The following is a 57,671-nucleotide window of genomic DNA, read 5'->3' as shown; positions in this document are numbered from 1 at the left end:
GTTAATAACATTATTGCTATTTGCGTCTAAGTGACTCTTAAGACCAGATACTCCTTTAGTCAATTCAGCACTTAAAGGCATTAAAATCTCTTGTGAAGAAATGTTAAAATTGTAGTTGTCATTGGTATTGTAGGCAAATCCGTTTCCGTTAATTGCGAATGGATACGATGTTGCCGAGGGCTCTTTTGCGATTACCTTTTCAGTAGTGGGCTCTGTACTTGTAACCGCCGCAGCACACTCGCTGCAATAGGTAATAAATAAGTAAGTACCGACTACAATGATAATCAACATCAAAAATAAATACTTGATTGTTCTTGTCATTGTACGTAATGTTTAGTGTTTAGCGCACAATTTATTAAAAAAAACTTAAAAGTGTTAAAAGATTATCACCTAATTACCTTAGGATCAATCATTATGTGAAATCCATATATGTAAAAAATTAAGCGAACTATACAATCTAAGAGTTAGACGATAAAAAAAGTGTAAGGGGCGACAACTATTAATTGCATTTTTGCGTATGTATTGAAACGGTATACATCTCCCCACAAAGATTGGGCATTGGTGGTATAATTTCAAGTTTTGAGTTAGTTGGTTGAAAAATCCTGTCTATATATGTCGACAGGATTTTTTTATGCTTAAAAGTGAAGTGTTCTACAATCCAACTATACAATATTTAGGTATCTCTGCACAGAAATTATTGAACCAAGTATAACATTTTACTAGTTTAATACAGAGTAAATTATACTATAAATTGAAGAAAAAAATAAAAGGTATTATAAATTTCCTTTGCATGTTTGTCGTTCTGGGCATACAAGCTTTACTTCATGGTAGTTGGTCAAGTGAGCCATCCAATTCAAAAGCCGCCTAGCAATGCTATAAACATGCAAAGGAATATATGAGATTATTATAAATCAAATTTTATACCCTGTGCCAAAGGTAGTTCAGTGGTATAGTTGATAGTGTTGGTTTGTCTTCTCATGTATACTTTCCACGCATCAGAACCACTTTCGCGACCACCGCCAGTTTCTTTCTCACCACCAAAAGCTCCACCAATTTCAGCACCAGAAGTACCTATGTTTACATTGGCAATACCACAATCACTACCCCAAGCAGAAAGAAAACGTTCGGCTTCACGTAGATTGTTGGTCATTATAGCAGAAGATAATCCTTGTACTACGCCATTTTGAATAGCAATGGCATTTTCAACGTCACCAGTGTATTTTAAGAGGTAGAGTACAGGTGCAAAGGTCTCATGTTGTACAATTTCAAAATGATTTTCAGCTTCTGCAATGGCAGGTTTAACATAACAGCCACTTTCGTAACCTTCACCTTCTAACACACCGCCTTCAACAATTAATTTGCCACCTTCTTTAACTACTTTTTCTAAAGCCTTGTTATACTGTGCAACCGCATCTGTATCAATTAATGGACCAACATGATTGTTTTCATCTAACGGGTTACCAATTCTTAATTGCTGATATGCCGCAACAACAGCATCTTTTACTTTATCATACATAGATTCATGAATAATCAATCTTCTAGTAGAGGTACAGCGTTGGCCTGCAGTACCTACGGCACCAAATACAGCACCTATTACGGTCATTTTTAAGTCGGCATCTGGTGTAACTATAATTGCATTGTTTCCGCCAAGTTCAAGCAAAGATTTTCCAAGTCTGGCAGCAACTGCCTGTGCAACTATTTTCCCCATTCTAATTGATCCGGTAGCGGATACTAACGGTACTCTCTTGTCTTGGGTCATTAATTCACCGATCTTATAATCGCCATTAATTAAGCAAGAAATACCTTCAGGTAGATTATTAGCTTTCATAACTGATGCAGCTATGTTTTGGCAAGCTACACCACATAGAGGAGTTTTTTCTGATGGTTTCCAAACGCAAACATCCCCACAGATCCAAGCTAAAGCTGTGTTCCACGCCCAAACGGCAACAGGAAAATTAAATGCAGAAATAATGCCTACAACACCTAATGAATGATATTGCTCGTACATTCTATGACCAGGTCTTTCAGAATGCATTGTTAATCCGTGTAATTGTCGGGAAAGACCTACTGCAAAATCACAGATATCTATCATTTCTTGAACCTCGCCCAAACCTTCTTGATAGCTTTTTCCCATTTCATAAGAAACAAGTTTACCAAGCGGTTCTTTTAATTCTCTTAATTTGTCGCCAAACTGTCTAACAACTTCTCCACGTTGTGGTGCAGGTTTTGTTCTCCATTCTTTAAAAGCTGTCGTTGCAGAAGACATTACTTTTTCATAGTCAGCTTCTGTTGTGGTTTTGACCTTTGCGATTAATGAACCATCTACAGGTGAGTATGATGAGATAACCTCTCCAGATGAAAATTGGTTAGCCCCAGTTGAAGTGCCTTCGTTGATATCTTTAATTCCTAATGCTTTTAGGGCATCATGTATTCCGAAATCTGCTGCTATTTTTGACATTTTATAACTTTTTGAGTAATTAATGTTAGATATATTACAAAAATACAAAGAATTTTATCCTTGTGTAGAAGAAATTGTGGCTAATAGAACTTTGTGATAGACCACAAAATGATTCCTATTAATGCAGGTATACTTTGTACTATAAATATTTTTTTGCTTACGGTTAGTGAACCATAAGCCCCAGCAATAGCAACGCAGCCTAAAAAGAAGAGTGCAACATTTGCAGACCATTGTATATCGGTTATGAAAAAAGACCAGATCAACCCGACAGCTAAAAAACCATTATAAAGCCCTTGGTTTGCTGCCATTGATTTGGTAGGTTCAAATAAGTCTTTTGGAAAATTTTGAAAAACCTTTCTACCTGTTGTTGTCCATGCAAACATTTCAAACCAAAGAATATAAATATGGATCAGTGCTACTAGAGCGGTAATTATTTTTGCTATTAAGATCATTCTTCTTTAGATATAAAACGTTCGTCTACCGGCATAACCGTACCACAGTTATCACAAGTTCTTAATTCTTTTGAGTCGTAAAAATACTTAAAGTGAGATAAGAAATCTTTTTCTATATCGTGAAGGGTAAAATAGGCTTCATATAATTTGTGATTACAATTATCACAAAACCATAAAAGTCCGTCGTCCACGTTCATATGGTCACGTTTACGCTCTATGACCAGACCTATAGATCCTTCTTTACGAACAGGGGAATGTGGCACTTTAGCAGGATGCAAATACATATCTCCAGGTCCTAATTGCATAGTGCGCTTTTTACCGTCTTCTTGAATGTGGACTTCTATGTTCCCTTCAAGTTGATAGAACAGTTCCTCGGTTTCGTTGTAGTGGTAATCTTTTCTCGCATTTGGTCCGGCAACAATCATGACGATATAATCGCCGGCATCCTTGTATAAATTTTTGTTCCCAACAGGAGGCTTAAGTAAAGCCCTGTTTTCATCGACCCATTTATTAAGGTTAAATGGTGCTTGTATACTCATTTCTGTGAATTTAAGTGAAAGTTAAAGAAATGGTTTTTTTTCACCTAAAAGGTAAGCATAAAAAAAGCCTTTGTTTTCAAAAGGCTTTACAAAAAATGTCTTATTAGTTTTATTGTTTTTCAAATATTTGGGTGAAGTAGTAGTTGCCATTGCTATTCTCAACAATACTAATGGCTGAATAGTTAAAATCACCCTCAATATTTTTTCTATGCCCTTCACTATCCAACCAGGCATCAAAAGCTTCCTCAATTGTATCATAATTTCTTGCTACATTTTCGGCAACTAATACTGCGTTTGTTCTTTTGGAAATACTTGATGCGCGTTTGGTGAACATATCATGACTGGTAATTCCTTTAGATATCATATAGTTGGTGTGCTGGGTCGCATAATAATATGCAATACTTTCAAATTCAAATGGATTTAAACCTATACTTAATCTATAATTATTAATAATTTCAAAAAGATCAGCTTCCATTTTGCTATGCATTTTTGAAGAAGCTAATGTAAGTTCTAAAAGCGAGTCTTCTGAAGAATCTTCATATCCTATAAAGTTCTCGTATTTAGAACAGGATGTTAAAATGGTAAAGATTAAAACTAAATAAATGAAGGTGGTTTTCATATTGGGGGACTGATTTTATGTGTGCCAAAAGTAGTACCGTTTACAATCGTGAGATGAAAAACATCCACACAGGGGTTAAAATACTCGTTAAGTTGCAGGTAATGAGAATATTGAGGCTCATCGATAAAATGCGTGATTAATTTCATCGTAGAAATATGCATTTAGTGTGATTTTTCCTACTTTATCCAAATAGGAAAGCCAATCAACCCGTTTAAGTGAAGCTATAGCCTAATTAATCCCTAATACATTAATAATGAAGTGATTTACTGCTTGTAAAAAAGTTGTGTAAAATAGTAATTGCCGAGGTTATCTCTCTTTACACTGATACCGGTGTGGGTAAAATCTCCTTCCATTGTTTTCTTATGGCTGCTACTAATGTACCATCCATCAAAAGCTTCTAAGGCAGTTTGGTAATCTTTAGCTACGTTCTCGGCAACAATTTCAACACTAATTTCAGAATCAATGTTAGTTGCTCTTGAGCTAAAGTTGTCGTGGCTGATACTCCCTTTAGAAATCATGTAATCTGTATGAAGATTAGCATACTTATAGGCTACATCACTAAAAATTAATGCATTGGTGTTTAGACTTAATCTATGTTCATTAACAATGTCTAATAGGTCCTGCTCTATAGTTAAAACATTTTCAGCTTCAAGTACAGGCGTTTCGTCAATAGAATCGCTAGTGCAAGAACCAAGAAAAAGTAATAAAAAGACAGGGACAGCATAAAGCAATCTCATTTTCATATAAGTGTCTTTTAATTAAATAGCCTCTCGGCGTAGCGAAGTAGGTAAAAAAGTTAAGAGTGTTCTAAGCTCTCGTGTTCGATTTGGGTTATCGATAGAGTAATATTATAGAAAAAATAACTATAGGAAGGTAACAGAAATACTTATTCGATAAAGTGTTCAAAAAGTAAGATTAGCAGACAATTGCATTTAGATGATTATTGGCTCGTCTGATACCTTCTTTGAAGGGGCTTCATTTACAAGTACAGTGTCAAATATTAATGCTCCAATATCTTTAATTGGTTGATATAAAATAGATTTCTCTTTAGTCTCTTCCGTAATTAAATTGAAGGTGTTGTCTATGCGGTCAAAGAATATAAAAGCAGCACCTAACAATATGGCAACTTTCAAAGCACCGAAAATACCACCGGCAATTTTATTTAAAGTACCAAGCATAGCAAAGTTGGCAACTTTTGTTAAAAGCTTTCCGGCCAAATTGACAATGATGATGATAAGCACCAGTGTAATTATAAAGGCAATGATACTCATGTTGCGTTCATTCCAATGTAAGTGCTCAGATAAATATTCTCCCGTGATATAAGAAAAGTGGATAGCTCCGAAAATACCTGCAACAAGTGCAACTATAGAGGCGATTTCCATGAAAAGTCCGTTTTTATATCCCTTCCATAGACCCCATATTAAAGGTAATCCAAGTAAAATATCTAAAAGTCCCATTCGTAAAGTGTTTTAACAAATATAGAACTTTGATTTGTACCTTTGCAAGGTCTGTATCATACTACAGTTGAAGCAAATTATATGGCTAGGGATATACAATTAAAAGAACGATGGGATTTATTGGTAGAAAAGCTTTCGACAAAGTTTTCTGACGGAGATCCTTTAGAGTTAGATGCAATTATTTATTTGGTAGGCATTCAAGAATTAGGACAATACCATAGAAAATATAAAAAAGACGATAAGTTAGATTTAATGCATATAGCTATTTGTCGTCTTTTGGAGCCGTATGGGTTCTATGAGTTCAGTTTTTTTGATGAAGATGGCTGGCCTCATTACAATGTACTTGAAGAATTACCCTCTTTAAAGGCCGGGGAGCAAGCGGTTTTAATGAAAGAGGCGATTGTGACGTATTTTATAGAAAAAGACTTTATACAATAAACCATGAAGAAACCCTATTACGCTGTTATTTTTACATCTACTAGAACGACAGGCGATAATGGATATGGTAAAATGGCTGATTTCATGGAGCAATTGGCCAAAAAACAACCTGGCTTTATAGGTATAGAAAGTGCCAGAGAAGAAATTGGAATTACCGTAAGTTATTGGGAAAGCTTAGATGCAATTCATGAGTGGAAACAGCAGGCAGACCATTTATTAGCTCAGAAAAAAGGTATAGCAGATTGGTACAATTCTTATACTGTTCGCATTTGTTTAGTAGAACGAGAATATAGTTTTAACAGAAGCACATAATTCTTCACATCGCTTCTATATTCGCTGCTTTGCATTAATTTTTATTTCCGTTATATTTAAAGAAATAACTTAAAGTACATGTCAAGGCAATTTATAGTATCATTAGACCAGGGAACTACAAGCTCTAGGGCTTTATTAGTAGACCATGATGGTACCATTCAAGGAATGGTTCAAAAAGAATTCAAACAGATTTTTCCTAAATCAGGTTGGGTAGAACATGACCCTAAAGAAATCTTATCCTCTCAGATGGCTGTTTTAAAAGAGCTTCTAGAGAAGGAGTGCGTAAAACCAAACGAGATAGTTGGTATAGGTATTACTAATCAAAGGGAAACAACGGTAGTTTGGGATAAAAATACAGGAGAGCCTATTTATAACGCTATTGTTTGGCAAGACAAACGTACGGCGGATATCTGTGAGCATCTGAAGAAAATAGGACTCACGGAGCACGTAAAGAAAACTACGGGGTTGGTTATTGACTCCTATTTTTCGGGCACTAAGGTAAAATGGATATTAGATAATGTTGATGGCGCAAAAGAGAAAGCCAAGGCAGGTAATTTGCTTATGGGTACTATTGATACTTGGCTGGTCTGGAATATGACAAAAGACCATAATCACGTAACCGATTATACCAATGCATCGCGTACCATGATTTACGATATTGTAAATCTGAAATGGGACAGTAAACTGTTAGAGGTTCTAGGTATACCTAAAACAATGTTACCAGACGTAAAACCATCTTCTGCAGATTTTGGAGATTATAATTTAAATGGTGTTAAAATACCTATTGCTGGTATTGCGGGTGACCAGCAAGCAGCTTTGTTCGGTCAAGCTTGTTTTAAGAAAGGTTCGGCAAAGAATACGTACGGTACGGGCTGCTTTATGTTAATGAATACGGGTGAAAAACCTCAGTTTTCTAAAAACGGACTTTTAACAACAATAGCCTATGGTTTAGACGGTAAGGTCAATTATGCTTTGGAGGGAAGTATTTTCATAGCAGGAGCAGCTATACAATGGTTGCGAGATGGTCTAGAACTTATTAAAGATGCCAATGAAACGGAAGAGTTGGCAAATTCTATTGAAGGAGAGAATCCAGTATATGTAGTACCGGCTTTCGCAGGTCTTGGAGCGCCATATTGGGATATGTATGCTAGAGGAGCCGTTTTCGGTTTAACAAGAGATACTGGGAAAGCACATTTGGCAAAGGCAACTTTAGAAGCATTGGCATATCAAACCAAAGATATATTAAAGGCCATGGAAGATGATTCTGGTATTCAACTCAAGAATTTAAGAGTAGATGGCGGTGCATGTGCAAACAATCATTTAATGCAGTTTCAGGCAGATATTTTAGATTCTGAAGTTCACCGACCAGAAATTATTGAATCAACAGCAATGGGCGCAGCATTTCTTGCAGGAATTCAAGTTGGTTTTTGGAAGCAATCAGACATTGATCAAAATCGACCGATGAATCAAATTTTTAAACCAACTTTTGATCGAGTGAAAAGAAAACGTTTATATAAAAAATGGCAAAAAGCTGTAGAACGAACAAAAGGTTGGGAAGAAGAAGAGTAGCATAAATATCAATTTTACAATTTATTAATTTTATAGAGCTTAGAATAGCATAACACTAGTTCTATCTTTGCCTATATATGTTAGGTTTTGGATTAATTGAGACCTAAACAATCGTTTCAAATAAAATAGACATCTACTGATGAAGAATATAAAATTTACCAATTTAGAACGTCAAAAAACAATAGATAGTTTAGCATCTGAAGATTTTGATTTGGTGGTTATAGGAGGAGGAATTACCGGTGGCGGTATTGCATTAGATGCTGCATCGCGTGGTTTAAAAGTAGCGGTGTTAGAAAAAGGAGATTTTGCTTCTGGTACCAGTAGTAAATCAACGAAACTAATACATGGCGGATTGCGATATTTAAAGCAGTTCGATTTTTGGTTGGTGAAAGAAGTAGGTTCAGAACGTGCTATCGTCCATAAATTGGCACCACACTTGGTTTTACCTGAAAAGATGTTGTTGCCATTAATAGAAAATGGATCTTACGGTAAGTGGTTAACATCTATTGGTCTTAAGGTGTATGATATTCTAGCGCAGGTTACGGGTGATGATAAGCGAAAGATGCTGGAGAAAAAGGAAGCTTTGAAATTAGAACCTTTATTGCCTAAAAAGATTTTGAACGGCGCAGGGTATTATGCAGAGTACAGAACAGATGATGCTCGTTTGACCATTGAAAACATAAAGACCAGTCTTTTGTTCGGTGCTCAAGCATTGAATTATGCCAAGGTGAATGAGTTTGTATATGAAAACGGTAAAGTAGCCGGTGTTAAAGCAATAGATGCGGTTACGGGAAAAGAATTCACCATTAAATCTAAATACGTAATAAGTGCAGCCGGTCCGTGGGTAGATGAGTTAAGAAGTCTTAACAATTCTAAAAAAGGAAAGCAGCTTCATTTAACAAAAGGTGTTCACTTGGTTTTCCCTTATGAAAAATTACCGGTTAAGCAATCTTGTTATTTTGATATACCAGATGGTAGAATGATGTTTGCTATTCCAAGAGGCAAAATTACCTATGTAGGTACTACGGATACCAACTATAATGATAATAAAAACAAAGTAAGAACAGATCTTGCAGATGCTATTTATTTAATTTCAGCGGTTAATAATATGTTCCCAGATATTAATCTTGAATTGGAAGACATTGTTTCTTCTTGGGCAGGTTTACGTCCGCTAATTCATGAAGAAGGTAAATCTGCTTCAGAGCTATCTAGAAAAGATGAGATTTTTGTGTCAGACTCAGGCTTGATCAGTATTGCGGGTGGTAAGCTTACAGGCTATAGAAAGATGGCTGAAAGAGTAGTAGATCGCATTGCCAAGAAAATGGAAGAGGAACATGATACTGTATTAAAAGAGTGTTTTACAGAGAAAATATTTCTGTGTGGTAATGTTGATTTCAAGAAATTTAAACATGTTAAAAAGTACATTGATGAGGTGTACGGTCTAATTAAGGAAGATGGTTTTACAAAGCACGATGCTTGGTTTTTGGTAACCAACTACGGTAAACAAACAGAAACAATTCTTGAAAATTACAAGGGTATAGTAGAAGCCGATAAATACGTACGTTTAGCCAAGGCAGAATTGGCATTTGGTATAGATTATGAAATGGTACAAACCCCTATGGATTTCTTTATTAGAAGAACCGGTAGGTTATATTTTGATATAGATAGCATAAGAACGCTTATGGAACCTTTGCTTGCTGAGTTTAAAACTAGGTTTAAGGTTACTGATGACGTAATTGAAGAATGGAGAACGACCTTGAATGCGGAATTGAAAGAGCATTCAGATTTTTCTTTAGAGAGACGTTAATCTAACTGATCAGTTAAATCAAGAAATACCTTTTTAGGATTCTTATTTTCATAGAGAACTTTATAAACAGCGTCAATAATTGGAGTTTTGACTTTTTTTGTAAAGTTCTCTTTTATTTTATAAGCACTTTTTGCGGCATAATATCCTTCGGCAATCATGCTCATTTCCATTTGTGCACTTTTTACGGTGTAGCCTTTTCCGATCATATTACCGAACATTCTATTACGGCTAAATATAGAATACCCGGTCACCAATAAATCTCCTAAATAAGCAGACTTGTTAATGTTGCGATCTAATTTATGTATACGTTTGGTATAACGCTTCATTTCACGAATAGCATTACTCATCAATACACTTTGAAAGTTGTCTCCGTAACCTAGACCATGTGCAATGCCCGCTGCAATAGCATAAATATTTTTCAGCATAGCGGCATATTCGGTACCAATGATATCTTTGCTAATACTGGTTTTGATATAGGCGCTAGCTAGGTTATTGGCTACTAGTTCTGCCTTTTCAGTATCTGCACAAGCAATTGTTAAGTATGATAGACGCTCCATGGCTACTTCTTCAGCATGGCATGGACCAGTAATAACACCAATATTTTCAAAAGGAATTTCATAGGTATTATGAAAATGCTCGCCAACTATCAATCCTGATTCTGGTACAATACCTTTTATGGCTGAAAAGATAATTTTATCCTTCAAAGAAGCCGTTAATTTTTCTAATTCTCCAACTAAAAAAGCAGAAGGTATCGCGAAAATTAAAACATCAGCATAATTGACTGCTTCGTTAATATCATTCGTCAAGAACAGTTCCTCTGATTTGAACTCTACCGAAGTAAGGTAATTTGGGTTGTGTTTTTGAGTTTTAATGTGCTCAATAGCATCGGTATTACGCATGTACCAACCTATCTCTTCTTGATTGTTAGTTAGCATTTTTACAATAGCCGTAGCCCAACTTCCTCCACCTAAAACCGCAAATTTCGCATTCTCGTTCATGGTGTAAATTTACCAAATATTTGCATGATCATCATATGATTAGAATCAGTCTTGTAAAAATTTTGGCATGGAGATTGTTTCTAGGTAGATAACCTATTAAATTAAATCTTATGAAAACACTAAAACTACTTACAGGATATTTCCTATTGGCAACTTTAATGGTTTCTTGTTATGCAGAAGTAATTATTGAAGATGATTTTATAGAAGAGTCGGCATTCAATACTGACCAAGTTTTACAAAGTTATGATTTATGGTATGTAGATATTAATGCTACCAGAGGTAATGGTGAAGTACCATTTCTACAAAGGGCATTTACGATTTCCTTTGATCGCGGAGTATTGTATGCAAATAATAATATTGTAGGTATTGGTAAAACAGGTGGCGGTTATGGTATTGATGTAGGAACTTATGGAACGTTAAGGGGTACCGTTGATATAAATCATGATATTGATGGCTCTTGGTTTTTAGAAGTTTATGCGGTAAACAATAATACTATAGAGCTGTATGATGCCAGTACAGATACCTCATACTACCTAAAAGGATACCAAATAAATAATTTTGATTATAACATGGTATTCTATGATAACATAAATTATTTCATTCAAGAATATGATGCTTGGGAGAAAATTTACACTAGTGAAACAGGTGCTCTAAATGATTTCGATTATGAAAATTATTTACAGTTTTTACCAAGATATTTTAGGTCTTCTTTAAATGCGCCAAACTCTAGTATTTCAAATTTACGATGGGATTTTGAAGGTGATTACCAAGTCTTTAATGTTCATGGGGATAATTCATTGAAAACCCTGACTTTGGATTATGATTTCTTTAGTAATGATTATTTTGAATTATATGTTATTAACGATAATACCATAGAATTATATCATCCAGAAAGTGGTACAATATATGAGTTTAGAGGTAGAGGATATCAAGAATATTTGAAGTCTGGAAAAGGTACAGAGAGTAAGAAAAGAATTAAAACTTCTAACCCTACAATGAATGTAGAGCGGAAGAAGGCAAAATAGTTTTTAGGTTGATTGTCTCAAGAGTGCCCTGTCAAAATATTTGTGGGGCACTTTTTTATGCGTCATCCTTAACATCTTCCATAATTATGGAATCTACTTCTCTAGACGTATCTGTGTGAAGAACAGAAATATCTCCCGTAGTTTCAAATACCACGGCTTTTACTTCAGAAAGCTGTAAAACATTTGCTTCACGTAATTTCCCCATTAAATCAGCTTGGCTTACTAAAGCTTTCTTTAAATTATTTTTTAAGATAGTGCCATTTTTCATTAACAAAATAGGGGTGTTGGTCATAACTTTCTGAGCAGCATTAGATGATGACAGTAATTTGGCGAACAATGCTTGTAGACCTGCAAGCAGCGCAATAGAAACCATAGCGGGCATTAAGCTAGATACCGGCTTGTTAACCGCATCTGCTAAAATTGATCCCATGGCAATAGTTACGGCAAAGTCAAAACTTGTCATTTTTGCAAAAGTTCTTTTACCGGTTACCCTGGTAATGAACATCATATATAAATAGATAAAAACTGCTGCAATACAAATTTGAAAAACAGTTTTTAAAGTAAGCGGGTCAAAAATTTCCATGGTTGAATTTTAGAGGTTGTACACTTCATTTAAGAGTTGAAAAAGTGTGTGTATTATGCTTAGCTAAAATTAACACGGTATGGTTTTAATTGTTTCCTTTATTGGTTATAATTCTATTGCAATTAATTAGTTTGAAGTCTTTTTTTAAATGCAGATGGATTTTCTCCCGTTACCTTCTTAAAAGTTCGGTTGAAGTAAGACAGACTTTCAAATCCGCATTCAAAACAGGTTTCGCTCACATTTTTTCCGTTCAGTAATAAACGTTGCGATTGGCTGATGCGATATTGATTTAAGAATTCAATAAAAGTACTACCTGTCGCTTTTTTAAAATAGCGACAAAAAGCAGGTTTGGTCAAGTTGCAGAATTTAGCAACTTCATTTACAGATATTTTACCCTGGTAACGTTCATCGATTAAGGCATAAATATCACGAATTCTACTTTGTTCCTTTTTACTGTACCTGTTCTTATAAGGTTTTTTATGTAGTAGTTCAAATTCATTGCTTTGAGAAAGTCTTTTAAGAATATTCATGATAGCCATAAAATATTCAAAAGGCTTTAGAGTGTGAAGTTCTTTTAATAATTCGCCCACCACTTTTTTAGTTTCTCCGTGAAAAGCAATTCCGTATCTGGATAGATCCAATAATCTATTTAAGTTTTTTAATTCAGGAATAGGGTCTACAAAAGTGTCTTTAAAAGTAGGTTTAATATGTAAAACCTCTTCACGATAGGTAGTCCTAACACCGTAGTCAAAATTTAGATGTGGTATGTTAGAGCCAATAAGAACCAAATCTGTTTCTTCATACTCAGAAATGTGGTCTCCTACATGTCTTGTGCCGTTGGCGCCTTCAATATATACCAGTTCATATTCCGGATGAAAATGCCAATAAAAAAGATGGCTCAGCTTGGGGTCGTGTAATAGCCTAAACGGACTTTTGGAAGCGGGGTCAATAGTTTCTAGTTCTACCTTCATAAGATTAAATGTAACAAAATTGCAGTTAAATTTAATGAGGCGTGCCTAAAAAATCAATATCGTTCAAATTATGGTCAATATCACGGTAGTTCAAATTGCTAACCCTCAGTAGTTTTAGAAAATACTTAAACCTTAAATTTTATACGATGCAACAGACAAACAACAAAGTTGAGCAGGGTAATAAAGCACATAGAGATATACCTGGTAATCCATCAACAGCAACGAGTAGTAAGAAAAAATTGAACGATAGATCTAATGGTAAACCACTTCGTGTACTCAGCGAGGAAGATTGGAAGTTTTGGTTAGAGAATGGTTATATAGTAATAAATAATGCGGTGTCTTTAGAGCAAGCAAAGGCAACTGCAGATTTTCTTTGGGAGTTTGACGAAAAGAGCCCTACCGATTCTTCAACCTGGTACGCTCCACCAAGGGCAGAAATGAAAATGAAAGAACTAACGGGAACGGGAATGGTTGAGGTTTATAACCATCAATATTTATGGAATAATAGACAGACCCAAAGAGTATATGATGCTTTTGTAGATGTTTGGGGAACAGAAAAGCTTTGGGTTACCATAGATCGGGCAAATTTAAATTTCCCTTTACCATCAGGAGTAGACAAGAAAGGATTTATACATTGGGATTATGATCCGAAAACCAAGCCGCAAAATGTCCAAGGAGTATTGGCATTGGCTGACCAAGATGATGAGAATATGGGAGGCTTTCAATGTATACCGTGGTTGTATCGCAATTATGATTCTTGGAAACTGACACAACCAGAAGACCGCGATCGTTTTCAACCTTCATTAGATGGTTTGGAAGATAAAATTGTAAAAGTGAAAATGAAGGCTGGTGATCTGTTAATTTTTAACAGTACGGAACCGCATGGCATTAGACCAAATAAGTCTAAGGATAAAGTTAGAATTGCACAATACATTTCAATGATGCCTGCCGAGCCAGAAAATGAAGAAATGCGTAATTGGAGAGTTAATTCTTGGAAGAACAAAATTGCACCAGAAGGATATGCTTTTCCGGGTGATCCACGTAAATGGGAGCAAACCAAATATGATACTGCTAAATTATCACCTTTAGGAGAGAAATTATTGGGATTAAAAGCCTGGTAGACAGATAATATGGTAATATTATGTTAGTTAGTGGCGAGGCCGGTAAATATGACTTATTTTTGCGCCCTTAAATTCATCGAGCATGCAGAAGTACCTCAATATTTTCGATTTCAATCAGAAAGTAGATTATAAAAATGAAATTTTAGCGGGATTAACGGTTGCAATGACAATGATTCCAGAATCGTTGATGTTTGCCATACTTGCAGGGTTTTCTCCATTGGTAGGTTTGTACGGTGCATTTATTATGGGCTTGGTGACCGCAATTTTCGGTGGAAGACCTGGTTTAATTTCTGGTGGAGCAGGAGCTACCGTAGTGGTGTTAATGGCATTAATGAACTCTCACGGTTTAGAATATGTTTTTGCGGCAGTTGCCTTGGCAGGAGTTTTTCAATTGATTGTAGGTTTTTTAAAATTAGGAAAGTTCATTCGTTTGGTTCCACAGCCGGTAATGTTCGGGTTTGTGAACGGTTTGGCCATTATCATATTTATGGCGCAAATGGATCAATTTAAAGTAGGTGTGGGTGATGCTGCGGTTTGGCTAACAGGTGCAACATTGTATACCATGGTAGGTTTGGTGTTGTTTACTATTGCAATAATTGTTTTTGTTCCTAAACTTACCAAAGCGGTACCCGCTTCGTTAATAGGAATCATTGTTGTGTTTCTAGTAGTATATTTTTTAGATATTGAGACCAAACAAGTAGTAGATATTATAAATCAAGATACGTTACCGGGAGAGGAATTAAAATCGCTTAGTGGGTCTTTGCCATCTTTCCACATACCAACTATTCCCTTTACGTTAGAAGCCTTTAAAATTATTTTGCCATACGGATTAATAATGGCAGCTGTAGGTCTTACAGAAGGTTTATTGACCTTGAACTTGGTAGATGAGATTACCAATACTAAGGGTAATAGTAATAGAGAGTGTTTGGCACAAGGTGGGGCAAATATATTGAACGGTTTCTTTGGTGGTATGGGTGGTTGCCCAATGATTGCACAGACTTTGGTCAACCTATCAGCTGGTTCTAGAGCACGCTTATCAGGTATCATTGCTGCTTTGACCATATTGGTGATTATATTGTTTGGGTCACCGGTAATAGAATTGGTACCCATAGCTGCTTTGGTAGGTGTTATGGTTATGGTTTCTGTAGGTACGTTTGAGTGGGCAAGTTTCAAAGCTTTGAGAAGAATGCCTAGGTCAGATATTTTTGTAATGATATTAGTTACTTTAATTACCGTAGTTCTCCATAATTTGGCATTAGCGGTACTGATAGGGGTAATTATATCTGCATTGGTGTTTGCTTGGGAAAGTGCCAAAAGAATTAGAGCTAGAAAGTATGTAGATGAAAACGGAGTAAAGCATTATGAAATATATGGACCTTTATTCTTTGGTTCTACTACGCTTTTCAACGAAAAATTTGATGTTCAAGATGATCCAAGCGAAGTTATTATCGACTTTAAAGAAAGTCGCGTTTCAGATATGAGCGGTATAGAAGCTTTGAATAAGATTACCGAACGTTATGCCCAAGTGGGTAAAAAAGTTCATTTACGTCATTTGAGTAATGATTGTATACGTTTATTGGCAGCTGCAGATGATATTATAGACGTAAACGTAATGGAAGACCCCACGTATAAGGTAATGGTAGACAAGCCCCTTTCCAAATCAAAAGTAGATGAACCAGAAACTAAAAACCCTTTTAAATTGTGGGGCTTATAAAACTCAAGATTAGGAGTTAAAATAATAGATAGCATAGAATGCACCTATAACAATGGTTATGGAAAGGATGTAAATCCCTACCTCTTGTATACTATCTTTTTTAGCTTGGGCTATTATTCTGTCACGCACCATTTTGCGTTCAAAATCGGTAAGTTCTTTGAAGTGTAGCTTGGTTTCTTTTGTATAATCTAAATAATCTTTGCGCAGCTCTTTAAAGCTTCTACTTTTTTTAAGTAAGGCCCTGTTCGCTTTTATTACTTTCATTGGTTGTCCTCCGTATCCCATCGTTCTGTCTTTCTTATATGTAGTAAATTATAAGGTTTTGTTACATAGAATTGAATTATTCTTATTTTTTGAACAATTCTTTTATACATTTATTGATTGTAATGTAAGATTGATTTTCCTTTTACAAAGGAGAATTTTAATAGATTAGAGTATTAGAAATATGAAGAGTAAAGTCAGTTTGCTTATCGCAATTATTGGGTTCATTATTTTAAACAGTTGTAAGGTGAAAGAGTCAAAAAATGAGGAAGTTCTTTTTGTAGGTACCTATACCGATAATGGTAGCGAAGGTATTTATAGATTCCATCTTAATTTAGGTACCGGTGAGTTGACAAACCAAACTTTGGCAGCCAAAATTAAAAGTCCATCATATATCGCATTTTCTCCAGATAAAAATTCTTTATATGCAGTTAGCGAGGTCAATGATTATAAGAAGGATGATGGTTCAATTACCACATTCAGGGTAAAAGATACCTCTTTTGTTTATGTGGAAGAGCAATCTACACATGGTGCACACCCATGCTTTGTTGGTGTAAGTAATGATGGCAAGCTAGTGGCTGCAGCAAACTATACCGGAGGTAATGTAGCGGTTTATAATGCTTTAGAAAATGGAAATCTAAAACCTTCTCCACAGATTATAGACCATAAAGTTTTAGATACGACGAGAAAAGCCCATGCGCACATGTCCTCATTTTTAAATGGAGAATTAATTGTGTCTGATTTAGGGCTTGACCGTATAAAAAAGTACACCTTATCTAATGGAAAATTTGTTCCTAGCAATCAGAAAGAATTAGTGGTTGCGGAAGGTGCAGGACCTAGGCATTTTGTAAGCTCTAATGATGAAGAATTTCTTTACGTCATCAATGAATTGAATTCTACGATAACAATGTTTCAAAAAGAAGAGGGCAAGTATTATGGAAAGAAAACCTATGCTACGGTAGCATCAGATTTTGAAGGAGAAAGTTTCTGCGCAGATCTTCACTTATCGCCAGATGGCAAATTTCTTTACGGCACAAATAGAGGGGAGAATACTGTAGTTGTATTTAAGGTCGATGAAACTAACGGAAACTTAGAATTAGTAGGTAGGGAGTCTGTAAAGGGCAATTGGCCAAGAAACTTTACTATTGACCCTACGGGTAAATATGTACTGGTAGCAAATCAACGTAGCAACAATATTGTTGTTTTTAATAGAAATGCAGAAAATGGCACTCTAAGTTTTGTAAGCCAGGTTGATTTGCCTAGTCCAGTATGTTTAAAATTCTATTAATTAGATTTAATAATCTGTAATAAATCATTTTTAGGTACTACACCAGATTGTCTCCAAACCTGTTTACCGTCTTTAAAAAGAATCATAGTAGGTACACCTCTAACTTGATATTGAGAAGCTAGGGTTTGATTTTTATCTACGTCTATTTTAACAACTTTGATAGCGTCACCCAAATCTCCTTTTACATCTTTTAAAATAGGAGCTAGTGTTTTGCATGGTCCGCACCAGTCAGCAAAAAAGTCAACTAAAACCGGAGTGTCCCCTTTTATGATATCAGAAAATGATGATTTCATATCTTTTGTTTTATAAATTAATATTTTCTTTTAGCTAATGTTAAGTTAGCAAATTCCTGTTGATGGATCACAACTATCACCTGTAGTAATTATTTTTAGTGGCGCCACTTGTTGAAAAGCTTCTAAAAATGCAGCAGGTGGTTGTGCACCGCTAATACCGAATTTATCGTTGATGATAAAGAAAGGTACACTATTTACACCGCGTTGCTGGTAATGTGCTATTTCTTGCTTTACCGCATAGGCAATAGCATCATCATTTAGAATTTTTTCTGTTTTTTCTGTCGACCAATCATATTCGGCCATAATAGCACTTAGAACGGCAACATCGTTTAAATGAAGGTTTTCGTCAAAATACGCTTTCATAAATCGTTCTTTTAAAGCATCTTTAAAACCTTCTTCGCCGGCAACGTGTAAAAGTTGATGTAAAGGCAATGTGTTTACTGCTAACCATTCTTTTCCGAAGTTGAAATTAATTCCTTCTTCTTTGCCACTTTCTTCTAATCTTTTGGTCATTTCAAGTGGTCCTTCTACACTGCCAAATTTATTAGTGAGATAGGTATCTCTATCTAATCCTTCTTTTGGTATGTTTGGGTCTAGTTGAAAAGGATGCCATTCAATTTCTATCTCTGCTCCGTCCCATTCCTGTATTGCTTTTTCTAATCTTTTCTTACCAACATAACACCATGGGCAAGCAACATCAGAAACTATATCTATTTTTATTTTATCGTTTTGCATATATGTATCGTTTAATACTTAATTGGTCGTAAAAAGTGCTAAAAACATACGCTTAAAAGTGACCATTAAAATGAAGCAAAAAAGAAAACCCTTTCATGTACATGAAAGGGTTTTCGGTATTAGGTTGGCGTTTAACTCTAAAGAGTACGTAAATATTCTGCTATGTTACGTGCCTCATCTTCTTTTAAGTTTTGATTAAGCATTATAGCATTGTTGTATTCTTTCAATAATGCTTTTGCAATAGGATCTTCTTTCAACATTTTATCAGGGTTGATAATCATGTTCATTACCCATTCTGGACTTCTACGTTCGTAAACACCTTTTAGTGCAGGCCCGATCATACGTTGTTCTGCCATATGACAAGCAGTACAAATTGTTTGAAATTTTTCTTTACCTGCAGCGGCCATTTCTTCATTAACAGCGTCATCAAAAGTAACACTGGTAATAGGACCAACTCCTTTATTATCTAAATCAACTGGCACGCCTTCACTTGCCGTTTCTGTTTTAGCTTCTTTTTTGGTTCTGTTCATTTCAAAACCATCTTTTTTCTCTTCCTTCTTCTCGCCACAACTAATTATCATTGTGCCAAGAGCTAATAAGGTGAATAATTTGCGCATACGTAACTTTCTTTTAAGTGTTGTCAGTAAATTGAGCGACTAATATATGAATTTTTGCGGGTAGAAGTGTATTTAAACAAGTAACCATTTTAGTTTTTAACTAATAATCTAAAGTAAGTAACAAATTAGATGAATGTTTTTGTATTTGTTCAATAAACTTAGGCAATATTATCTAAAAATTGTAGTGTACGCCTTTCTGTATAAGTGTAGTTATCGTTTCCGTAAAACCCAACATGACCGCCATATTTAGGCATTTCTAGAAAAAGTTTACTATGATGTTTTGCAATTTCTACAGGGTAGCATTCAGATCCTAAAAAAGAATCGTTCAGTGCATTTATTATTAAAGTAGGTACTTTAATATTGTCTAAGAATTGAAGACTGCTGCTTTTTGCATAATAGTCCATTGCATCATTAAAACCGTGGGCTTTGCTGGTATAAAAATCATCAAAATCTTTAAGGGTTTTAATATTGCCGATATCTGTATCGGAAATAAGGTCAGGAAATAATTCTTGTTTTAATTTCAGTTTTTTAATAAGATTTCCCTTGAACCGTTTGGCATATATGGCATTCTTGAACTGAAGTAGCTGGTGCAGTGAGTCTGCTAATTGGCAAGGTACGGAAATGGCAACTGCTCCTTTAATTTCATTGGCCCTTTCTCTTTTCTCACCTAAATATTTTAAAAGTAGATTACCGCCAAGACTAAAACCATGCAGATATATACTTTGGTATTCATCTAAATGTAAAACATGTTCAATAACAGCCTGTAGGTCTTCGGTAGCTCCAGAATGGTAAGATCTAAATAATTTGTTGGCAGTGCCGCTGCAACCTCTTAGGTTAATGGCACAAACATCATAACCAGATTGTGTTAAAACTTTGGCGCTACCCTGTATATAAGCTCTCTTAGAGCTCCCTTCTAGACCATGAATTATAATCACTAATTTTTTAGAAGGAGCTGAAGCATAGCTCCAGTCTGTATCTAAAAAATCAGAGTCAGGCAGGGTAATACGAATGCGTATTTGCTCTAAATCACCTACTTTTCTAACCAACCCGGAATATATGGTAGATAGGTGTCCGTTTTTAAAAAATAATGGCGGATTGTATGTAGAGTCAATTAAAGGCATCTATTTGTAAAAGCTAAAATTATGTTTACTTAGGGTATGTTTCTAGAACCTTCATTTGTTCTTCTATAGCCTCTTTAAATTCCGCTTTTAAGTGTGTTACCAGTTCGGTGACAGCTATAGAATCATCTATTAATGCAGAGCCTTGACCTGCGGACCAAATCGTTTTCCAAGCTTTTGCCTCGGTATTCATTTCTTTGCCGAAATCTATTTTGACATCTTTTTTAAGGTCTTCTTCAGTTATACCTGCCGCTTTTAAACTGGCGCCAAGAAAATTGGCATGAACACCAGAAATAGAAGCAGTATAAACCACATCGCTAGCGCCTGCATCAATAATCATTTGTCGATATTCTGGTGTGGCTTTACTTTCATTGGTATTAATGAATCTTGTACCCATATATGCTAAATCTGCACCCATTTGAAGGGCAGAGGCTATGTCTCTACCAGTACTGATACAACCGGAAAGGAGAATAGTTTTATGGAAAAATTTCTTTATTTCGGCAACCAAGGTCATTGGGTTGATAGTACCTGCATGACCGCCTGCACCGGCAGCAACAAGAATTAATCCGTCAACACCTGCTTCGGCCGCTTTTTCTGCATGACGTTTTTTGATAATATCGTGAAAAACCAATCCGCCATAACTATGAATAGCATCTACAACTTGCGAAACAGCACCTAAAGAAGTAATAATCAATGGTACTTTATGTTTAACACATAGTTTTATATCTGCCTCTAATCTAGGGTTTGTTTGGTGAACAATTAAATTTACACCGAACGGAGCCGCTTTTTTTCCGGTCTCTTCTTCAAATGCCTTTAAGGCAGATTTGATTTCAATAAGCCATTCTTCAAAACCTTCGCTGGTACGTTGGTTCAATGCAGGGAAAGTACCAACAATACCATTCTTGCAACATTCTATAACCAATTGTGGTCCAGATATTAAAAACATGGGTGCTGCAACTGCAGGCAAGGATAACTCTTTTATGAAAGCGGGTTTGTTTGACATAGTGATGTAAATTTTGAACGTGATTTAAAAATAACTATAAAAAACGATGTTCTTTAGTTCTTACATTTCAAAACTATGGTATTTTTATAAAGTATTATGCACGCATAGCAAAAATTATTAGAATGTATACAAAGGATTTTGAAGTACGGTGGAGTGATATTGATGCAAATCGTCATTTGGCAAACTCGGCATTTGTTAATTTTATGAGCCACACAAGATTGGCTTTTTTAATGGAGCTTGGTTTTAACCAAAAGACAATGGTAGACTATAAAATAGGTCCAGTGGCTTTTTATGAACATATGTATTATTTTAAGGAAGCCTTTTTAGGGAATAATATAAAAGTTTCTTTGGAAATAAAGGGACTAAGTGAAGATGGAAAATTTTTTGAATTCTATCATGATTTTTATAATGATAAAGGAGAAAATATTGCACGTTGTGAAATGATGGGTGCATGGATCAATTTGAAATCTAGAAAGCTAACAGGATTGGCAGAAGAATTGTTAAGTAAATTCAGTAATATAGAAAAAGCGGATGGTTTTAGGGTTTTGACCAAAGAAGACACAAGAAGGTTTTTGAAAATTCCTAAAAATATATAGCAATGGTAATATTAAATACTTTATTTTTAAAGTACACGATGAATTACAGTTAGTCCCCCCTCTTTGACTGTTAAGTTATAATAACGACCAATATTAAAATTTATATTTAATGGTTAGCCTACCAGAAGAAATTTTTAAGGAGACTTACGGTAAAGTAAAAAAGTTGATTGTAACCAAAAATCTGGTGCCAGGTCAACTCATAACTCAACATAGACTTTCACATACTTTAAATATTCAAGACGACTCTGTACCGGTAGTGTTGCTACAATTAAAACAAGAGAGTCTTCTAGTAGGTAGTTTGGACAATGGTCTTTCTGTTAGAGAATTAAGTGAGCAAGAGATCTTAGAAATGTTTGATTGTAGAATTGCACTGGAAACTATGGCTGTAAAACTATTTACCAAAAATGCTCCGCAATCTAAAATTGACGATTTAAGAAGTCTTTTGGTGCCATTTGAAAATGGACCTAAAAACGGATATGTTTTCTATAAAATTGATAGGTATTTTCACGAGTTTATAATTAAAAACTGTGGTAATAAAACATTGTATGAAATGTATAAATCTGCCAAAATATTGCCTTTTATGGATTTGATGGGTTTGAATAGGCCTTTGCATTTAATTTTGAAAATACATCTTGATCTCGTTTCTGCCATGCATCACCGAGATGAAAATAAGGCTGTAGAAATCTTATCAATGAATTTAGAAAATGCTAAAAAATCGCATATTTATTGTCCTTGAAGTTGTCTTTTAGGTTTTTTGCTAGAAAGATAAACACCAACTAATACAAAACAAGCAGCAATAATTTTTACTGTAGTAATAGTATCCTGACCAGTAATGACTGCATAAGCTATGCCTAATAAAGGTTGTACGTAAACAAAAGCACTTAATGTAGAAGCCTTAAGTTGGGTAAGAGCAAAAATATTGAAAAGGTAAGTGCAAAAAGTGGTGCCTATAATTACAAACCCAATTCCAAAATAAGCTTCAAAAGGTAAGGTACTCCATGAAATATCTATAAGTTCTTGATATCCAAAAGGCAAACAGATAAGCACGCCTAAAGAGAAAAGCCATTTCATAAATGTAAACGGATGATATTTGCTAATCAATACTTTTACAAGAACTAAATAAGATCCGTAAAACATAGAGTTCATAAAAATCAAAAAGTTACCAAGGGGGATGTTAGGGGCGTCTTGTCTTACCTCTGCACTAAATAGTATTAAACCTAAAGCACCCAGTAATCCTATCCCAATACCAAAAATTTTTCTGCCAGAAATCTTTTCCTTTAAGATTATTGCAGACAGTATAAGAACAATAATTGGTGCAGTTGTAATCAGTACTGCGCTATTGATAGGTGTGGAAAGTGATAGACCTTTAAAGAACACTAGCATGTTAAAAGCCATACCTAATACGGCACAAACTAGCATTCTAAGATAATCTTTAGGGTCTATACGTTCTTTTGGTCCCAAAGGTGATATCAACCAAAATAAAATTGCAGCACCCAGAACTCTAAGGATAATAAACCCAAAAGGTTGCACATAATGTGGCATAACACCTTTTGCAATAGTATGGTTTAAAGCATATATCGTAGTCGCTCCAATGGCGGCAAGTATGGCTAATAACCTTTTACTCACGGGTGTATTGCCATTTTAGCGGCTTCAACCACTTTTTTGCTATTGCCGATAAATATTTGTTCGTCAACAATAATTACAGGACGTTTTAAAAAAGTGTATTGTTCTAAAATCAACGCTTTAAAATCGTCTTCAGAAAGGTTTTGTTCTTTAAGGTTGCGTTCTCGGTATAAAACAGCTCTTTTGCTGAACAGAGCTTCATAGCTGTTAGAAAGCCTATGCATTTCTTCAAGTTGAGAGGTAGTAATAGGTTCTGTTTTTATGTCTTGTAGTACAAAATTAGTAAGAGGTTGCAGTTCTTTAATAATACGTTGGCAAGTAGAACAAGTACTTAAATGATATATTTTTTTCATGTGTATGATTGTAAGGAAGATGTTTTTATGTCTTTCTGAAATTAAAACACCTATGTTAGATGTAGACTTTAGAAATACAAAGAAACCTAAATATCATTAATTGTGCTATTTTTACAAACCATAAAATGTGAAATGATGATTGAGAATTTATTTGGTATTATGTTGCAAAATCGTAAAAATCTACATGCGATATTAACAGAGACTCCTAAAGAAAAACTGCTTAAAATACCTGAAGGATTCAATAATAATGTTTATTGGAATATAGCACATACGGTAGCAACGCAACAACTTCTTATCTACAAGTTAAGTGGTTTGCAAATGCGTATACCAAATGATTTTGTTGCTAAATTCAGTAAAGGTACCGTGCCAGATGGTACAGCGACCGAAGAAGAGATGATGATGGTAGCAGATTTTTTAATTTCTACCGTAGAATGGCTTGTTGAAGATTATGATACAGCACTTTTTCAAACATTTAACGAGTATACAACAAGTGCAAAGGTTACGCTTAAAAATGTTGATGATGCTATAGTGTTTAATTTGTTACACGAAGGGTTGCACCTTGGGCAGATTAGTCTTTTGTTAAAACAGTAGTCTTAAAGTTTTCTGGGGTACTTCAAAAAAGTATTTGCCTCTACGTAAGGTATAGTCAGTATGATCGGACCATCAGCAAAAGATGCTATTTCGTAAGATTCATAGAATAGAAGTAGTCCGTTTTCTGTATATCCCATGTTATCGGGTAAATAAAACAGCTCTGTTTCGAACATAAAACCGGTGTCGTTAATGGAACCTTCTGCAGGTATGTTTTCTTGTTTTCTAAAAAGTGTTTCGGCGAAGGTTTTAAATTCTTCTAAATCGGTGAATAAATCTTCTTGGTATAATTCGGTGCCGTTAAGTTTATCAAAATTTAAAAATCGGTTGGTACCATATCCATGTGCCCCACCTGTATAAATGTAAGATTCTAATTTAATGGTGATGATGCTTTCGTTTTCGAAAGTGATATTTCCTTCGATTGTTGCTTCCCAAGGCATAGATTCTTCCGGAAATTTTCCGTTCAGTTCTTTATAATCTTCAAGAAATGCTTCTTTTGCCTCTTCAAGATTTTGTGCATTACTTGCCTCATCAAAATTCAATAAAGCTATAATTTCACCTTCTAAGGCTGCATTGATGGTTTTGCTGATTTTTGTTTTTCCGTTCGCTTGCGGAATTTCTATGCGTACAGAGGTACAATTTTCACAAGAATCTGTAGCGATAGATAATGGTTCAAAAGAAAGCGAATTCTTGTTATTACAGGCAAATAACAAAAAACAGATAAGTAGGCAGGTAAGCTTAGATTTCATGAAAAGATTAGATTTATTGTAAAAATACAGCTTCATTGTATTCCCCGAAAGATAACGATACATTTGTGTTGGGTGCAAGTCGAAAAAATAGATATGAAAAAAACAAAAAGCGGAAAACATATTGAATGGACACCTATTTTCAGCATAAAAAATAGCGAATATTTTGCTGGAGTGGATAATGACGGAAATTGGTTTGCTGACACAGCCGAAGGATTAAAATCACTTTATGAAGGTGGCGGAATTGGAATTCTACCGATACTCGAAATGACAAGAACCGATTTTGACTCTTATCTGAATGAAAAAATCAATAAGTCTGAATTAAAAGCTGACTTAAAATTATCTGAATTAGCGAGTGAAATAATGAGGTTGAGTTTTGGAATTTCAACTTATTGGGCTGAATTAGGAATTGAGTGGCTGAATGAATCTGAAATAAATACCGATTTAAATAACAGACTGAACTACTTGATAGAAAATAAAAAATACAGTCAAAAATTCAGAAATAAAGCGTTTGCGAAAATTAAAGAATTCGAACGAAAAAAGACCAATACTTAACACGGTGTATAAAACATAGCTAATAAGTATTAAATCGATAGGTTTGCGCTTATTTAAGAAGACCGCCAAATTTTAAATTTGGCTTTTAAGATTGATAAGTTAAAAACAAAATATAAAAATTCGGCTCTGTGTTTATCCGAAAAACTAGTGTCTTTTTACACGCTACGTTTTATTCACAAGATCGTTATAAATACTTGAACATGGCTTCTAAAAATTTAAAATTTAATACCAAAACCATACATGGAGGTCAGCAACCAGATGAAGCTTATAGCGCAGTTATGCCACCAATTTATCAGACCTCTACTTATGCACAGACTACACCGGGTGGTCATAAGGGATTTCAATATTCTAGAAGTGCAAACCCTACAAGAACAGCGTTAGAAAATTCATTGGCAAGTATAGAAGGAGGGGAATATGGTTTAGCCTTTGGTAGCGGTCTTGCGGCAATAGATGCGGTCATTAAATTATTGGAGCCAGGAGATGAGGTGATTTCAACCAATGACCTTTATGGAGGTACGTACAGAATATTTAAAAAGATTTTTGAGAAGTTTGGTATTGTTTTTCATTTTGTAGGAATGCAAGGTTCAGATGCCGTACGAAATCAAATAAATTCAAAGACAAAATTGATTTGGGTAGAAACACCAACTAACCCAATGATGAATATAATAGACATAAAAGCAATAGCTGACTTAACTAAGAATTCTGATATTTTGCTAGCGGTAGATAATACATTTGCTACGCCATATTTGCAAAAACCTTTAGAATTGGGCGCAGATATTGTTATGCATTCCGCTACTAAATATCTTGGTGGTCATAGCGATACAGTCGTTGGGGCTTTGGTAGTTAAGGACAAAGAATTGGCAGATAAACTCTATTTTATACAAAATGCCAGCGGTGCTGTTTGCGGCCCTATGGACAGTTTTTTGGTGTTAAGGGGAATAAAGACCCTGCATGTACGCATGCAACGCCATTGCGAAAATGGTAAAGCAATAGCAGTGTATCTTAAAAACAATCCTAAAATTGAAAATGTTTACTGGCCCGGTTTTGAGGATCATCCCAATCATTTGATAGCAAAAAAGCAGATGAAAGATTTTGGAGGTATGATTTCATTTGTGCCTAAAGGCGGTAGTTATGAAGACGCCATTAAGATTGTAGAAAAGTTACAAGTATTTACATTGGCAGAGTCTTTAGGTGGTGTAGAAAGTCTAGCGGGTCACCCTGCAAGTATGACCCATGCAAGTATTCCAAAAGAAGAACGACTTAGTAGTGGCGTGGTAGATGCATTGATAAGATTAAGTGTTGGTATTGAAGATGTTGATGATTTAATTGCAGATATAGAACAAGCGATAGGATAATGGTCTAAAAGCTAAATTAAATGTAGTAACTATAGGTAGTTTGTTATCAAAACAACAATTTTTATCGAATTTTAAAAAAATAAGTAATCAAATTACACAAATAGCATAATTTTGACGTTATATTTTGAAATCAATAATTTAAATAAGTTTAAAGAGCTTTATGGAGAATAAAATAAAAGCATTTATGGACGAGGTTATTTCCAGAAATGGACATGAGCCAGAATTCATTCAAGCGGTGCAAGAAGTTGCAGAAACAGTTATACCATATATTGCAAGTCAAGACATATATAACGGTAAGAACATTCTTTTAAGAATGGTTGAGCCAGAGCGTTTAATTTCTTTTAGAGTTGCTTGGGTAGATGACGATGGTGAAATTCATGTAAACCGTGGTTATAGAATTCAAATGAATTCTGCTATTGGGCCATATAAAGGAGGTTTGCGTTTTCACCCGACTGTAAATGCAAGTATCTTAAAATTCTTAGCTTTTGAGCAAGTATTCAAGAACAGTCTTACAACATTGCCAATGGGTGGTGGTAAAGGTGGTTCAGATTTTGACCCTAAAGGTAAATCTGATGATGAGGTAATGCGTTTTTGCCATGCCTTTATGTTAGAATTGAATAGACATATTGGCCCTAATACAGATGTTCCTGCAGGTGATATTGGTGTTGGTGCTCGTGAAATAGGTTTCCTTTTTGGTATGTACAAAAAAATTAGAAATGAGTTTACCGGTGTATTAACTGGTAAGGGTCTTTCTTGGGGTGGTTCTAAAATTAGACCAGAAGCAACAGGTTACGGTACCGTATATTTTGCACAAAGTATGCTGAAGACCAAAAACGAAAATTTTGATGGTAAGACTGTAGTGATTTCTGGGTCAGGTAACGTTGCACAGTACGCTGCTGAAAAAGCAATTTTATTAGGTGCAAAAGTGGTAACACTTTCAGATTCTAGTGGTTATATCTACGATAAAGACGGCATCAATAATGAAAAGCTTGCTTTTGTAATGGATCTTAAGAATAATAGAAGAGGACGTATTTCTGAATATGCAGATAAATATCCTTCTGCAGAATTTTATGCAGGGAAAACACCTTGGGAGGTAAAATGTGATATTGCATTACCATGTGCAACTCAAAACGAATTGGACCAACAAGATGCTAAAAATCTATTGAAAAATGGATGTATGTGTGTTGCAGAAGGTGCAAACATGCCTTGTAATACAGATGCGGTTCATGAATTCAACAACGCAAAAATATTGTTTGCACCAGGTAAAGCTTCAAACGCTGGTGGTGTAGCAACATCAGGATTGGAAATGTCTCAGAATTCATTAAGAATTAGCTGGACACGTGAAGAGGTAGATGAGCGTTTAAAAGATATTATGGAAGATATTCATGATTCTTGTATTGAATTTGGTAAAGAAGAAGATGGTTTCTGTAATTATGTAAAAGGAGCCAACATTGCTGGTTTCGTTAAGGTTGCAGATGCAATGCTTGCACAAGGTGTGATCTAGAAATTAGATTAGCTAAAGCACATAAATTTATAATGCGAGGTTCTGTAGCGGAGCCTCGCATTTTTTTATACCTTTTCGTTACCAAACTTCAATCAACTATCTTTGTTTAAACAGATGTTATAATATGCAGGTAACCACAAAGGCTATAGTATTTTCTGCACTAAAGTATGGTGATACAAGCCTTATTGTAAAAGCCTTTACTGCATCTGACGGAATTAAATCTTATCTATTACGTGGTGTTTTGTCTTCAAAAAAAGGGAAATTAAAGCCTGCTTATTTTCAGCCTTTAACACAACTAGAGATTGTTGCAAATCACAAAAATAAGGGTACTTTAGAAACGCTGAAAGAAGCAAAAGTGTTTTATCATTACCAAACATTATATGCAGACATGGCAAAAAACGCCATGACTTTATTCTTGGCGGAGCTTTTAAGCAATAGTATACGTGAAGAAGAAATGAATGAAGATTTGTTTCAGTTTCTAGAAGCATCATTGCAATGGTTGGATATGCATAAAGATGTTGCTAATTTTCATCTCTATTTTATGTTGTCGTTGACACGGTATTTAGGTTTTTATCCAGATGTATATCAGATAGATAAGCCTTATTTTGATTTATTGGAAGGTGAGTTTGTGGCGGTAGAATCATTGAACCCTATATTGAGAGGTGAAAACATTTATCATTTCAAGACCCTATTAGGCACAAAATTTGATGCAATGCATACTGTAAAAATGAAAAAAACCAATCGCCAAGAATTACTAAAATCCCTAATACTTTATTTTGAATTGCATTTACAGGGGTTTAGGAAACCAAAGTCGCTTGCCGTTTTAAATGAAGTTTTCAATACATATGTATAAATATTTTTTTGTAGCACTATTTTTATTTTGTTTTCTTGGCAATGCTCAAGAGATAATAGTTTTAGATGCCGATAGTGGAGAGGAGATTTCCAATGTTGCCGTATATAATAAAGACAAATCCAAAGTTGCATTGTCAAACTTCGATGGGGTTTTTGATGCTTCGGTATTTATGTCTAAAGAGCGCATTACCCTAAAACATTTAGGGTATCAAGAGTTTAAAACCACAAAATTACAGCTGCAAAGGCAAGGTCAAAGAGCTTACTTGATAATGAAGGCTCAACAGTTAGATGAAGTTGTTATGTCTGTTTCTAAATGGGAACAGCAAAAGAGGGATATCCCAAATAGAATAATTTCTTTAGATGCTAGGTCTATAGCCTTTTCTACACCTCAAACCTCTGCAGATTTACTTCAAAATAGTGGAAAAGTGTTTGTGCAAAAAAGTCAGATGGGTGGCGGTAGTCCAATGATACGTGGTTTTGCTACTAATAGGTTGTTGTTATCTGTAGATGGGGTAAGAATGAACAATGCCATATTTAGGGGAGGTAACGTACAAAACGTAATTTCTATTGATCCATTTACTGTGAAGAATACTGAGGTCATTTTCGGTCCGGGTTCAGTCATATATGGAAGCGATGCTATTGGAGGGGTAATGAATTTCTACACGAAAAAACCTATGTTATCTGAGAATGATAGTCTCTTGGTGCGCGGTAATGCAAATTATAGGTTTGCATCCGCAAACATGGAAAATACGCTTCATGCAGATATTAATCTTGGAAAAAAAACATGGTCGTCACTAACGAGTATTACCTATAATAATTTTCAAGATTTAAGAATGGGTTCACATGGTCCAGATTCTTATTTAAGAAATACTTACGTACAAACTACTAATGGTGTTGATGAATTGGTTGAAAATGGTTCTCCCAAAAAACAAGTGCCAACAGGGTATGACCAATTTAATTTTATGCAAAAATTCCTGTACAAGCCTAATGCGAAATGGGATGTAAACTTGGGGGCATACTATACCGAAACTTCAGACTATTCTAGATATGATAGGTTGATAAGACCAGCAAGTGATGGTTTAGGCTTGCGTTCGGCAGAATGGTATTATGGTCCTCAAAAATGGTTTATGGGAAATGCCCAAGTACAGAGAAAAGGAAATGGAAAGGTATATGATGGTTTAAAATTAGGTTTAGCATATCAACATTTTGAAGAAAGTAGAATTAATAGAGATTTTCAAGATGAAGTAAGAAATACGACTAAAGAAAAAGTAGATGCGGTAAATTTCACTGTTGATTTCGAGAATAAAAAAATAGGTGATTTCAAGCTTTATTATGGTAGTGAGTTTATTTATAATAAGGTTGGATCGACCGGATTTGATTTAAATATCAATACTAATGAAAGAACTGCGGCTGCATCGCGCTATCCAGACGATTCCTCATGGCAGAGTTTGGCAGGTTATGCAAACGTGGAATATAAGGCAAAACCTAATTTTACGATTATGTCTGGGTTGCGGTATAGTCATGTCTGGGTCGATGCGGTATTTGATGACACTTTTTATGATTTTCCTTTTGAAACAGCAGATTTAAGTACAGGTGCATTAACGGGTAGTTTGGGCTTTAGTTGGTTTCCAAGGGCAAATCTTCAAGTTACCTTAAATGGTTCTACGGGTTTTAGAGCGCCTAATATTGATGATGTGGGTAAGATATTTGATTCGGAACCTGGATCGGTAGTGGTGCCAAATCCTGATTTAGAGCCTGAATATGCGTATAATGCCGAAATAGGTGTTCAGCGTAATATGAATGATAAGATTATATTAAAAGGAACGGCGTATTACACTTATTTGGTAGATGCTTTGGTGAGAAGAGATTTTAGTTATAATGGCATTTCTGAAATTGAATATGGTGGCGAATTAAGTAACGTACAGGCAATTCAAAATGCGGCTAAAGCCTATGTCTATGGTTTTGAATTTGGGTTAGAAGCTTATCTGACCGAGCAATGGTCGTTATCATCTAACTTAACATTGACAGAGGGCGTAGAAGAGGAAGATGATGGGTCTGACACTCCTGCACGTCATGCAGCACCAACATTTGGAGATTTTCATGTAGTGTGGAAAAACCAGCGGTTACGAACAGATGTATTCTTGAATTATAACGGAGAGATAGCAAACGAAGATTTGGCGGTATCAGAACAGGCTAAAGAGTATATTTACGCAGTAGATGAAAACGGTAATCCGTTTTCTCCATCTTGGTATACTTTAAACTTTCGTTCGCAATATGATGTTACCAATAATCTTAAAGTCACTACCAGTTTGGAAAATTTAACGGATCAGCGGTATAGAACATATTCTTCTGGTATAGTTGCCCCAGGTTTAAATATTATTCTTGGTGTGGGATATTATTTTTAAATAAAAAAGACCCGCTATTAACGGGTCTTTTAAAATTATAAAAAAGGTTATTGTTAGTGTTTAACCGCATTTTTTACATCTTCAGCTTTTTTAGCTGCTTTGTCAGCCGCACTATTAGCAGCATCTTTTACGTCATTACCTGCTTCTTTTGCAGCGTCCATTCCATCTTGACCTGCTTTTTTAGCGGCATCCATAGTATCTTCACCTGCTTTTTTAGCAGCATCCATACCTTCTTGACCGGCTTCTTTAACTGAATCTGCGGCATCACCAGCAGCATCCATTGCTTCTTCGCCAGCTTCTTTTGCAGCATCCATACCTTCTTGACCAGCTTCCTTAGCAGCATCCATAGCTCCTTCGCCAGCTTCTTTTAAATCGTCCCCAGCATTTTCTAAAGCAGCACCTGCTTCTTCTGTTGCAGATTTTGCTTTGTCAGCTGCATCTCTACATGAAACAGACATACTAAGAGCTAAAATTGCTAATGATCCTAAAATTACTTTTTTCATTTGTATAAACTTATAATGGTTAATTGTTCGTGATAATATACGTAGAAATTTAACTTTTGGATGTTTATAATATTAAAAAAGTCATTATTACATGATTTATAGGTATTTCAGTATGTTCAATACGCTCCTTTTTGATCAAAATTTTATAATTTTGCAGCCTTTTAAACCCAGTACCATAAGCATTTCGTATGAAGTTCACAGAATATCAAGGATTGAATTTACCAAAGGTCGCAGAAGAAATACTTGACTACTGGTCAAAGAATGCCATTTTTGAAAAAAGTATATCTACTCGTGAGGGTAAAGATAGTTATGTGTTCTATGAAGGTCCGCCATCGGCAAACGGTATGCCGGGTATTCATCATGTAATGGCTAGAACCATTAAAGATATCTTTCCAAGATATAAAACCATGAAGGGTTTTCAAGTAAAGCGTAAAGCTGGTTGGGATACGCATGGTCTTCCTATTGAATTGGGTGTAGAAAAAGAATTGGGTATTACCAAAGAAGATATTGGTGTTAAAATTTCGGTTGAAGAATATAATGCTGCTTGTAAAAAAGCGGTAATGAGATATACTGATGTTTGGAATTCAATGACCGAGCAAGTTGGGTATTGGGTAGATATGGAAGATCCATACATCACATACAAATCCAAATACATGGAGACCGTATGGTGGTTGCTAAAACAAATCTATTCTAAAGATTTAATTTACAAAGGGTATACCATACAGCCATATTCACCTAAAGCAGGTACAGGGTTAAGTTCTCATGAGCTTAATCAGCCAGGTACATACCAAGATGTTACCGACACTACGGTAACGGCTCAGTTTAAAGCGGTTGAAGAAACATTACCAGATTTCTTACAGAATGAAGGTACTGTTTATTTTTTAGCTTGGACGACTACGCCTTGGACATTGCCATCGAATACGGCATTGACCGTAGGGTCTAAAATAGACTATGTGCTAGTTGAATCTTATAATCAGTATACTTTTGAGCCTATGAACGTAGTGCTTGCCAAGAATTTGGTAGGCAAACAGTTCTCAGGCAAGTTCACAGAGGTCTCAGAGAAGTCAGACTTGTTGGAATACAAGTCGGGCGATAAAAAAATACCTTTCTATGTTGTAAAAGAATTTAAAGGGAAAGATTTGTTAGGAATTAGGTATGAGCAGTTGTTAGATTACGTGCTTCCTTATGAAAATGCGGAAAACGCTTTCAGAATAATTGCTGGTGATTTTGTGACAACTGAGGATGGTACGGGTATTGTTCATACCGCGCCTACTTTTGGTGCAGATGATGCTTTTGTAGCTAAGCAAGCAGTTCCTGAAATTCCGCCAATGTTGGTGTTAGATGAAAATGCAAACTTGGTTCCTCTAGTTGATTTGCAAGGAAAGTTCAGGCCAGAGTTAAAAGAGCTTGGTGGCAAGTATGTTAAGAATGAATATTATGATGATGGCGAAGCGCCAGAACGTTCTATAGACGTTGAAATCGCTATTAAGTTAAAAGAAGAAAATAAAGCTTTTAAGGTAGAGAAGTATGTACACAGTTATCCAAACTGTTGGCGTACAGATAAGCCAATACTATATTATCCGTTAGATTCTTGGTTCATTAAAGTGACCGATGTAAAGGATAAAATGTTTGAATTGAACCAAACCATTAACTGGAAGCCAAAAGCAACTGGTGAAGGTAGATTTGGTAATTGGTTGGCAAACGCTAATGATTGGAATCTTTCTAGATCGCGTTATTGGGGTATTCCTTTACCGATCTGGAGAACAGAAGACGGTAAAGAAGAAATTATCATAGGTTCTGTTGCAGAGCTAAAGTCAGAAATGGCTAAGGCTGTTGAAGCAGGAGTATTAGAAAAAGATATTTATGCAGACTTCATAGTTGATGATATGTCTGACGAGAACTATGATAAAATAGATTTACATAAAAATATAGTTGATCAAATTACATTGGTTTCCGCTAATGGAAAACCAATGAAACGTGAAAGTGATCTGATTGATGTTTGGTTTGACAGTGGTTCTATGCCATATGCACAATGGCATTATCCTTTTGAGAATAAAGAATTGATAGATGAGGGAAAAACGTTTCCTGCAGATTTCATAGCGGAAGGGGTTGATCAAACACGTGGTTGGTTCTATACCTTGCATGCAATTGCCGCTATGGTCTTTGATTCTGTTGCATATAAAAATGTGGTTTCTAACGGACTGGTTTTAGATAAGGAAGGTAAGAAGATGTCTAAGCGTTTAGGCAATGCCGTAGATCCGTTTGAAACAATGAACGATCATGGTGCAGATGCTACAAGGTGGTATATGATCAGTAATGCCAACCCTTGGGATAACTTAAAGTTTGATACAGAAGGTATAGTAGAGGTTAAGCGTAAGTTCTTTGGTACTTTGTATAATACATATTCATTTTTTGGATTGTATGCCAACTTAGATAAGTTTACGTATGCTGAGGCAGATGTAACAATGGCAGAACGTACAGAGATTGATCGTTGGATTCTTTCTGAGTTAAATTCACTGATTAAAACAGTTGATACAGCTTATGAAGAATATGAACCAACACGTGCTGCTAGGGCAATTTCAGAATTCGTTCAAGAGAACCTGAGTAACTGGTATGTACGTTTGTGTAGAAGACGTTTCTGGAAAGGTGAATATGCTACAGATAAAATTGCGGCATATCAAACCCTTTATACTTGTTTAGATGTAGTGGCTAAACTTTCAGCGCCTATTGCACCGTTTTTTATGGATCGTTTATATTTAGATTTAAATAAAGCTACGGTAAAGGATGGTTTTGAAAGTGTGCATTTAGCAGATTTCCCTGTGGCAGATGAGTCACTTATTGATGAAAGCTTAGAAGTGAAGATGCATAAAGCACAGGTAATATCATCTTTAGTATTGTCTATTCGTCAGAAAGAGAAGATAAAAGTGCGTCAACCTTTGCAGAAAATCATGATTCCTGTGCTTGATAATAAGGATAGAGAAGAAATTGAGGCAGTATCAGAATTAATTAAATCTGAAGTTAACGTTAAGGAAATTCAGTTGTTAGATGATGCTTCTGGAATATTGGTAAAACGTATTAAACCTAATTTCAAGACTTTAGGTCCTAAATTTGGTAAAGAAATGAAGCAAATTGCTCAAGCTGTCAATGGTTTTGATCAAAATGATATCCAAAAAATTGAGCAGGATGGCGAATTATCCATCCAATTAGAAAATAAAAGTATTACTTTACAGTTACAGGATGTAGAAATCTCTTCTCAAGATATTGAAGGTTGGATGGTAGCGACCTCTGGTAAATTAACCGTTGCTTTAGATGTAACTATTAATGACGAATTGAGAAATGAAGGAGTTGCAAGAGAGTTGGTAAATAGAATTCAGAATATTAGAAAAGATTCTGGTTTTGAGGTAACCGATAAAATTGTAATTGAAATATTGAAAGATGGTTTTGTTGAAGTTGCTGTAGAAAATAATGTAGATTATATTAAAGCAGAAACATTAACGGCCGAATTAAATTTTGTGGAAAAGTTAGAAAAAGGCATAGATATTGCTTTTGATGAGGTGAAGACTAAATTGTTTATTGAAAAACATTAAAATATGGCAGAAGATTTAAAAGTGAGGTATTCTGACAACGATTTGGCAGAATTCAAAGTGTTGATCGAGGAAAAGATTGAAAAGGCGAAAAGCCATTTAGAGCTATTAAAAAGTGCTTATATGAACGATGGTAATAATGGTACCGATGATACGTCGCCTACCTTTAAAGCTTTTGAAGAAGGTTCAGAAACTATGAGCAAAGAGGCGAACACTCAATTGGCTATTCGACAAGAAAAGTTTATTCGTGACCTTAAAAATGCCATGTTGCGTATAGAAAATAAAACTTTTGGTATATGCCGTGTTACTGGTAAATTGATCAATAAAGAACGATTAAAACTTGTGCCGCATGCTACATTAAGCATTGAAGCTAAAAATATGCAATCATAATTTAAACGCCTTTAGGGGCGTTTTTTAATAGCCATTATTTTGAGAGTTTGCCTATTATGTTTCGTGCTTTTACTTTCTTTTGGTCTCAGTGCCCAGAAGAAGGTGTACAGAAATATATTAGCAGATCATATTAGTTTAATTCAGGTAGATGCTGCCAATTGCTTTATTGTTGAGCTACAAACAGCTGATGATAATGAAATCAGTGTTGAAGCTGAAATGGAAGGCGAATACAGTCAAGACTTGAATTTGGAGGTTTCAACAAACGGGTCTACTCTACTTGTAAATGCGGGCTTTGCTCCAAGCTTTAAAAATCCAAATGATAAGTTAAGTGCCCATAAAGTAGTTTCTATTTTATTAAGATTAAAGGTGCCCTCATATAAGAATTTAGAAATTTTTGGAACTAATTCCAGGGTGCTTTTAGATGGTAAGTATAATAAATTACAAGTGTCTTTAGCAGATGGTACATGTGTACTTAATAATGTTATTGCCGATGCAAAAATAAAAACGCAAAGCGGAAATATTAAGGTTTTTTCAGCCGCCGCTACTATTGATGCCGCTAGTAAGTACGGTACAGTTTCTGCAAATGTAATACCGGCAGGAAATTCATCTTTTAAACTACAAACCGTTACCGGAAATATAGATCTCTCTAAAACCGAATAATATTTATATTTTTGCGCTCATTGATTAAAGCCCATGAACATTAAAAAATCTGTACTATTTATTCTGTTGATATTGATTATTGATCAATGGAGTAAGATTTATATAAAAACCCATTTTGTATTGGGAGAGTCAGTTGAGATATTTAACTGGTTCAAAATTCTATTTATTGAAAATGAAGGTGCAGCTTGGGGTGCAAAATTAAGTGATGTGTTACCTATTTCAGATAATATAGGAAAGCTGGTATTGACTGTATTTAGATTATTTGCCATTTTTGGTATAGGATATTGGCTTGTTGATGTCATTAAAAAGAAAGCATCAAATACTTTAATATGGGCGGTTTCTTTAATTTTTGCAGGAGCATTGGGTAATATTTTAGACTCGGTTTTCTACGGTGCTATTTTCAATGAAAGTTATAATGAAGTAGCAACGCTGTTTTCTGACGAACCTTACGGTAAATTGTTTTATGGTAAAGTAGTAGATATGTTATACTTTCCTATGGTAGATTCTACTTGGCCAACTTGGATGCCTATGGTGGGCGGCCAAAACTTTAGATTCTTTGAACCTGTTTTTAATATTGCGGACACGGCAATAAGTACAGGTGTTGGTATCTTATTGGTTTTTAACAAAAGAGCTTTTAATAAAGAAGAGGAGTTGTCAACTGAAGAAACTGAGACTTTAAAGGATTAAGTGGTTTTGAAGGAATAAACCTTATTGGGGGTAATACAGTAGTCTAAGGGAATATCTGTAGTGTCTACATCTTCTATGTTACTTTCGGCTTCAAAAAATGATAGGCCAATTTTTATAACATCTTCTTTGCATTCACTAAGAAAACGGTCATAGTAACCTTTTCCATATCCTATTCTGTTTCCTTGCTTGTCAAAAGCTAAAAGAGGAATAAAAACAACATCTAATTTTTTAGCTTCTATAGTAATACCATCTACAGGTTCAGGAATGTTTAAACTATTGGTAGTGAATTTAGTGTTGTCGGTAAGAAGATAATGTTCTAGTGATGTATCTGAAATTATTTTAGGTATAATTACATTTTTGTCTAAACCGAGTAATATTGAAATAATACCTTCTGTGTCTATTTCAGATTTTTGCTCAATAGGAAGAAATATGTGGAAATAAAGATTATTCCATATAGGTAATTGCAAAACTGAATTTGCAATTGCAATACTTTGTGAAGATACTTGAGAGATTGTTAGGGAACTGCGTAGTCTTGAATATTTTATGCGTAAATCTTTCTTCAACATAGTGAAGTGATTTTAACATAATGATATTTCAATTTATTCTTTACCTGCAACAGCAAAAAATACCTTGAAAAATAACATTAAAATAAGGTAAGTTCCTAAAGTGATGATGTAACTATCCATGATGTATAATTTGTAAATGAGCCTATAATTGTTGTTGTTGAGTTAAATTTAGGTAAAATAATTAATAAAACATCCTTTAAGTGCACTTTTTTGTCGTTGAAATGCACTTTTTTATAAAAAAATTAACAGTTTCATTCATATAACGAATCATGTAATCAATTAATTGCCTGAAAATCAATCTTTTAACTATATGGATATATTTTTAGATTATTGATGTCACAATAATGATATGTTTAAATTATTTAAAAATAAATAATAGGCATGTAAAAAAATCATATTCATAATTAGTTAGAAATAGTCTGTCTTTAGATTTAACTAAGTTGACGTATTTTAAAATGGCATTAATAGACTAATTTAGTAGTATTAAATTATGACAGAAATTCCCATTAAAATACAATTAAGCGCATTGCCTACCAGTCCGGGGGTGTATCAATTTTATGATAGTGATGACGGTATACTATATGTAGGTAAGGCAAAGAATTTAAAAAAACGTGTTTCATCGTATTTCAATAAAAATCATGAATATGGTAAAACACGGGTTTTGGTTAAAAAGATTCGTTATATACAGCATATAGTGGTACCTACGGAGTCAGATGCTCTTTTGTTAGAAAATAACTTGATAAAGGAATTAAGGCCTCGGTATAACGTATTATTAAAGGATGATAAATCTTATCCTTGGTTATGCTTAAAGAATGAAAGGTTTCCAAGATTGTTTCCTACGAGAAGGGTGATTAAAGATGGGTCAGAATATTTTGGTCCATACACCAGTATGAAAACGGTACGTGTGCTGTTAGATTTAATTAAGAGTGTTTACCCGTTGAGAACCTGTAATTATGATTTGTCTGCAGAGAAAATTAATGCGGGTAAATATAAAGTTTGTTTAGAATATCATTTAGGTAATTGTAAAGGACCTTGTGAGGGTTATCAATCTATAACGGAATATGATAGGCAAATAGATGACATACGTGAAATTGTAAAGGGTAATTTCAAGTCTTCGATTACTTATTTCAAAAGTCAAATGAAAGCATTGGCAGAAGAAATGAAGTTTGAAGAAGCCCAAGAAATAAAGGATAAGATAGATGTTTTAGAGAATTACCAGGTTAAATCAACTATTGTAAACCCTAAGATCAGTAATGTTGATGTGTTCAGCATAATATCTGATAATGCTTTTGCCTATGTAAATTTTCTTCAGTTGGCACATGGTTCAATTATAAGGTCTCATACTATGGAGATCAAGAAAAAACTTGAAGAGAAAGATGAAGATTTGCTTGAGCTTGCTATTGTGGAAATTAGAGATAGGTTTAAGTCGGATTCAAAAGAACTTTATGTACCTTTTAATATTGCCGTATCACCAGGCTTGAAAGTTACGGTGCCTAAGTTGGGGGATAAAAAGAGAATTCTTGATTTGTCTGAACGAAATGCTAAGTTCTTTAGGCAAGAACGTTTTAATCAAATTAAGATTATTGATCCAGATCGCCATACAAATAGGATAATGGCGCAAATGAAAAAAGATATTCGTTTATCTGCCGAACCTAGACATATTGAGTGTTTTGATAACAGTAATATACAGGGTAGTAATCCTGTAGCGGCATGTGTAGTATTTAGAGATGGTAAGCCTTCAAAAAAAGAGTATAGACATTATAATATAAAGACGGTTACCGGTCCAGATGATTTTGCGTCAATGGAAGAAGTGGTGTATCGTAGGTATAAAAGATTGCAAGAAGAACTACGGCCATTACCGCAGTTAATTGTTATTGATGGAGGTAAAGGTCAATTGTCATCGGCTTTAAAAAGTTTGGATCTTTTAGGATTGAGAGGTAAAATTGCCATTGTAGGTATAGCAAAGAGGTTAGAGGAAATATACTTTCCAGAAGACCCTATACCTTTATATTTGGACAAAAAATCTGAAAGTCTTAAAATAATTCAATATTTACGGAATGAAGCCCATAGGTTTGGGATTACATTTCATAGAAATAAAAGAAGTAAAGGAGCAATTAATTCTGAATTAGAAGGTATTGATGGTATTGGTGAAAAAACGGCACAACAATTATTGAAGAAATTTAAATCGGTAAAACGTATTAAAGAAGCTTCGATAGAAAGTTTAAGTCAAGAAGTGGGAGCTTCAAAAGCAAAAAAGATATATGAATCTTTTCGTAAAGAATAATTTCAAAAAAATACCAATGGTATTAGCGGCGCTTTTAGTGAGTGCCGGTTCTTTGATTGCTCAAAATAAAGGTGAACAAAATAAACCTAAAATTGGCTTAGTGTTGAGCGGTGGCGGTGCAAAGGGCATGGCACATATTGGTGCGTTAAAAGTAATTGAAGAAGCAGGTGTTAAAATCGATTATATTGGTGGCTCAAGTATGGGGGCAATAGTAGGTGCGCTGTATGCTGCGGGTTACACTGCCAATGAGCTAGATTCTCTATTTAAAGTAACCAATATAGGGTCATTAATTCAAGATAATTTACCAAGAAGTGCTAAAACCTTTTATGAAAAAGAAGATTCTGAACGATATGCATTAACATTACCTTTTAAGAATTTTAAGGTAACGGTGCCTCCTGCAATTTCTGGAGGTCAGAATATTTATAATGAATTTGTTAGGCTCTTGTACCATGTAAAAGATATTAATGATTTTAATAAGCTGCCTACCCCATTTGTATGTATTGCAACTGATATAGAGACCGGTAAACAGGTAATCTTAAATTCAGGGTACTTGCCAGAGGCTATTTTAGCCAGTGGAACCTTACCGTCATTATTTGAACCTACAGTTATTAATGATAGAGTTCTAATAGACGGGGGTGTAGTCAATAATTACCCAATAGACGAAGTTAGAGCAATGGGGGCTGACATTATTATCGGTGTAGATGTACAGCATGATTTGTCTGATCGAGATGCATTGTTGTCAGCTACAGAAATTTTATTGCAGATCAATAATTATAGAACCGTCGCAGATATGGAAGTGAAGTCTAAAAAGACGGATATCTATATAAAACCGCACATAGAGGAATACTCGGTAATAGATTTTAATAGACTAGAAGAAATCATTAAAACAGGTGAGGATGCTGCCATTTTAAAAAAGGAAGAACTTAAAGAATTGGCTACTGATTATAGAAAAAGTGAAAATTCAATTTCTATTATAGGGGCAGATGATAAATTAACAATTAATAGGTTGTTAATAGATGGTAATACCAATCATACGAGAGGTTATGTGAAAGGTAAGTTGAGATTCAGTCTAGATGAACCTACCAACTTTGTAAGGCTTCAGCAGGGTATTAGTAATTTATCTGCAACGGGTAATTTTAGAACTATTAAATATAAGTTGTTAGATAATATGAATGGTGGTGAAGACTTAATTCTTCCACTTGATGAAACTAAAAACACGTCTTTTTTACGATTAGGTGCTCATTTTGATGATTTGTATAAAAGTGCTGCACTTATAAATATTACAAAGAAGAGAATTTTGTCAAAAGATGATGTAGCTTCTTTTGATTTTATATTAGGTGATAATATCAGATATAATTTCGAATACTACTTGGATAAGGGTACTTATTGGAGTTTTGGTATCAATTCAAGATTTAATGATTTTGACCAAGAAATTGATTTTGAATTAATAGAGGGTAATTTTGAAGTTGGTACAGGAACGGCGATCAATAGAATTAATTTAAATGTATCTGACTTTACAAATCAATTATATATACAAACGGTAGTTAAAGAAGAGTTTGCATTCACCCTTGGTGGTGAGTTCAAACATTTACAATATAGTACAAGAACATTTGGTGACACTCCAGATGTTATTACGCCCGGCACAACATCTAGCAACGGCAGAACTTATTTTGAGCGAAGTAATTTCATTAGCGCATTTGGGTCGTTAAAATTAGATACCTATGATGATAAATATTTTCCATCAAGAGGATTATATTTTAATGGTGATATGCATTATTATGTGCTTTCATCAGACTTTAATAATAATTTCAAAGATTTTTCAGTGTCTAAAGCTCGTATCGGTTTGGCAATGCCAATAATCAATAAGCTATCTGTAAATATAGAAACAGAAGGCGGTTTTAAATTAGGGACTTCAAATGTAACTTCGTTTGATTTTCTTCTTGGCGGTTACGGTACTGACTTCATAAATAATTTTGTACCGTTCGTTGGGTACGACTTTATTAGTCTGCCAGGTAACAGTTTTGTAAAAGCATATGCTAGGTTAGATTTTGAATTTGCGGAAAAGAATCATATGCTGTTCAGTGCAAACTTTGCTAATGTAGACGATGATCTTTTTAGAACGGGAGATTGGTTTAAAGCACCTACTTATTCAGGTTATGGAGTAGGGTATGGCTTAGAATCCTTTTTGGGCCCGGTGAACCTCATGTACTCTTGGACGCCAGAACTAGATAACTCTCAATTCTTCGTAAGCATTGGTTATTGGTTTTAATTTTTCTAGCTCTAAATTATTGAGGTAGGGAGTTGTAATTAGCCTATAATTCTTAATAGTTTCCCAATTATTAATATGAAGTGTGAATAACTGTTAAGGTTATCCTTAAAGTAAGTTAAACAGTAGTGCGGGTAGAATAATGTGCCTTAAATTTACATCAGCTAAGGGGTGGTTCCCTTACAACTTTAAGTAGTGGTTTTTCATAATTTAAAGTTTGGTTGGTTATTTAGGAAAAGCCCAGTTTTTAAGCTGGGCTTTTTTTATACAACAATACTTTGGAATAAATTTTGTTTAAGATATTGTAATGAAAGTCATAGAGAACTATCTATTACTATTTTTACATTAAACTACGGACTATGAAAAAAATCTTTTTACTTACTCTTATCTTAACATGTTTTGGTGTCCAAGGTCAAAGTTCTCAATCTGCCTTTAAGACAGGAGAATGGTTAAAGTTTAGAATGCATTATGGGTTCTTGAATGCAAGTTATGCGACCCTGCAGGTAAAGTCGGCTACTATAAATGATAAGTCTGTTTATCATGTTGTGGGGCATGGAGAAACTACTGGCGTGGCCAGTTGGTTTTTTAAAGTAGATGATACATATGAAAGCTATTTTGATAAGCAAGATGGTAAGCCCTATAGGTTTGTGCGTAAAATTGATGAAGGTGGTTATACCAAAGATGTTGAAATAAACTTTGATCATAATGCGTCTAATGCAGAACTTAATGATAAGAAAAACAAGAAAAAGCTTAATTTTACATTAGAGAACAATATACAGGATTTAATATCCGCTTTTTATTTTTTAAGGAACAACTATAAAACGGAAGACCTTGAAGTAGGAAAAGCGATTACCCTGAAAATGCTTTATGACGACGACGGTATTTTTAACTTTAAACTAAAGTATTTAGGTTTAGAAGTTTTGAATACAAAATATGGTAAGGTAGAATGCTTAAAATTTAGGCCTTTGGTACAATCAGGGCGTGTATTTAAAGAGAAAGAAAGCTTATCATTATGGGTTTCTAACGATGATAATAGAATTCCTATTAGAATTAAAGCAGATTTAGCCGTAGGTGCTATAAAAGCAGATATTGATGGGTATAATGGTCTTAAGCATCAGTTTAAAATTATAATGGACTAGACCCTAAATGGAAGATAAAGAGAAGATCAAATCCCAAATCTCTAAACTAGAAGAAAAATACAAAGATTCAGGGCAAGATCTTAGCTCTTATCTAGATGGTCTTTTGCACCAGCGTTATCTTACTTATTGGGACTATATTCATTTAGATACATTATTAAGCTTACAGGTTCCAAGAACACATTTTCCTGATGAAGAGATTTTCATCATGTATCATCAGATTACAGAGTTATACTTTAAGTTGATTTTGCACGAGCAAAAACAATTGGTAGATGATAAAAGCGACAACCTAGATTTTTTTATAGAAAAGGTTAGAAGGGTCAATAGCTACTACAAAGTTCTTATATCTTCATTCAGTGTAATGATAAAAGGAATGGAGCGAGAGCAGTTTTTGCAATATCGTATGGCATTGCTTCCTGCAAGTGGTTTTCAATCTGCCCAGTTTAGAATGATTGAGCTGTATGCCACACCTTTAGAAAATTTAGTTCATGTTTCAGAAAGATCTCAATTTTCATCAGAATCTACTATAGAAGATTTATACGAGCATATTTATTGGAAAAAAGGTGCTACAGATGTTGCTACGGGAGAAAAAACCTTGACATTAAAACAGTTTGAATATAGGTACACGCCTAGGCTTATTAGAATAGCAAAACAGGTAGAGAATGCCACAATATATCATAAATACTTAAGTTTACCCAAAGAGCAGAGAGAGGATAAAACGCTAGTAGAGGCTTTGAAGACTTTAGATGTGAATGCCAATATAAATTGGCAGTTAATGCATATGGGGTCTGCCCATAGGTATTTAAGGAAAGATACAGGTGATATAGAGGCAACAGGTGGAACTAATTGGAAAGAATACCTGCCGCCTAGCTTTCAGAAAATTGTATTTTTCCCAGAATTATACACAGAACAAGAATTAAATAATTGGGGTAAACAATGGGTAGACCACATGTTGAATCCAGATAAATCAAGAGTAGAATAATGCAGAAGTATTGGGGAGTATTATTGGCATTAACAGTAATTGCATCATGCAAAGACGCCAGTAATGAGAAGAAAGACATAGCTCAAGATGTAAAAATCGTAGAAGTACCAGAAGTCAATGAGAGATTTGGTTTTAATTTAGATGAGTTCAATGTTAAATTAGATACTGTTAGATATGGAGACAGTTTTGGTGAGCTAATGCAAGATCACAAAGTAGATTATCCAAAAGTTCTAGCTGTTTCAGAAAATTTTAAAGATACTTTTGATGTTCGTAAAATTCGTGTAGGTAAACCATATACTATTTTGCAATCTAAAGATACTACGGCGCAAGCTCAGATATTTATCTATGAAAACGATCCAATAAACTATACCGTTGTAGATTTACGTGATAGCGTTAAAGTCTATAAAGATAAGAACAAGGTCAAGTTTGTTCAACGAGAAGTTTCAGGAGTTATAGAATCTAGTTTGTCTGAAGCTATATTAGAGCAAGGTGTAGATTATAACGTAACTCATAATTTAGCGAATGTATATGCATGGACAATAGATTTCTCAAGATTACAAAAGAATGATAAATTCAAGATTATCTATAATGAGAGATTTATCAATGATACGGTATATGCAGGTGCAGAGCCTATAGAAGCTGCATATTTTGAGCATAATGGCAAACCTATTTATGCTTTTGCCTATGAAAACGACTCATTAAGAAGTCTGGTTGATTATTTTGATGATAAAGCAAATAATTTAAGAAGAACTTTTCTAAGAATGCCCGTAGAATATGGTAGATTATCCTCAAGGTATAATCTTAAGAGACGAATAAAATATTACGGATACAAATTACGTCCACATAAGGGTACTGATTATGCAGCCCCTATTGGAACGCCCATTATGGCTACAGCAGATGGTACTGTGGTAGAATCTACACGAAGAGGAGGTAATGGTAAATACGTGAAAATTAGGCATAACGGTACATATTCTACCCAGTATTTACATATGAAAGCACAAAAGGTGAAAAAGGGTGAGTTCGTGCGTCAAGGAGATGTGATTGGTTGGGTCGGTATGACTGGTAATACCGGAGGACCCCATGTATGCTATCGTTTTTGGAAAAATGGAAAACAAGTTGATCCATTAAAAGAAGAATTACCGCAAGCAGAACCATTACACGATTCGCTTAAAGAAGAATATTTTGCATATATCTCAACATATAAAGAACAGTTAGATTGTATAATATATCCTAAAGTTCTAATTGAAGAAGAAGAGGATTTACTAACACTTAATCAAGAAAATGGCACTAAATAAAATAAACCCACAGCAAACCGACATTTGGAAAAAAATAACGGCGCATTATGAAGCTACTAAGGGAGAACACCTTAGAAGTTTGTTTTCTTCGGATGCAAAAAGAGCTGAAAAATTTACGTTGCAATGGAATGATTTCTTGTTCGATTATTCAAAGAACAGAATTTCAGAAGAGACCATGCAATTACTGCTTAAGTTAGCTGATGAGGTGAATTTAAAAGGAGCTATCAAAGATTATTTTGGTGGAGATTTAATTAATGAGACAGAAGGTAGGGCTGTGCTGCACACGGCATTACGTGGTAAAGAAGATGATGAGGTTTTGGTTGACGGTGAAAATGTAATGCCAGAAATCTATGAAGTAAAAAAACATATAAAAGAATTTACAGATTCGGTAATTAACGGAGATTTAAAAGGCTATACAGGTAAGGCTTTTACAGATGTAGTGAATATTGGTATTGGTGGTTCAGATTTAGGTCCGGCAATGGTAACCGAAGCATTAAAGTTTTATAAGAATCATTTATCTATTCATTTTGTTAGTAATGTAGATGGTGATCATGTTCATGAAGTTTTAAAAACGTTAGATCCTGAGACAACTTTGTTCGTGGTGGTTTCTAAGACCTTTACAACACAAGAAACTTTAAGTAATGCTACTACTATAAAGAAGTGGTTTTTAAATCATGGAACACAAGAAGATATTGCAAAGCATTTTGCAGCAGTATCAACTAATAGTGAAAAGATTGCTGAGTTTGGTATTGACGCTGCGAACGTTTTCCCTATGTGGGATTGGGTTGGTGGAAGATTCTCACTATGGAGTGCGGTTGGTTTAACAATTGCATTGGCAGTCGGTTATAACAATTTTGATGCTTTGTTAGAAGGAGCCAATGAAACAGACATACATTTTAAGGAAACTGAATTTTCAGAGAACATTCCTGTAATTATGGCATTGATAAGTGTTTGGTATAATAATTTTTACGGTGCTGAAACAGAAGCTATTATTCCTTACGCACAATATTTAAGTAGATTCTCTGCCTATTTACAGCAGGGTATTATGGAGAGTAATGGTAAAAGTGTAGATAGAGCAGGTAATACTGTTGGTTATGAAACAGGTACTATAATTTGGGGCGAGCCAGGTACCAATTCTCAACATGCCTTTTTCCAATTGATACACCAAGGAACTAAACTAATACCTACTGATTTTATAGGTTTTAAACATTCTTTGCATGGGGACAAGGACCACCATGACAAGTTGATGGCAAATTATTTTGCGCAGACAGAGGCTCTAATGAACGGTAAAACTAAAGAAGAAGTGGTTGCAGAGTTAAAAGAGAAAAATCTGCCACAAACTGACATTGATAAATTAGCTCCTTTTAAAGTGTTTGCAGGTAATAAGCCAACCAATACGATATTAATAAATAAGCTATCTCCTAAAAGTTTAGGAGCATTGATAGCGTTTTATGAACATAAAATTTTCGTTCAAGGTGTCATTTGGAACATATTTAGCTACGATCAATGGGGCGTAGAATTAGGAAAACAGTTGGCTGGGACTATTCTTAACGATATTAAAAATTCAGATATTTCTGATCACGATAGCTCTACATTGCGACTTTTGCAATATTTTAAGAAATAATCTTAAATCCAATAAAGATTATTTAAAAAGGATAACTATTTCATTTTCAAGTAAATTATGTGAAGTTTTTGGGTATTTTTGAAATGCTGATTTAACGTTCTCTTAACGTTGGAGGTTTAAAAATAATTGACTTTTGCAGCAAGTTAAAAAAACTAACAAATACTCGAAGAAAATGAAAAAAATGTATTTTGCATTAGCGGCATTTTTAATGACCGTGACTGCTTTTTCACAAGGACCAATTACAGGTACTGTATTAGATGGGGACACTAACACTCCGTTGCCAGGTGCTACAGTAATGGTAAAAGGTACAACTAATGGGACATCAACTGATTTTGATGGAAATTTTACAATTAATGCAAGTGCTGATTCAGGAACTTTAGTAGTTTCTTACATCGGTTTTAATTCAAAACAAATAGCTTTCACTTCAACTGGTAGTATTGGTTCAATAGTATTGGAGCCTAATGCAGAGGAATTAGAAGGTGTTGTTGTAACTGGAATTTTAGATATAGCAAAGGATAGAGAAACGCCTGTTGCTGTTTCAACTATTAGAGCTGCTGAAATACAAGAGAAATTAGGTTCTCAAGAATTGCCTGAGATACTTAAATCTACTCCTTCAATATATGCTACTAAAACAGGTGGTGGTTTTGGTGATGGTAGAGTTAATGTAAGGGGTTTTGATTCTAGAAACACTGCTGTTATGGTAAATGGTATTCCTGTAAATGATATGGAAAACGGTGCAGTATTCTGGAGCAACTGGTCTGGCTTAGGAGACGTAACTACTGCAATGCAAGTTCAAAGAGGTTTAGGTTCATCAAAGTTGGCAATATCTTCTGTAGGTGGTACTATCAATGTTATAACAAAATCTACTGAGAAAGAAGAAGGTGGTGCTGTAACTTTAGGTGGTGGTAATGATGGCTACTTAAAAACTACTGTGGCATACAATACTGGAAAATCTGAAAATGGATTTGCAGCCTCTATTTTATTAGGTAGAACTGCGGGTGATGGTTACGTTCAAGGAACAGAATTTGAAGGTTACAACTATTTTATCGGTTTGGGTTATGAACCAAATGAAAAACATAATTTCCAATTTATTTTAACAGGTGCTCCACAAGTTCACAATCAAAGAACATCAAGTTTCTTCAACGTGGCAACTTTAGCTGATCATTTAGAATATGGGGCTAAATACAATTACAACGGTGGTACTTTGAACGGTGAAGAATTTGGTTGGAGAAGAAACTTCTATCATAAACCTATTACATCATTAACTTGGGAATGGAAGGCATCTGAAAAATCTACATTATCAACTTCTGCTTACGCATCTTTTGGTCGTGGTGGTGGTACAGGTGATATTGGTTCTGGACCAAATTTTGGTTTTGCTAGTGATAGTAGATATAGAATACCGGAAACAGGACAAGTTGATTACGATTTAATATCTCGTTTTAACGGTGGTGAAGCGGTTACATTTTATGATGGTAACGATTACCAATTATCTCCAAACGGTGATGGTGAATATATTACAACAAGTTTTAACGATGGTTTGGCTAGAAGAGCATCTATCAACTCACATAACTGGTTTGGTGTAATTGCAAATTTAAATACTCAAATCAATGAAAAGTGGAGCTATGACGTTGGTGTAGATTTAAGAAGCTACAAAGGTATACACTACAGAAGAGTGGATAATTTGTTAGGTGCAGATGGTTATTTTGATGATGATGATATTAACAATCCTACTCATGTTGTTCGTCAGGATGGTGTAATTGATTCTGATTTTAGTTCTATTGTAAATGTATTCAAGGATATCGATGATGAAGAAAAAATTGATTATTACAATGATGGTCTTGTAAGATGGACAGGTGCATTCGGTCAAGTAGAATATACTGATGGTGTAATTTCTGCCTTTGCTCAAGGTGGTATTTCTAATCAAGGATTTAAGAGAATAGATTATTTTAACTATTTGGATTCTGATCCTTTACAAGAAACAGACTGGGAAAATATCTTAGGAGGTAACATTAAAGGTGGTGCTAACTTTAACTTGAATGAAGCTAACAACGTATTCTTTAACGCTGGTTATTATTCAAAACAACCTCAGTTTGATGCTGTTTATATCAATTTTGTAAATGAACTAAATCCAGATTTGACTAACGAGAAAGTTTTAGGTTTAGAAATGGGTTATGGTCTTAATCTTGGTGATTTTAGAGCTAAGGTTAACATTTATAGAACAACTTGGAAAGATAGATTCGTTACTATTGGTGTTGAAACTCCAACAGGTGATGAAGGAAATGCGAACATTAATGGTGTAGAGCAAATTCACCAAGGTATTGAAATTGAAGCTGATTACCGTGCATCAGATATTGTGCAGTTTAGAGGTATGTTATCTTTAGGTGATTGGGAATATGCAGGTAACGCATTTGGTCAAGCTTTAGATGATGACAGAAATGTTATTGATCCAGATGTTACGTTGTTTTTAGATGGTGTAAAGGTAGGTGATGCTGCTCAGTTCACAACGAACTTGGAAATGATCATCAGACCTATTGAAGATCTTAAGATTAGCGCAAATCTTTATAATGCATCAAGATTATATGCATTCTTAAACGCTGAAGATTTTGATTCTGCCGATAACCAAGGTTCATTACGTTTACCAAGTTATACGCTTTTTGACTTAGGTGCATATTATACTTTTGGTTTTGGAGGAAGCAACAAACTAAGTATTGCTGCTAACGTAAACAACCTTTTTGATACAGAGTATATTGCTGAATCTTTAACAAACACGTTTGCAGAAGGTAATGGAAATACTTATGAAGGGATTTCAACTGATAACAAAGTATTCTTCGGTTTTGGAAGAACTTTCAACGTAAGCGCTCGTTACAGTTTCTAAGAATTTAATTACAATAAATATTAAACCCTGGCCATAAGGTCAGGGTTTTTTTATGCTTAAAATTCAGTACATTTAAAACTTAAATAAAGAACTATGTACGAAACTATTCACATGCTACATTCATACTTGGCTTATATAGCATTGGCTGTATTGATTTTAGCTGTTATTAATGCTATTTCAGGGCTTGTAGGTAAGCGAATCTTTAATATGGGTAAAGATCTTAGATTAAGTCTTTTTGCGCTTATTTTATGCCATATTCAATTATTGGTAGGATTAATATTATATTTTATTTCACCTAGTGGATTAAATGCAATACAAGAATTTGGTATGGGGGGCTTAACTTCTGCCGCACGTTTATTGGCGGTTGAGCATCCGTTTATTAATATTCTAGCTATTGCGGCCATAACTATTGGCTGGTCTAGACATAAAAAGTTTGTTGACGGGGCTAAAAAATTTAAAAGTATTGCCATTTTCTACACTATAGGTTTACTTCTTATTTTAAGTAGAATTCCTTGGGGACAATGGTTTAATTAAATAACAGTTCACAATTAATAACGAGCCAAGTTAATAGTTGGTTCGTTATTTAATTTTGTTTTTTAATAAGGTGTAAATAGACAGGGAAGTGGTCGCTATATCCACCAATATAACTTCCGCCAGCATAAGTCCGTAATGGGTAACCTTCATATTTTCCTTTTGGGTCCATTAAATAAGAGGGGGTAAATATGCCTACTTTCCAAAAACTATAGCTTTTTCTTTCTTCATTTATAAGAGTTGAAGTCATATAAAGTTGGTCAAACAAATTCCACTTATCACGATAAGCTAAAGAACCTCTTCCTTTTTTGAAAAGTTTTTCCATAGGTCCATAAAGACTTAAAGAATCCAAGTTTTTATAGTTTTTTTCAACTTTCAAAATTTTTTTAAAACTAGGGTCGATGGGGTCATCGTTGAAGTCTCCCATACTTATAATCTTAGCATTGATGTCTTGTCTTTGAACAGAATCTATAATTCGTTTATTTAGTTTGGCCGCTTCTAGCCTAAATCGTCTACTTCTGGCTTCGCCTCCGCTTCTAGAAGGCCAGTGGTTCACCATGAAGTATATCTTTTCATTATCTAATAAACCTTGTACAATGAGTTGGTCTCTAGTATAATCTCGTTTTCCTTCTAAGTTAAAAAGTAGTAATCTATGACTATTAAAATTTACGGGGACAAAAGCACTTTTTTTATATAATAGGGCAACATCAATACCTCTTTCATCAGGTGAATCAAAATGTATGATTCCGTAGTTGTATTTTGCTAGGTTTTCATGATGTATTAAATCTTCAACCACATCTAAGTTTTCTACTTCACAAACGCCAATAATGTCTGGTGCAGTTTTATTGTCCGCTGAACCAATTTCAGAAATAACTTTAGACATATGTTCTATTTTTGCCAAATAGCGTTCTTCTGTCCAATTATCTTTCCCTTCTGGAGTTCTATCTTCATCGTAAATTAAAGAATCATTTTTAGTATCGAATAAATTCTCAAGATTGTAGAATGCAATTGTTCTAATTTGATAGATTTCAGCCTTTTGTGCAAAGCTTAATAAAGGAAGAAATAGTGTAATGATAAATGATAATTGCATTATAGAGAGTATTTTATCTTGATTATTTACGTGTATAAAGAAATTACATGTTAATTATTTCTTAAAATAGTATCTTAATGGCTCAATATTAAGGCTTTAAGTTTTAGAATGATTAAATATTACCTGTTTTTATTATTAGTTATCAAAATATGTTTCACTAATGCCCAAAGTACTACAACAATATCTGGGCTAGTTAAAGAAAAAGTTAGAAGTGAAGTTATTACAGATGTAACTATTGTTTTGGAAGGCGAAACCATATCAACTAAAACGAATCAATTAGGAGAATTTCAACTTGTTGTCTCCAGTAAGGGAGAATTTATACTTCAAATTACTTCTGCTGATTATAACTCTAAAAGAATACCAGTATTTCTCAGTCAAAATAACATTGACTTAGGGGTCATCTTTTTGGACAGAGATATAACCGTAGAAAAATCAATTAACTTAATTAATATAACCGATGATGAATTATTAGATGATGAGATAAATTCTAATGCGCTTGCTTTATTACAATCCACAAAAGATATTTTTCTAAATAGGGCAGCGTTCGATTTTGGTCAGGCGTTTTTTAGGGTTAGAGGGTATGATTCTCAATATGGCGAAGTTCATCTTAACGGATTGCCCATGAATAAAATGTATGACGGCAGACCGCAATGGAACAACTGGGGAGGATTGAACGATGTTATCAGAAATCAGCAATATGCAAATGGCTTAGAGGTATCTGAGTTTACTTTTGGTGGTGTTTTAGGAAATACAGATATAGATTTAAGACCATCTGGCTTACGACCTGGTACAAGATTATCATCTTCAGTATCGAACAGAACATATAGTGGTAGGTTAATGGCAACCTATAATTCTGGAGTTAAGGATGAAAAATTCGCATATTTAATTTCTGCTTCTCGGCGCTGGGCAAAAGAAGGCTATATCAATGGTACTTTATATGATTCTTATTCTGTTTACGGTACTATGGAGTATTTGTTGAATAAAAAGAATACGTTTTCGGCAACTGCAATGGTTGCCTCAAATAGAAGAGGTCGCTCGTCTGCAATTACAGAAGAGGTGCAAGAGATACAAGGAAATAGATATAATCCGTACGCGGGTATTCAAAACGGAAAAATTAGAAACTCGAGAGAAAGACATATTCGTGAGCCACTGTTTCTTTTAAATTACGATCACGAATCTAAAAATTTGAGAATTAAGGTAGGAGCAAGTTATCAAACGGGTACATATAAAAGAAGTCGGTTAGGGTATTACAATGCTCCAAATCCAGATCCTACATATTATCGCTACCTACCAAGTTTTTATTTGAACTCACCAATTGGGGCTAATTATGAAAGTGCAATACAGGCAGAAGAAGGTTTTCTGGAACATCCACAATTTGATTGGAATAACATTTATAATGCAAATACAAACTTAAGCCAAGACGGTGAAGCCGCTTATGTACTATACGATGATGTTACTAAAGACAATCAATTAACTGCTAGAACAACGGTCAATATTAATTTTAATAATCATTTAAGATTAGATGTAGGGTTAACTCACCGCCAACTATACTCTAATAACTTTGCTAGAATAGATGATCTATTAGGGGCGGAGTATCATAAAGATATTGATGTGTTTTCAGAAACATTAAATAATCTTTCAACTGAAGTTAATAAATTAGAAGGTGAAATCTTTAATTATCATTATGATTTGATTGGAAGCAATACCGATATATACACTCAGTTAAATGCCCATTACAATAAGATCAAAGCATTTGTGTCCGGTAAATATGAAGTGGTAAATTATCAAAGAAAAGGTTTGTTTCAGAATGAGCGATTTATTGATAACTCAATAGGAGAGAGTGAAAAGGCTGAGTTTTCAAACTGGTCGTTAAAATCTGGAATATCTTATACAATTACGGGTAGGCATTGGGTTTCTCTTCATGCAGGCTTAATAAATAAAGCGCCAGTTTTACAAAATGTATTTATTAATCCTAGGGAGAATAATACTATTGTACCCGATTTGCAAAGCGAAACCATAACTAGTGTAGACGCTAACTACTTTCTTAGAATGCCAAAATTGACGGGTAGATTTACTGGGTTTTATACACGCTTTCAAAACACCACCGATGTTAATTTCTTTTTTGTTGATTCTGGGGTAGGTTCAGATTTTGTGCAAGAAGTAATCACTGATTTAGACAAATTGCATTTAGGTATTGAATTAGGCTTAGAATATCAGTTGTCTAGTGCGGTTAAATTATCATTAGTTACCTCTGTTGCAAAACATGAATATGCTAGCAATCCTTTTGTGACCATTAATTTTGACACTGCAGGTGCAGCTGAAGATTTGATTGACGTATCTGGTTCTAAATTTTTAGGTCAGTCCAACATTAAGGGTTATAAGCTGGCGCAAGGCCCGCAAAAAGCAGTTGCAGTAGGTGTAGAGTATAGAGACCCCAAATATTGGTGGATAAGTGCTTCTGCGAACTATTTAGCGAACAATTATGCTAATATTTCTACAATAACTAGAACCCAGAGTTTTCTTATAGATCCAGAGACCCAATTAAGGTTCCCTGATGCAACAGATGAAAATGTGCAGAAGCTTTTAGAACAAAAACCACTTGATAATTTCTATTTGTTAAATATGGTTGGCGGTAAATCATGGCTTAAAAAAGGAAAGTATATAAGTGTATTTGCCAGTATCAATAATGTTTTTGATACCACTTTTAGAACAGGGGGCTACGAGCAAAGTAGAAATGGTAATTATGGTCAGTTAAAACAAGATAATTTAAGTGGTAACCCATCTTTTGCACCTAAATATTGGTATGGTTTCGGTAGAACTTATTTTTTAAATTTTGCTTTTAGTTTTTAAAAATCAAGTAATTTAAATGAATAATAGTGTCAGTAAATATTATGCGATAATGACTATTGTCATCATGCTTATCTCATGTGTGAAGAACAGAGAATTTGATATGCCTGAATTAGGTTGCTCAGATTCTGAATTTTCGTTCATAAGTATATCTGAATTAAAGAGTTTGTATAATGGAGAAACCATGCAGATTCATGAAGATTTGTTTGTTAGAGGTTATGTGATTTCGTCAGATAAGGAAGGTAATTTTTTTAATACTGTTTATTTTCAAGATAAGTCTAGCAATCCTTCTGAAGGTATGCAGATAGAATTGGAGTTAAGGGATTCTCATTTGTTCTTTGATGTAGGTCAACAGATTGTCATAAAATTGAAAGGATTGTATTTAGGTAAATCTAATGATATATATAAAATTGGAGGTGTATTTACCTCTTTTGGTAATCGTAGTGTTGGTAGGCTACCTAAAAATGTTGTTTTTGATCATGTTTGGATGTCTTGTGAAGTAAATAACGGCATAGAACCTACCTTGGCTGTTATCTCAGAATTAAACGATTCTTTATTGAACACCCTGATCGCAATAAATAATGTGGAAATTAAACAAGAAGAACTAGGGAGGACTTTTGCTGTTCAAGAAGAGGAGACATTACGTACCCTTGTAGATTGTTTAGATAATGAATTGATAATGGTAAACAGTGGTTACGCTGATTTTCAATCAGAACTTCTACCGGATAAAATGGGTATGGCTATTGGGTTGTTAACTAAAGATAATAATCAATATCAATTAATTATCAGTAGTAAAAATGACCTTGTATTTACTCAAGAACGCTGTAAAGATTTAATCGATGAGTTTACGTCTTCATCAATTTTAATATCTGAGATTGCAGACCCAGATAATAATGCGGGTGCACGTTTTGTAGAACTTTATAATTCATCAGATGAGAGTTTGTCTTTGAAAGGGTGGAAATTGGAACGCTACACCAATGACAATTTTGAAGTTAGTTCAAGTATAGATTTATCCGATTATGAAATACCTGGCAAAGGGTTTTTAATAATTTCACCTAATGCAGAAGAGTTTAAAAATGTATACGGTTTTGACCCCGATATTTCCGTGGGAACTAATTCACCGGCAGATTCAAATGGTGACGACACTATCGTGCTAGTAGATCCCTTTGATTCTGTTGTAGATATATTTGGAGTTATAGGTGAAGATGGTAGCAGCACCAACCATGAATTTGAAGATGGTAGCGCCGTTAGAAAAATAGAAATAAATTTTAATAATACAGTTTTTGATTCTGCTGAATGGATAATTTATAACGATACTGGTGGTGAAGGTACAATTAACCAGCCTCAAAATGCTCCGTTAGATTTTACCCCTGTTGTAAGATGATGTTACATTATATCTTTAGATGCTATAATTTTTTTAATGGCACTTTCGGTCAAAGGTTTTACGATATAGTCTTTGACTAAATTATAATCTTTGGCTTTTTCCATGTATTTAGGACTAATAAAAGAGCTGGTAATATAAATTTTAATGTGACTTATTTTGTCTCCAGGAAGATTTTTAAACTCTTCTAGAAAAGACCAGCCATCTCTATTGGGCATATTTAAGTCTAGAAAGATGACATCTGGTAATTTTATGTTTTCAACCAACAAGCCAATAAGCCCGTCAAGTGCCTCTTGACCACCTGTATAGTAAAGAATGTTATCACTAAAGTTATGATGCTTTAAAATATTCTTACTACTAACCGAAAAAAACTCGTCGTCATCAATAATACAACAACTTGAAAATACGCTCATTTTAAATGATTCAGTTATAAATGTTTATAATTGACGAAGTTATATAAAATGCTGATTTTTTTTAATGTAAAAAAACAAGTTTCATTTATTCTTATTAACAATAGTGTTTTCTTAAATTAATTATCAGGTTTAACTTTCTATTTTGGCGCCCAATATTTTAGAAAGATCATCAGGAGTGATTGGTTTGAGTATATATGTGTCTACTTGATCATAATTTTTTACACGTTCTAAGTCTCTTGGATCAACAGAAGAACTTATGATATAGATTAAGATTTTTTTTGCCTTGTTGTTTGGAAATTTTTGAAACTCATCTAAAAACTCCCATCCATTCATGATAGGCATGTTTAAATCTAAAAAAATAACATCTGGTATCTCTTCTTTGTTTTTGCTTCTTTCTAATAACCCTTCAAGTGCATCTTGACCATTAGGGTACACTATCACGTTTTTTGCAAAGTCTACTTCTTTAATAATCCTTTTAGTGCCGTATACGAAAATAGGGTCGTCATCAATAATACAACAAATATCAACTTTTTTCATAATTTTTAATCTTGGTTAAGTTCAATGTATATAGTAGTACCTGTGTCAACGGTACTTTCAATATG

At 34.5% G+C, this 57,671-nt stretch carries 54 protein-coding genes (1 of these 54 running past the window's edge); 30 read left to right on the top strand and 24 right to left on the bottom strand.

The annotated features are described in order from the left end of the window. The 7 genes from ABJI11_RS04650 to ABJI11_RS04620 form a co-directional block, all read right to left on the bottom strand. A protein-coding gene (locus ABJI11_RS04650) for an OmpA family protein (RefSeq protein WP_348349871.1) crosses the window boundary here: on the bottom strand, positions 1 to 321 show its start. 588 nt of this gene lie to the left of the window's left edge; only the first 321 of its 909 coding nucleotides appear in the window; its start codon is at positions 319 to 321; its stop codon lies beyond the left edge, outside the window. A 583-nt stretch (positions 322 to 904) separates the two neighbouring features. Then, positions 905 to 2,458: an aldehyde dehydrogenase family protein gene (locus tag ABJI11_RS04645; protein ID WP_348349869.1), complete on the bottom strand. Its 1,554-nt coding sequence runs from the start codon at positions 2,456 to 2,458 to the stop codon at positions 905 to 907. Between the two features lie 80 nt (positions 2,459 to 2,538). Then, complete coding sequence (locus tag ABJI11_RS04640) at positions 2,539 to 2,910, bottom strand: DUF1304 domain-containing protein (protein ID WP_348349867.1); 372 nt, start codon at positions 2,908 to 2,910, stop codon at positions 2,539 to 2,541. Beyond that, positions 2,907 to 3,449 carry a 3-hydroxyanthranilate 3,4-dioxygenase gene (locus ABJI11_RS04635; RefSeq protein ID WP_348349865.1) on the bottom strand — a complete coding sequence of 181 codons (543 nt, stop codon included), beginning with the start codon at positions 3,447 to 3,449 and terminating at the stop codon, positions 2,907 to 2,909. Before ABJI11_RS04635 ends, ABJI11_RS04640 begins: the two co-directional genes overlap by 4 nt. A 109-nt stretch (positions 3,450 to 3,558) precedes the next feature. Further along, positions 3,559 to 4,068, bottom strand: coding sequence for a CAP domain-containing protein (locus ABJI11_RS04630; protein ID WP_348349863.1), 510 nt, complete (start codon positions 4,066 to 4,068; stop codon positions 3,559 to 3,561). A 263-nt stretch (positions 4,069 to 4,331) separates the two neighbouring features. Then, positions 4,332 to 4,811 (bottom strand): CAP domain-containing protein, encoded by a 480-nt coding sequence (locus ABJI11_RS04625; RefSeq protein WP_348349861.1) that lies wholly within the window; start codon positions 4,809 to 4,811, stop codon positions 4,332 to 4,334. A gap of 189 nt (positions 4,812 to 5,000) precedes the next feature. Then, on the bottom strand, positions 5,001 to 5,525 hold the full coding sequence (locus ABJI11_RS04620; protein ID WP_348349859.1) for a CvpA family protein: 525 nt from the start codon (positions 5,523 to 5,525) through the stop codon (positions 5,001 to 5,003). Positions 5,526 to 5,606: 81 nt separating this feature from the next. Here ABJI11_RS04620 and ABJI11_RS04615 point away from each other — a divergent pair, with 81 nt between their 5' ends. The 4 genes from ABJI11_RS04615 (at position 5,607) to ABJI11_RS04600 (ending at position 9,651) form a co-directional block, all read left to right on the top strand. Next, entirely contained in the window at positions 5,607 to 5,963 is a 357-nt protein-coding gene (locus ABJI11_RS04615) for a hypothetical protein (RefSeq protein WP_348349857.1), read from the top strand. A gap of 3 nt (positions 5,964 to 5,966) precedes the next feature. Next, on the top strand, positions 5,967 to 6,275 hold the full coding sequence (locus ABJI11_RS04610) for an antibiotic biosynthesis monooxygenase (RefSeq protein WP_348349855.1): 309 nt from the start codon (positions 5,967 to 5,969) through the stop codon (positions 6,273 to 6,275). 78 nt (positions 6,276 to 6,353) lie between these two features. After that, positions 6,354 to 7,844: a glycerol kinase GlpK gene (glpK, locus tag ABJI11_RS04605; RefSeq protein WP_348349853.1), complete on the top strand. Its 1,491-nt coding sequence runs from the start codon at positions 6,354 to 6,356 to the stop codon at positions 7,842 to 7,844. Positions 7,845 to 7,983: 139 nt separating this feature from the next. Beyond that, complete coding sequence (locus ABJI11_RS04600) at positions 7,984 to 9,651, top strand: glycerol-3-phosphate dehydrogenase/oxidase (RefSeq protein ID WP_348349851.1); 1,668 nt, start codon at positions 7,984 to 7,986, stop codon at positions 9,649 to 9,651. Here ABJI11_RS04600 and ABJI11_RS04595 read toward each other — a convergent pair. Next, on the bottom strand, positions 9,648 to 10,649 hold the full coding sequence (locus tag ABJI11_RS04595) for an NAD(P)H-dependent glycerol-3-phosphate dehydrogenase (protein WP_348349849.1): 1,002 nt from the start codon (positions 10,647 to 10,649) through the stop codon (positions 9,648 to 9,650). The two genes, ABJI11_RS04600 and ABJI11_RS04595, sit on opposite strands and share 4 nt — an antisense overlap. A 110-nt stretch (positions 10,650 to 10,759) precedes the next feature. Between ABJI11_RS04595 and ABJI11_RS04590 the strand changes: the two genes are divergently transcribed. Continuing rightward, complete coding sequence (locus tag ABJI11_RS04590; RefSeq protein ID WP_348349847.1) at positions 10,760 to 11,674, top strand: nicotinic acid mononucleotide adenyltransferase; 915 nt, start codon at positions 10,760 to 10,762, stop codon at positions 11,672 to 11,674. Positions 11,675 to 11,729: 55 nt separating this feature from the next. Here ABJI11_RS04590 and ABJI11_RS04585 read toward each other — a convergent pair whose 3' ends face one another. Further along, positions 11,730 to 12,257: a YetF domain-containing protein gene (locus ABJI11_RS04585; RefSeq protein ID WP_348349845.1), complete on the bottom strand. Its 528-nt coding sequence runs from the start codon at positions 12,255 to 12,257 to the stop codon at positions 11,730 to 11,732. Positions 12,258 to 12,379: 122 nt separating this feature from the next. Next, positions 12,380 to 13,228 (bottom strand): AraC family transcriptional regulator, encoded by an 849-nt coding sequence (locus ABJI11_RS04580; RefSeq protein WP_348349843.1) that lies wholly within the window; start codon positions 13,226 to 13,228, stop codon positions 12,380 to 12,382. A 146-nt stretch (positions 13,229 to 13,374) separates the two neighbouring features. Between ABJI11_RS04580 and ABJI11_RS04575 the strand changes: the two genes are divergently transcribed. After that, positions 13,375 to 14,349 (top strand): phytanoyl-CoA dioxygenase family protein, encoded by a 975-nt coding sequence (locus ABJI11_RS04575; RefSeq protein ID WP_348349841.1) that lies wholly within the window; start codon positions 13,375 to 13,377, stop codon positions 14,347 to 14,349. An 82-nt stretch (positions 14,350 to 14,431) separates the two neighbouring features. Then, complete coding sequence (locus ABJI11_RS04570; protein ID WP_348349839.1) at positions 14,432 to 16,063, top strand: SulP family inorganic anion transporter; 1,632 nt, start codon at positions 14,432 to 14,434, stop codon at positions 16,061 to 16,063. A 9-nt stretch (positions 16,064 to 16,072) separates the two neighbouring features. On the opposite strand, the gene ABJI11_RS04565 is transcribed toward ABJI11_RS04570, so the two are convergent. Further along, positions 16,073 to 16,348, bottom strand: coding sequence for a hypothetical protein (locus tag ABJI11_RS04565; RefSeq protein WP_276493380.1), 276 nt, complete (start codon positions 16,346 to 16,348; stop codon positions 16,073 to 16,075). A gap of 223 nt (positions 16,349 to 16,571) precedes the next feature. Between ABJI11_RS04565 and ABJI11_RS04560 the strand changes: the two genes are divergently transcribed. Beyond that, positions 16,572 to 17,612: a lactonase family protein gene (locus tag ABJI11_RS04560; RefSeq protein ID WP_348349837.1), complete on the top strand. Its 1,041-nt coding sequence runs from the start codon at positions 16,572 to 16,574 to the stop codon at positions 17,610 to 17,612. Here the strand turns inward: ABJI11_RS04560 and trxA are convergent. From trxA to ABJI11_RS04535, 5 genes are all read right to left on the bottom strand, one after another. After that, on the bottom strand, positions 17,609 to 17,905 hold the full coding sequence (gene trxA, locus ABJI11_RS04555; protein WP_276493382.1) for a thioredoxin: 297 nt from the start codon (positions 17,903 to 17,905) through the stop codon (positions 17,609 to 17,611). The two genes, ABJI11_RS04560 and trxA, sit on opposite strands and share 4 nt — an antisense overlap. A 45-nt stretch (positions 17,906 to 17,950) precedes the next feature. Then, positions 17,951 to 18,640, bottom strand: a complete 690-nt coding sequence (locus ABJI11_RS04550) for a DsbA family oxidoreductase (RefSeq protein WP_348349835.1) — start codon at positions 18,638 to 18,640, stop codon at positions 17,951 to 17,953. A 137-nt stretch (positions 18,641 to 18,777) separates the two neighbouring features. Beyond that, a complete protein-coding gene (locus ABJI11_RS04545) occupies positions 18,778 to 19,257 on the bottom strand; it encodes a cytochrome c (RefSeq protein WP_276493384.1) in 480 nt (159 codons plus the stop codon). A gap of 158 nt (positions 19,258 to 19,415) precedes the next feature. Further along, positions 19,416 to 20,378, bottom strand: a complete 963-nt coding sequence (locus ABJI11_RS04540) for an alpha/beta fold hydrolase (RefSeq protein ID WP_348349833.1) — start codon at positions 20,376 to 20,378, stop codon at positions 19,416 to 19,418. Positions 20,379 to 20,403: 25 nt separating this feature from the next. Beyond that, positions 20,404 to 21,378 (bottom strand): nitronate monooxygenase, encoded by a 975-nt coding sequence (locus tag ABJI11_RS04535; protein ID WP_348349831.1) that lies wholly within the window; start codon positions 21,376 to 21,378, stop codon positions 20,404 to 20,406. A gap of 122 nt (positions 21,379 to 21,500) precedes the next feature. Here ABJI11_RS04535 and ABJI11_RS04530 point away from each other — a divergent pair, with 122 nt between their 5' ends. Both ABJI11_RS04530 and ABJI11_RS04525 read left to right on the top strand, forming a co-directional pair. After that, the gene (locus ABJI11_RS04530) at positions 21,501 to 21,974 is read left to right on the top strand and encodes an acyl-CoA thioesterase (protein ID WP_348349829.1); all 474 of its coding nucleotides are present in this window, start codon (positions 21,501 to 21,503) and stop codon (positions 21,972 to 21,974) included. 109 nt (positions 21,975 to 22,083) lie between these two features. Next, the gene (locus tag ABJI11_RS04525; RefSeq protein WP_348349827.1) at positions 22,084 to 22,710 is read left to right on the top strand and encodes a GntR family transcriptional regulator; all 627 of its coding nucleotides are present in this window, start codon (positions 22,084 to 22,086) and stop codon (positions 22,708 to 22,710) included. Here the strand turns inward: ABJI11_RS04525 and ABJI11_RS04520 are convergent. Continuing rightward, positions 22,698 to 23,600 (bottom strand): DMT family transporter, encoded by a 903-nt coding sequence (locus tag ABJI11_RS04520; protein WP_348349825.1) that lies wholly within the window; start codon positions 23,598 to 23,600, stop codon positions 22,698 to 22,700. The genes ABJI11_RS04525 and ABJI11_RS04520 overlap by 13 nt on opposite strands. Further along, complete coding sequence (locus ABJI11_RS04515; RefSeq protein WP_348349823.1) at positions 23,597 to 23,950, bottom strand: ArsC/Spx/MgsR family protein; 354 nt, start codon at positions 23,948 to 23,950, stop codon at positions 23,597 to 23,599. The genes ABJI11_RS04520 and ABJI11_RS04515 overlap by 4 nt, the downstream gene beginning before the upstream one ends. 132 nt (positions 23,951 to 24,082) lie before the next feature. On the opposite strand from ABJI11_RS04515, the gene ABJI11_RS04510 reads away from it, so the two are divergent. Continuing rightward, positions 24,083 to 24,541 (top strand): DinB family protein, encoded by a 459-nt coding sequence (locus ABJI11_RS04510; protein ID WP_348349821.1) that lies wholly within the window; start codon positions 24,083 to 24,085, stop codon positions 24,539 to 24,541. Positions 24,542 to 24,543: 2 nt separating this feature from the next. Here ABJI11_RS04510 and ABJI11_RS04505 read toward each other — a convergent pair whose 3' ends face one another. Then, a complete protein-coding gene (locus ABJI11_RS04505) occupies positions 24,544 to 25,287 on the bottom strand; it encodes a DUF3298 and DUF4163 domain-containing protein (protein WP_348349819.1) in 744 nt (247 codons plus the stop codon). 93 nt (positions 25,288 to 25,380) lie between these two features. Between ABJI11_RS04505 and ABJI11_RS04500 the strand changes: the two genes are divergently transcribed. The 5 genes from ABJI11_RS04500 to ABJI11_RS04480 all read left to right on the top strand — a co-directional run bounded on the left by ABJI11_RS04500 (position 25,381) and on the right by ABJI11_RS04480 (position 31,955). Further along, positions 25,381 to 25,839 (top strand): hypothetical protein, encoded by a 459-nt coding sequence (locus tag ABJI11_RS04500; RefSeq protein ID WP_348349817.1) that lies wholly within the window; start codon positions 25,381 to 25,383, stop codon positions 25,837 to 25,839. 200 nt (positions 25,840 to 26,039) lie between these two features. Further along, positions 26,040 to 27,194, top strand: coding sequence for a cystathionine gamma-synthase (locus tag ABJI11_RS04495; protein WP_348349815.1), 1,155 nt, complete (start codon positions 26,040 to 26,042; stop codon positions 27,192 to 27,194). A gap of 160 nt (positions 27,195 to 27,354) precedes the next feature. Next, entirely contained in the window at positions 27,355 to 28,698 is a 1,344-nt protein-coding gene (gene gdhA / locus ABJI11_RS04490) for an NADP-specific glutamate dehydrogenase (RefSeq protein WP_348349813.1), read from the top strand. Between the two features lie 124 nt (positions 28,699 to 28,822). Further along, positions 28,823 to 29,551 (top strand): DNA repair protein RecO, encoded by a 729-nt coding sequence (recO, locus tag ABJI11_RS04485; RefSeq protein WP_348349811.1) that lies wholly within the window; start codon positions 28,823 to 28,825, stop codon positions 29,549 to 29,551. Continuing rightward, the gene (locus ABJI11_RS04480) at positions 29,544 to 31,955 is read left to right on the top strand and encodes a TonB-dependent receptor (RefSeq protein ID WP_348349809.1); all 2,412 of its coding nucleotides are present in this window, start codon (positions 29,544 to 29,546) and stop codon (positions 31,953 to 31,955) included. The genes recO and ABJI11_RS04480 overlap by 8 nt, the downstream gene beginning before the upstream one ends. A gap of 53 nt (positions 31,956 to 32,008) precedes the next feature. Here the strand turns inward: ABJI11_RS04480 and ABJI11_RS04475 are convergent, their stop codons facing one another. After that, positions 32,009 to 32,458, bottom strand: a complete 450-nt coding sequence (locus ABJI11_RS04475) for a hypothetical protein (protein ID WP_348349807.1) — start codon at positions 32,456 to 32,458, stop codon at positions 32,009 to 32,011. A gap of 188 nt (positions 32,459 to 32,646) precedes the next feature. On the opposite strand from ABJI11_RS04475, the gene ileS reads away from it, so the two are divergent. The 4 genes from ileS (at position 32,647) to ABJI11_RS04455 (ending at position 37,779) form a co-directional block, all read left to right on the top strand. Then, on the top strand, positions 32,647 to 36,045 hold the full coding sequence (ileS, locus tag ABJI11_RS04470; protein WP_348349805.1) for an isoleucine--tRNA ligase: 3,399 nt from the start codon (positions 32,647 to 32,649) through the stop codon (positions 36,043 to 36,045). 3 nt (positions 36,046 to 36,048) lie between these two features. Beyond that, positions 36,049 to 36,432: a TraR/DksA C4-type zinc finger protein gene (locus ABJI11_RS04465; protein ID WP_348349803.1), complete on the top strand. Its 384-nt coding sequence runs from the start codon at positions 36,049 to 36,051 to the stop codon at positions 36,430 to 36,432. A gap of 63 nt (positions 36,433 to 36,495) precedes the next feature. Then, a complete protein-coding gene (locus ABJI11_RS04460; protein WP_348349801.1) occupies positions 36,496 to 37,092 on the top strand; it encodes a DUF4097 family beta strand repeat-containing protein in 597 nt (198 codons plus the stop codon). Positions 37,093 to 37,125: 33 nt separating this feature from the next. Then, on the top strand, positions 37,126 to 37,779 hold the full coding sequence (locus ABJI11_RS04455; protein ID WP_348349799.1) for a lipoprotein signal peptidase: 654 nt from the start codon (positions 37,126 to 37,128) through the stop codon (positions 37,777 to 37,779). Here the strand turns inward: ABJI11_RS04455 and ABJI11_RS04450 are convergent. Further along, on the bottom strand, positions 37,776 to 38,345 hold the full coding sequence (locus tag ABJI11_RS04450) for a 5-formyltetrahydrofolate cyclo-ligase (protein WP_348349797.1): 570 nt from the start codon (positions 38,343 to 38,345) through the stop codon (positions 37,776 to 37,778). The genes ABJI11_RS04455 and ABJI11_RS04450 overlap by 4 nt on opposite strands. Positions 38,346 to 38,835: 490 nt before the next feature. Between ABJI11_RS04450 and uvrC the strand changes: the two genes are divergently transcribed. From uvrC to ABJI11_RS04410, 8 genes are all read left to right on the top strand, one after another. After that, positions 38,836 to 40,629, top strand: coding sequence for an excinuclease ABC subunit UvrC (gene uvrC / locus ABJI11_RS04445; protein ID WP_348349795.1), 1,794 nt, complete (start codon positions 38,836 to 38,838; stop codon positions 40,627 to 40,629). After that, complete coding sequence (locus ABJI11_RS04440; RefSeq protein ID WP_348349793.1) at positions 40,607 to 42,898, top strand: patatin-like phospholipase family protein; 2,292 nt, start codon at positions 40,607 to 40,609, stop codon at positions 42,896 to 42,898. The genes uvrC and ABJI11_RS04440 overlap by 23 nt, the downstream gene beginning before the upstream one ends. Positions 42,899 to 43,254: 356 nt before the next feature. Further along, entirely contained in the window at positions 43,255 to 44,034 is a 780-nt protein-coding gene (locus tag ABJI11_RS04435; RefSeq protein WP_348349791.1) for a DUF3108 domain-containing protein, read from the top strand. A 7-nt stretch (positions 44,035 to 44,041) separates the two neighbouring features. Next, entirely contained in the window at positions 44,042 to 45,013 is a 972-nt protein-coding gene (locus ABJI11_RS04430; protein ID WP_348349789.1) for a tryptophan 2,3-dioxygenase family protein, read from the top strand. Beyond that, positions 45,013 to 46,308, top strand: a complete 1,296-nt coding sequence (locus ABJI11_RS04425) for a peptidoglycan DD-metalloendopeptidase family protein (protein ID WP_348349787.1) — start codon at positions 45,013 to 45,015, stop codon at positions 46,306 to 46,308. The genes ABJI11_RS04430 and ABJI11_RS04425 overlap by 1 nt, the downstream gene beginning before the upstream one ends. Continuing rightward, positions 46,295 to 47,932, top strand: coding sequence for a glucose-6-phosphate isomerase (gene pgi / locus ABJI11_RS04420; RefSeq protein WP_348349785.1), 1,638 nt, complete (start codon positions 46,295 to 46,297; stop codon positions 47,930 to 47,932). Before ABJI11_RS04425 ends, pgi begins: the two co-directional genes overlap by 14 nt. Before the next feature lie 172 nt (positions 47,933 to 48,104). Further along, positions 48,105 to 50,807: a TonB-dependent receptor gene (locus tag ABJI11_RS04415; RefSeq protein ID WP_348349783.1), complete on the top strand. Its 2,703-nt coding sequence runs from the start codon at positions 48,105 to 48,107 to the stop codon at positions 50,805 to 50,807. A gap of 93 nt (positions 50,808 to 50,900) precedes the next feature. After that, the gene (locus tag ABJI11_RS04410; protein WP_348349781.1) at positions 50,901 to 51,341 is read left to right on the top strand and encodes a hypothetical protein; all 441 of its coding nucleotides are present in this window, start codon (positions 50,901 to 50,903) and stop codon (positions 51,339 to 51,341) included. A 49-nt stretch (positions 51,342 to 51,390) separates the two neighbouring features. On the opposite strand, the gene ABJI11_RS04405 is transcribed toward ABJI11_RS04410, so the two are convergent. Beyond that, positions 51,391 to 52,428: an endonuclease/exonuclease/phosphatase family protein gene (locus ABJI11_RS04405; protein WP_348349779.1), complete on the bottom strand. Its 1,038-nt coding sequence runs from the start codon at positions 52,426 to 52,428 to the stop codon at positions 51,391 to 51,393. Positions 52,429 to 52,536: 108 nt separating this feature from the next. On the opposite strand from ABJI11_RS04405, the gene ABJI11_RS04400 reads away from it, so the two are divergent. Together ABJI11_RS04400 and ABJI11_RS04395 are read left to right on the top strand one after the other, a co-directional pair. Continuing rightward, complete coding sequence (locus ABJI11_RS04400; protein WP_348349777.1) at positions 52,537 to 55,278, top strand: TonB-dependent receptor; 2,742 nt, start codon at positions 52,537 to 52,539, stop codon at positions 55,276 to 55,278. A 16-nt stretch (positions 55,279 to 55,294) separates the two neighbouring features. Further along, on the top strand, positions 55,295 to 56,659 hold the full coding sequence (locus ABJI11_RS04395) for a DUF5689 domain-containing protein (RefSeq protein WP_348349775.1): 1,365 nt from the start codon (positions 55,295 to 55,297) through the stop codon (positions 56,657 to 56,659). 2 nt (positions 56,660 to 56,661) lie between these two features. On the opposite strand, the gene ABJI11_RS04390 is transcribed toward ABJI11_RS04395, so the two are convergent. Together ABJI11_RS04390 and ABJI11_RS04385 are read right to left on the bottom strand one after the other, a co-directional pair. Beyond that, entirely contained in the window at positions 56,662 to 57,069 is a 408-nt protein-coding gene (locus ABJI11_RS04390) for a response regulator (RefSeq protein WP_348349773.1), read from the bottom strand. A gap of 129 nt (positions 57,070 to 57,198) precedes the next feature. Next, the gene (locus ABJI11_RS04385; RefSeq protein WP_348349771.1) at positions 57,199 to 57,606 is read right to left on the bottom strand and encodes a response regulator; all 408 of its coding nucleotides are present in this window, start codon (positions 57,604 to 57,606) and stop codon (positions 57,199 to 57,201) included. Positions 57,607 to 57,671: the final 65 nt, after the last annotated feature.

Origin of the sequence: Maribacter sp. (assembly GCF_039968975.1) — a bacterium.
Lineage (GTDB): Bacteria > Bacteroidota > Bacteroidia > Flavobacteriales > Flavobacteriaceae > Maribacter.
The sequence above is the reverse complement of the archived record's forward strand: the minus strand, read 5'-3'. Positions and strand labels throughout refer to the sequence as shown.

Coding starts and splice junctions, on each gene's coding strand:
- ABJI11_RS04570 (WP_348349839.1), top strand. CDS start 14,432: ATGCAGAAGTACCTCAATATTTTCGATTTCAATCAGAAAGTAGATTAT.
- ABJI11_RS04590 (WP_348349847.1), top strand. CDS start 10,760: ATGAAAACACTAAAACTACTTACAGGATATTTCCTATTGGCAACTTTA.
- uvrC (WP_348349795.1), top strand. CDS start 38,836: ATGACAGAAATTCCCATTAAAATACAATTAAGCGCATTGCCTACCAGT.
- ABJI11_RS04495 (WP_348349815.1), top strand. CDS start 26,040: ATGGCTTCTAAAAATTTAAAATTTAATACCAAAACCATACATGGAGGT.
- ABJI11_RS04620 (WP_348349859.1), bottom strand. CDS start 5,525: ATGGGACTTTTAGATATTTTACTTGGATTACCTTTAATATGGGGTCTA.
- ABJI11_RS04615 (WP_348349857.1), top strand. CDS start 5,607: ATGGCTAGGGATATACAATTAAAAGAACGATGGGATTTATTGGTAGAA.
- glpK (WP_348349853.1), top strand. CDS start 6,354: ATGTCAAGGCAATTTATAGTATCATTAGACCAGGGAACTACAAGCTCT.
- ABJI11_RS04550 (WP_348349835.1), bottom strand. CDS start 18,640: ATGCAAAACGATAAAATAAAAATAGATATAGTTTCTGATGTTGCTTGC.
- ABJI11_RS04640 (WP_348349867.1), bottom strand. CDS start 2,910: ATGATCTTAATAGCAAAAATAATTACCGCTCTAGTAGCACTGATCCAT.
- ABJI11_RS04435 (WP_348349791.1), top strand. CDS start 43,255: ATGAAAAAAATCTTTTTACTTACTCTTATCTTAACATGTTTTGGTGTC.
- ABJI11_RS04455 (WP_348349799.1), top strand. CDS start 37,126: ATGAACATTAAAAAATCTGTACTATTTATTCTGTTGATATTGATTATT.
- ABJI11_RS04500 (WP_348349817.1), top strand. CDS start 25,381: ATGAAAAAAACAAAAAGCGGAAAACATATTGAATGGACACCTATTTTC.
- recO (WP_348349811.1), top strand. CDS start 28,823: ATGCAGGTAACCACAAAGGCTATAGTATTTTCTGCACTAAAGTATGGT.
- ABJI11_RS04515 (WP_348349823.1), bottom strand. CDS start 23,950: ATGAAAAAAATATATCATTTAAGTACTTGTTCTACTTGCCAACGTATT.
- ABJI11_RS04540 (WP_348349833.1), bottom strand. CDS start 20,378: ATGCCTTTAATTGACTCTACATACAATCCGCCATTATTTTTTAAAAAC.
- ABJI11_RS04630 (WP_348349863.1), bottom strand. CDS start 4,068: ATGAAAACCACCTTCATTTATTTAGTTTTAATCTTTACCATTTTAACA.
- ileS (WP_348349805.1), top strand. CDS start 32,647: ATGAAGTTCACAGAATATCAAGGATTGAATTTACCAAAGGTCGCAGAA.
- ABJI11_RS04575 (WP_348349841.1), top strand. CDS start 13,375: ATGCAACAGACAAACAACAAAGTTGAGCAGGGTAATAAAGCACATAGA.
- ABJI11_RS04580 (WP_348349843.1), bottom strand. CDS start 13,228: ATGAAGGTAGAACTAGAAACTATTGACCCCGCTTCCAAAAGTCCGTTT.
- ABJI11_RS04505 (WP_348349819.1), bottom strand. CDS start 25,287: ATGAAATCTAAGCTTACCTGCCTACTTATCTGTTTTTTGTTATTTGCC.
- ABJI11_RS04530 (WP_348349829.1), top strand. CDS start 21,501: ATGTATACAAAGGATTTTGAAGTACGGTGGAGTGATATTGATGCAAAT.
- gdhA (WP_348349813.1), top strand. CDS start 27,355: ATGGAGAATAAAATAAAAGCATTTATGGACGAGGTTATTTCCAGAAAT.
- ABJI11_RS04625 (WP_348349861.1), bottom strand. CDS start 4,811: ATGAAAATGAGATTGCTTTATGCTGTCCCTGTCTTTTTATTACTTTTT.
- ABJI11_RS04475 (WP_348349807.1), bottom strand. CDS start 32,458: ATGAAAAAAGTAATTTTAGGATCATTAGCAATTTTAGCTCTTAGTATG.
- pgi (WP_348349785.1), top strand. CDS start 46,295: ATGGCACTAAATAAAATAAACCCACAGCAAACCGACATTTGGAAAAAA.
- ABJI11_RS04425 (WP_348349787.1), top strand. CDS start 45,013: ATGCAGAAGTATTGGGGAGTATTATTGGCATTAACAGTAATTGCATCA.
- ABJI11_RS04545 (WP_276493384.1), bottom strand. CDS start 19,257: ATGCGCAAATTATTCACCTTATTAGCTCTTGGCACAATGATAATTAGT.
- ABJI11_RS04395 (WP_348349775.1), top strand. CDS start 55,295: ATGAATAATAGTGTCAGTAAATATTATGCGATAATGACTATTGTCATC.
- ABJI11_RS04585 (WP_348349845.1), bottom strand. CDS start 12,257: ATGGAAATTTTTGACCCGCTTACTTTAAAAACTGTTTTTCAAATTTGT.
- ABJI11_RS04400 (WP_348349777.1), top strand. CDS start 52,537: ATGATTAAATATTACCTGTTTTTATTATTAGTTATCAAAATATGTTTC.
- ABJI11_RS04480 (WP_348349809.1), top strand. CDS start 29,544: ATGTATAAATATTTTTTTGTAGCACTATTTTTATTTTGTTTTCTTGGC.
- ABJI11_RS04410 (WP_348349781.1), top strand. CDS start 50,901: ATGTACGAAACTATTCACATGCTACATTCATACTTGGCTTATATAGCA.
- ABJI11_RS04465 (WP_348349803.1), top strand. CDS start 36,049: ATGGCAGAAGATTTAAAAGTGAGGTATTCTGACAACGATTTGGCAGAA.
- ABJI11_RS04595 (WP_348349849.1), bottom strand. CDS start 10,649: ATGAACGAGAATGCGAAATTTGCGGTTTTAGGTGGAGGAAGTTGGGCT.
- ABJI11_RS04415 (WP_348349783.1), top strand. CDS start 48,105: ATGAAAAAAATGTATTTTGCATTAGCGGCATTTTTAATGACCGTGACT.
- ABJI11_RS04565 (WP_276493380.1), bottom strand. CDS start 16,348: ATGGGATACGGAGGACAACCAATGAAAGTAATAAAAGCGAACAGGGCC.
- ABJI11_RS04635 (WP_348349865.1), bottom strand. CDS start 3,449: ATGAGTATACAAGCACCATTTAACCTTAATAAATGGGTCGATGAAAAC.
- ABJI11_RS04510 (WP_348349821.1), top strand. CDS start 24,083: ATGATGATTGAGAATTTATTTGGTATTATGTTGCAAAATCGTAAAAAT.
- ABJI11_RS04385 (WP_348349771.1), bottom strand. CDS start 57,606: ATGAAAAAAGTTGATATTTGTTGTATTATTGATGACGACCCTATTTTC.
- ABJI11_RS04525 (WP_348349827.1), top strand. CDS start 22,084: ATGGTTAGCCTACCAGAAGAAATTTTTAAGGAGACTTACGGTAAAGTA.
- ABJI11_RS04645 (WP_348349869.1), bottom strand. CDS start 2,458: ATGTCAAAAATAGCAGCAGATTTCGGAATACATGATGCCCTAAAAGCA.
- ABJI11_RS04450 (WP_348349797.1), bottom strand. CDS start 38,345: ATGTTGAAGAAAGATTTACGCATAAAATATTCAAGACTACGCAGTTCC.
- ABJI11_RS04610 (WP_348349855.1), top strand. CDS start 5,967: ATGAAGAAACCCTATTACGCTGTTATTTTTACATCTACTAGAACGACA.
- trxA (WP_276493382.1), bottom strand. CDS start 17,905: ATGAAATCATCATTTTCTGATATCATAAAAGGGGACACTCCGGTTTTA.
- ABJI11_RS04600 (WP_348349851.1), top strand. CDS start 7,984: ATGAAGAATATAAAATTTACCAATTTAGAACGTCAAAAAACAATAGAT.
- ABJI11_RS04535 (WP_348349831.1), bottom strand. CDS start 21,378: ATGTCAAACAAACCCGCTTTCATAAAAGAGTTATCCTTGCCTGCAGTT.
- ABJI11_RS04440 (WP_348349793.1), top strand. CDS start 40,607: ATGAATCTTTTCGTAAAGAATAATTTCAAAAAAATACCAATGGTATTA.
- ABJI11_RS04390 (WP_348349773.1), bottom strand. CDS start 57,069: ATGAGCGTATTTTCAAGTTGTTGTATTATTGATGACGACGAGTTTTTT.
- ABJI11_RS04405 (WP_348349779.1), bottom strand. CDS start 52,428: ATGCAATTATCATTTATCATTACACTATTTCTTCCTTTATTAAGCTTT.
- ABJI11_RS04430 (WP_348349789.1), top strand. CDS start 44,042: ATGGAAGATAAAGAGAAGATCAAATCCCAAATCTCTAAACTAGAAGAA.